Here is a 57,671-nt window from a genome sequence, read left to right as displayed (position 1 = left end):
AACGCCGCCATCGCCAGAAACACGGCGTGGATCGTTGACATTGCGCCCATGGTATGCGGCGAAATCAAGCTGACCAAAGCGGTTCGCAGTTATCTCAAGGCCAACCCGCAGGCCGACGAGGACAAGGTGGAGGAGGCGCTCGCCAACCTCACCGACATCGCCAAGAAGCAGATCGGCCTCATCGAGTTATCCCACGACCTGGACATCGAGACCGTTACGGAAATCTTCATCCGCATCAATTCAAAAGGCGCGGTGCTGTCCCAAGCGGACTTCGCCATGTCCAAAATCGCCGCCGACACGCGCTATGGCGGCCAGATGCTCAGAAAGTGCATCGACTACTTCTGTCATTTAGCGGTAGCGCCCGACTTTTACGACCACATCAAGAACAACGATGCCGAATTCTCGGCGTCGTCTTACTTACAGAAAATGGCTTGGCTGCGCCACGAGAACGATGATCTCTACGACCCCAACTACAATGATCTGCTGAGGGTGGCATTCACCAGCCAGTTTGGGCGCGGCAAGCTCGCTGATCTGGTCAGCCTGCTCTCGGGCCGCAATTTCGAAACCAAAAACTACGAAGAGACCATCGCCGAAGCGTCTTTCGCCAAGCTAAACGAGGGGGTGCTCAACTTCATCAATGAGTCCCACTTCAAGCGCTTCGTGATGATCATCAAGTCGGCGGGCTTCATCACCCGCGAGATGATTCGCACCCGAGGCGCCCTGAACTTTGCCTACATCGTTTACCTGCGGCTGCGCGCACAGGGCATCCATGACGGAAAGATAGAATCCTTCGTGCGACGCTGGTTCGTCATGTCGATACTGACAAACCGCTACACTGGTTCCTCCGAGACACAGTTCGACCAAGACATTCGTCGGATCGCGGCGGGCGATTTCGGCGACATCCTAGCCAAGGTGGAACAAGCCGACCTGTCGCCGGCATTTTGGGATGTGGGTCTAGTGCAGCAGCTGGAAACTTCCGGCACCAGCAGCCCCTATTTCTGGGTGTTCATTGCTGCGCAGGTTCGTGCGAACGACACCGGCTTATTATCCAAGGACATCACGGTACGCGAACTGGTCAGCCACATGGGCGACATCCATCACATCTTCCCGCGCGATTTACTGAAAAAAGCCGGGCTAGGCCCAAGCCAGTACAATCAGATCGCCAACTTCGCTTACACCCAGCAAGAGATCAATATCAAAATCGGCAACAAGCCGCCGCGTGACTATTTCGCTGAAATACTGCAGCAGTGTCGGGGCGGTGCACTCAAATACGGCGCGATCGACGACGAGGCAACACTCAAAGCCAATCTTGCGACCAATTGCGTGCCGGAATCCATCATGGACATGGATGTCGCTCAGTATGAGGAATTTCTCAAGCAGCGTCGACAGTCGATGGCAGCGAAAATCCGGGCTTACTACGAAAGACTCTGAATTTTCAATAAATTGGCAAGGATTTGGAACAATACCCGCGCTATCCCATGAGCTGGACCACGCCGGCAGACCTACGCGCCCAGGTGCAACGCCTGTGGGAACGGGGCGAGTTGCTGCGTGCGACGGTCACGGACGCCATGGCGTGGCCCTTGCGTCTGAGTTTGAAGACGCCCAGCGCTTCGGACCTCTCCGATCGCTTCGATGCCGTGCGCGACTGGGTGCGCGCCATTGCCGAGATCCCGCAGGTTCGAATCGAATGGCGCGAGTGGAACCACCGTGTGCAAGGAATGCAGCGTCTCCCTGCCGCCGTCTGGCTCGATACCGTGCAGAATGCTTTGGCCTTGATTGGCAAGGCGCGTCAGGCGCAGCGGTTCGAGGCGCTCTGGCAGCAGACGGCTGCCGCGCAGCCCATGCTTATGGCATGGCTGTCCCGGCGGCCGATCCAGGCACTGGAGCTCGCCGACCGTTGGGAACGCCTGCTGGCGGTGGTGGCCTGGCTGCAGGCCCATCCGCGCCCGGGCGTGTATTTGCGCCAGGTGGACGCACCTAGGGTGGACAGCAAGTTCATCGAGACCCACCGCGGCGTGCTCGCCGAGTTGTTGGACCTGGCCCTGCCACCCGAGGCCATCGACGCCGCCGCGACCGGCACCGCCCGGTTCGCCCGTCGATTCGGCTTCCTCGACAAGCCGGTGCGAATCCGGTTTCGTCTGCTCGACCCGGCGCTGCCCAGCCTGCCAGGCTGTCAGGACGTGCCGCAGCAGCTACCCGACCTCACGCTCGACGCCGCTAGTTTTTCGGCGCTTCACCTGCCCGTCGCTCGCGTCTTCATCACCGAGAACGAGACCAACTTCCTGGCCTTTCCGCCGGTGACCGGAGCCATCGTGATCTTCGGCGCCGGCTACGGCTGGGACGCACTGGCGCGCACCGATTGGCTGCACCGATGCCAGTTGTTCTATTGGGGCGACCTCGACACCCACGGCTTCGCCATCCTCGACCAGTTGCGCGCCCACTTCCCGAGCGCGGCGTCCTTCCTCATGGACCGACAGACGCTGCTCGCCCACCGTATGCACTGGGGCGAGGAAGCCGACCCGGCACGCCACGACTTGCCGCGTCTCACGCCCGACGAGGCGGCCGTGTATGACGACCTCCGCTTCGATCGCCACCAGCCCCGGTTGCGGCTGGAACAGGAACGCGTGGGCTTTGGCTGGCTGTGCGATCGACTGGCGCGCATTCCCTTGACCGCCCTTCCCCCGGAACCTCGTCTGCCCAGGCAGAAATAAAAATGCCATTTATTCCATTAGTTTTTTGACCAAAATTGCAGTAAGGCCTGATTTACTCGAAACGCATCGCCCCATGGTTCGCCCATCTCGTTTGCCAAATCCCCCTCCCTTGCCTACACTGATCCCACCCAGTTCCTTCGCCATATTCTTTCCCAAGAGGAGTCTTCCCCCATGTCCGCTCTGTTTTCCCCGTTCACGCTCAAGGAAGTACGGCTGCGCAACCGCATCGCCGTCTCGCCGATGTGCCAGTACAGCGCCGAAGAGGGCGTGGCCAACGATTGGCACACGGTGCATTACGCGAGCCTCGCCCGGGGTGGGGCTGGTCTGGTGGTGGTCGAGGCGACGGCCGTCTCACCCGAAGGGCGCATCACGCCCTATTGCCTGGGACTGTGGAACGATGCTCAGGCGAAGGCGCTCGCGCAGGTGGCCGCCGGCATCAAGAAAGCCGGCGCGGTGCCCGGCATCCAGATCGCCCATGCCGGCCGCAAGGCGAGCGCCAATCGCCCCTGGGAGGGGGACGACCATCTGCCGGAGAGCGATCCCCGCGCCTGGACGCCGATCTCGCCTTCGGCCATTCCCTTCGGCGCCAACCTGCCGCGCGTGCCCCGCGAGATGACGCTGGAAGACATCGCCCGGGTGCAGCGCGACTTCGTGGCGGCGGCCCGGCGTGCGCTGGAAGCCGGGTTCGAATGGCTGGAGTTGCACTTCGCCCACGGGTATCTGGCGCAGAGCTTCTTCTCGGTGCACGCCAACCGGCGCACCGATGCCTACGGCGGAGACGCCGAACGGCGCGGCCGTTTCCTGCGTGAGACGCTGGCGGCGGTGCGCGAAGTCTGGCCCGAGCGGCTACCGCTCACGGCGCGTTTCGGCGTGATCGAGTTCGACGGCCGCGACGAGGAGACGCTTGCCGAATCCATCGAACTGGCGCGCGCATTCCGTCAGCTCGGGCTCGACCTGCTCGACGTGAGCATCGGCTTCTCGACGCCGACGGCGAAGATTCCCTGGGCGCCGGCCTTCATGGTGCCGATCGCGGCGCGGGTGCGCGAGGCCACGGGCCTGCCGGTGGCTTCTTCCTGGGGCATCGACGTGCCGGCCACGGCCAACGAAGCGGTGGCGCACCAACGGCTCGACCTCGTCATGATTGGCCGCGCCCACCTCGCCAATCCGCATTGGCCCTACAAGGCGGCGCTGGAACTGGGCGAAGAGCGGCCGTCCTGGGTTCTGCCGGCGCCCTACGCCCATTGGCTGGAGCGCTACGGCAGGGCGTGAGATCGCTCCCTCACTCCACCGTCACGCTCTTGGCGAGATTGCGCGGCTTGTCCACGTCGGTCCCTTTGACGAGCGCCACGTGGTAGGCCAGCAGCTGCAGCGGCACCACGTGGAGGATGGGGGCGAGCATGGCGTCGTGCGAGGGCACGACGATGGCGTGCACGCCCTCTTCCCCGCCCACGCCGCTGCCATCTTCGGCGAAGACGAAGAGTTCGGCGCCGCGGGCGCGCACTTCCTGCAGGTTGGACTTGAGCTTCTCCAGCAAGTCGTCGCGCGGGGCCACCGCCACTACGGGCATCTCGCGGTCTACGAGCGCGAGCGGCCCGTGCTTGAGCTCGCCGGCCGGGTAGCCCTCGGCGTGGATATAGCTGATCTCCTTGAGCTTGAGGGCGCCTTCGAGGGCGATGGGCCAATGCGTGCCGCGCCCGAGAAAGAGCGCGTGCTGGCGTTCGGCGAAGCGCTGCGCCCATTGCTCGATCTGGGGTTCGAGTTGCAGCACGCGCCCGAGCGCCGCCGGCAGGCGCCGCAGCGCATCCAACCGGTTCGCTTCCACCGCCTCGGGCAGCCGCCCGCGCTGTTTGGCGAGCGTGAGCGCAAGGAGCGCGAGCGCCGTGAGCTGGGTGGTAAAAGCCTTGGTCGAGGCCACGCCGATCTCGGGGCCGGCGCGGGTGAGAAAGGCGAGCCTGGCCGTGCGCACGATGGCCGATTCGGGGACGTTGCAGATCGCCAGCGTCTGCGTCATTCCCCGGCCTTGGGCGTGGCGCAAGGCGGCGAGCGTGTCGGCGGTCTCGCCGGATTGGGAGATCGCCACCACCAGCGTCTTCGCATCCGGCACCGAGACGCGGTAGCGGTATTCGCTGGCGATCTCCACCGTGGTGGGCAGCCCCGCGTACTCTTCCAGCCAGTAGCGCCCCACCATGCCGGCGTGGAAACTCGTGCCGCAGGCGAGGATCAGCACGCGGTCGATGGCGGCAAACGTCTCCTCGGCCTCGGGGCCGAAGAGCGCCGGGCCGAGCCGCGCCCCGCCGGCCACGGCTTCCAGGGTATCGGCCACCGCTTCGGGCTGCTCGAAGATCTCTTTTTGCATGTAGTGGCGGTAGCCGGCGAGCTGCACCGCGTCGGCCGTGACGTGGGTGAGTCGCACCGGTCGCTCTACCGTTTCGCCCGATTCGTCGACGATCTGCACGCCTTCCAGGGTGAGTCGGGCGCAGTCGCCTTCTTCCAGATAGACCACGCGGCGCGTCTGCGCCACCAAGGCCGAGACGTCGGAAGCGGCATAGACGCCCTCTTCGCCCAAGCCCAGCACGAGGGGGGAGCCGCGCCGCGCCACCACCACCTCGCCCGGCACGGCCGCGTCGAGCACCGCGATGGCAAAGGCCCCTTCGAGCTCGCGCATCGCCGCCTGCACTGCGGCAAAGAGCGGCGCGCCGGCCCGGCGCTTGCTCGCCACGAGGTGCGCGATCACCTCGGTGTCGGTCTCGGAAGTGAAGACGTAGCCTTCGGCTTCGAGGCGCGCGCGCAGGGCGGCGAAATTCTCGATGATGCCGTTGTGCACCACCGCCACCGTCCCCGAGACGTGGGGGTGCGCGTTGCGCTCGGAAGGCGCCCCGTGCGTGGCCCAGCGGGTATGGGCGATGCCTACCTGCCCGTCCAGCCCTTCTTCGGCCACCAGCCGGCGCAGCTGGGCCACCCGCCCCTGTACCCGGGCGCGGGCGATTCGGCCTTCACCGTCGATCAGCGCCAGTCCCGCCGAGTCGTAGCCCCATACTCCAGGTGCGCCAGCCCGTCGAGCAGGATGTCCACCACCGAAGCGCGGCCGATGGCCGCGACGATTCCACACATCGTGCTACTCCTTTTTCTTGGTCGGCCGTTGCCAGCCGGAAAGGGTGCGCTGCGGCGCCCGGGAGACGGTGAGCGCCTCGGGTGGCGCGTCGCGCGTGAGCGTCGTGCCCGCGCCGAGCGTCGCGCCGCGCCCCACCCGCACGGGGGCGACGAGTTGGGTGTCGCTGCCGATGAAGGCGTCGTCTTCGATCACCGTGCGGTGCTTGTTCGCCCCGTCGTAGTTGCAGGTGATGGTGCCCGCGCCGATGTTGACGCGCGCTCCGATCTCGGCATCCCCCAGATAGGCCAGATGATTCGCCTTCGTCTCCGGCCCGAGGGAGGAATTCTTCACTTCGACGAAATTCCCTACATGCACGCCCTGCGCCAGCCGGGTACCGGGGCGCAGGCGCGCGTAGGGGCCGACCACCGCCTGCGGCCCGATTTCGGCGCCTTCAAGATGGGAGAAGGCCCGGATCTCGGCCCCCTCGAGCACCGTGCAGTCGGAAAGCACGCAGTACGGCCCCACGCGCACCCCGTCGGCGAGCACCACGTGGCCGGAGAAGATGCAGCCGACGTCGATCGTCACGTCCAGGCCGCACTCGAGCGTGCCGCGCACCTCGAGCCGCGCCGGATCGAGCAGCGTCACCCCGGCGCGCAGGAGCCGCTCGGCCTCGCGCCGCTGATAGAGGCGTTCGAGCTCGGCCAGCTGCGCCTTGTCGTTTACGCCGGCCACTTCCGTCGCATCCTCCGCTTCTACGCCGATCACCGACACGGCCTCGCGCACCGCGGCAGCGACGACGTCGGTCAGATAGTATTCGCCCTGGGCGTTGGCGTTGGTGAGCGCCTCGAGCCAACCGGGGAGGCGGGCAGCGGGCAAGACCATCACGCCGGTGTTGATCTCATCGATCGCGCGCACCTTCGCATCGGCATCCTTTTCCTCGACGATGGCGCAAATGCGCCCGCTCGCGTCGCGCACGATGCGCCCGTAGCCCCGGGGATCGGGCAGCCGCGCGGTGAGGATCGCCAGCGCCTTGCCCCCTTCGGCCGCCTCCAGCAGCCGCGCGAGCGTCTGCGGCCGCAACAGCGGCACGTCGCCGTAGAGCACGAGCACCACGTCTTCCAGGCCGAGGGAGGGTAGCGCCGTGCGCAGCGCGTGCCCCGTGCCCAATTGGGGGTGCTGTTCCACCCACACGAGATCGCCCTGCGCCGCAAACGCCTCGCGCACCTGCCCCGCCTCGTGCCCGACGACGACGAGCAGACGCCGCGGATCGAGGCTTCGGGCCGTGTCGAGCACGTGGGCGAGCAAGGGACGGCCGGCGAGCGGTTGCAGCACCTTGGGCAGGCGCGAGCGCATGCGCGTGCCCTTGCCGGCGGCCAGGATCACCACTTCCATCGTCGTCCTTCCTTGGCGGGGAAAAGGGAATTATCGCGTAGACCCTGCTGCGAGCGGACGGGATGAACGTTTACGAACGTTACGCACCGGCCTGTTCATTCTACTTATACGACCTATAATGGTGCAGAGCAAAAAAACGGAGCCCCGCGCATGACCTCGCTTGCCACCGAATACATCGAGAATCACCCTTTCGACGAAATCCAGATCGGCCAGACGGCGCAGATGACGCGCACGCTGCGCCCGCAGGACATCCCCCTGTTCGCGGCCATCTCCGGCGACGTCAACCCCACCCACCTCGATCCCGAGTTCGCCAAAAAGGGGCCCACGCACGAGGTGGTCGGCCATTCCATGTGGGGCGGAGCGCTCTTCTCGGCCCTTCTGGGCAACCAGCTCCCCGGCCCCGGAACCGTCTACGTGCGCCAGGATCTGCGTTTCCATCGCCCCATCGCCGTGGGGGATACGCTCACCGCCAGCGTCACCGTCAAGGAAAAGAATCCGCAGAACCACCACGTCGTCTTCGAATGTCTGGCCGTCAATCAAGACGGGCTCAAGGTAATCGATGGCATCGCCGAGGTCATCGCCCCCACGGAGAAGATCCGCTGCGCCAAGCTGCATCTGCCCGAGATTTCGGTCACCGACAAGGCATTGCGTTACCGCCAGATCATGTCGCGGGTGAAGGGGCTCGAGCCCATCACGGTGGCCGTGGCGCATCCGTGCGACGAGCCCTCGCTCGGGGGCGCGCTCGAAGCGATGCAAGCCGGCATCATCCGCCCCATCCTCGTCGGCCCCAAAGCGAAAATCCTCGCTGCCGCGCAGGCACTGGGCGCCGACCTCTCGGAACTACAGATCATCGACACGCCGCATTCGCACGCTTCGGCCGAGGTCGCCGTCCAGCTGTGCCGCGAGGGCAAGGCCGAGGCCCTCATGAAAGGGTCGCTGCACACCGACGAGCTCATGGCGGCGGTGGTGCAGCGTGACACGGGGCTGCGTACCGCGCGGCGCATCAGCCATGTCTTCCTCGCCGACGTTCCCACCTATCCCCGGCCGCTGATGATCACCGACGCCGCCGTCAACATCGAGCCCACGCTGGAAGAAAAAGTCGACATCGTGCAGAACGCCATCGATCTCGCCCATGCGCTGGGTATCGCCGAGCCGAAAGTCGCCATCCTCTCGGCGGTGGAGACCGTCACCTCGAAGATCCGCTCGACGATCGACGCCGCCGCCCTGTGCAAGATGGCCGACCGTGGGCAGATCAAGGGGGGGCTGCTCGACGGGCCGCTCGCGTTCGACAACGCCATCTCGCAGGTCGCCGCCCGCATCAAGGGCATCCGCTCGGCGGTGGCGGGCAATGCAGACATCCTCGTCGTCCCCGATCTGGAAGCCGGCAACATGATCGCCAAGCAGCTCGAATACCTCGCCAATGCCCTGATGGCTGGCATCGTGCTGGGAGCCAAGGTCCCCATCGTGCTCACCAGCCGCGCCGACACGCCCGAGACGCGCGCTGCTTCCTGCGCGGTGGCCCAGGTGCTCGCGCACGCCAAGCGCACTACCGGCCTTCCCTCCTGACCGACTCCGAGGTATCCCATGCGACGCCCCGCCCTTCTCACGCTCAACGCCGGCTCGAGCAGTGTCAAATTCTCCCTCTTTCTCGTCGAGGATGACGCCATCGTCGAAACGCCCCACGTATGGGGTCAGATCGACGGCATCGGCACGGCCCATCCCCGCTGGCGGGTGCGCCGCGGCAAAAACCCCAGCGAAACGGTCGCGCTTTCTCTGACAGGCTCGCTCGACCAGCAACATGAAGACGCGTTCACCCACCTCGTCGACTGGCTAAGCACCCACGTCGACGACGTGAAGATCCTCGCCACGGGGCATCGCATCGTCCACGGCGGAGCGCGCTTCCACGAACCCGTGCGGCTCACGCCCGAAATGGTCACGGAGCTGGAGCAACTCGTACCGCTCGCCCCGCTGCACCAGCCGCACAACCTGCGCCCGATCAAACGCATGCTCGAACGACGCGCCGATTGGGTCCAGGTCGGCTGCTTCGACACGGCCTTCCACACCACCCAGCCAAAACTCGCCCAGATGTTTCCTCTACCGCGAAAGCTCTTCGACGAGGGCATACGGCGCTACGGCTTTCACGGCCTCTCCTACGATTACGTCAGCCGTCGCCTGCCCGAAGTCCTGGGCCCCGAGCGTGCCAAGGGACGGGTGATCATTGCCCACCTGGGCAACGGCGCCTCGCTGTGCGCCCTGCGCGAAGGCAAGAGCGTGGCCACCACCATGGGATTCACCACCATCGACGGGCTGATGATGGGCACGCGCAGCGGCAGCATCGATCCCGGCCTCGTGCTGCACCTCATCGAATACGGCGGCATGAGCGTCACCCAGGTCGATCACATGCTCTACAAGGAATCGGGGCTGCTGGGCGTATCCGGCATCAGCCAGGACATGCGGGAGCTGCTCGCGAGCGACGATCCGCACGCCAGGGAAGCGGTCGAGCTCTTCTGCTACCGCCTGGTACGCGAGATCGGGTCGCTCGCGGCCGCCCTCGGCGGGCTCGACGCGCTCGTCTTCACTGCCGGCATCGGCGAGCATGCCGCGCCGGTGCGCGCGCGCGTGATCGAACGGCTCGACTGGCTCGGCGCCGTGCTCGATCCCCAGGTGAACGAGCGTATCGCCGGCATCGCCGGGCGCATCGACGCGCCGGATAGCCGCGTGGCCCTTGCCGTGGTACCCACCAACGAAGAAGCGATGATCGCGCGCTATACCCTGGAAGTCCTGCGGCGGGAAGGCTCTGCTACAATCGCCGCCAATCCTCCAGCCGTCGATGCGAACCGATGAAAGCCAGCCACGCCCACCTCGTCACGCTCAAGGAAGCCCCGGCCGACGCCGAGATCGTCAGCCAGAAACTCATGATCCGCGCCGGCATGATCCGGCGCATCGCCGCCGGCATCTATTCTTGGCTCCCTTTGGGTTTGCGCAGTCTGCGCAAGGTCGAAGCCATCGTGCGCGAAGAGATGAACCGTGCCGGCGCCGTCGAGGTGCTCCTGCCGGTGGTGCAACCGGCCGAGCTGTGGCAAGAATCCGGGCGTTGGGAACACTATGGCCCGGAATTGCTGCGATTCAAGGACCGGCACGAGCGTGACTTCGTGCTCGGCCCCACGCACGAAGAAGTCATCACCGACCTCGTGCGCCGCGACCTCAAGAGTTACCGCCAGCTGCCCCGGCACTTCTACCAGATCCAGACCAAGTTCCGCGACGAGATCCGCCCGCGCTTCGGCGTGATGCGCGCGCGCGAATTCATCATGAAAGACGGTTACTCGTTTCATGCCGATTTCACCGATCTCGAGCGCGAATACCGCAACATGTACGACACCTACACGCGGATCTTCACCCGGCTCGGGCTGAAGTTCCGTGCCGTGGCGGCCGACACGGGTTCGATCGGCGGCACCGGCTCGCACGAATTCCACGTCATCGCCGACACCGGCGAAGACGACATCGCCTATTGCCCCGCCTCGAGCTACGCGGCCAACGTGGAGCTCGCCGAAGCACTGCCCCCGCCCGGCCCCCGCCCCGAGCCGCGCGAGCCGCTCGTCAAGGTGCACACCCCCGGGGTGAAGACCATCGCTGATCTGGTCGACTTTCTCCACATCCCCATCGAGCGCACCGTCAAGGCGATCGTCGTCGAGGGCGAAGACGGTGCACCGGTGCTGCTGCTGTTGCGCGGCGATCATGAACTCAACGAGATCAAGGCGCAGAAACTCCCCGGCATCAAGAACCCGCTCACCTTCGCCGACGAGGCCGCCATCCGCGCTACCTTCGGCGCCGGGCCGGGTTCGCTGGGGCCCATCGGGTTCCCTGGCCGAATCATCGCCGACCGTACCGTGGCAAAGATGGCCGACTTCGTGATCGGAGCCAACGAGGACGAGCACCACTACACCGGCGCCAACCTCGGCCGCGACTTCCCCGAGCCGGAAGTGGCCGACCTGCGCAACGTCGTCGCCGGCGACCCTTCGCCCGACGGCAAGGGCACGCTCGAGATCTGCCGCGGCATCGAAGTGGGGCACATCTTCCAGCTGCGCACGAAGTATTCCGAGGCGATGCACTGCACCTTCCTCGACGCCGAGGGGCGTGAGCGCCCGATGGAGATGGGCTGCTACGGCATCGGCGTCTCCCGCATCCTGGGCGCGGCAATCGAACAGAACCACGACGAGCGCGGCATCCTCTGGCCTGCGGCCATCGCCCCTTTCGAAGTCGTCATCTGTCCCATCGGCGCGGCCAAATCCCCCATGGTGGCGGAAGCGGCCGAAGCGATCTACCGCGACTGTCTCGCCGCCGGCCTCGACGTCGTGCTCGACGATCGCAACGAGCGTCCCGGCGCCATGTTCGCCGACTGGGAACTCGTCGGCGTGCCCTGGCGGGTGGTGGTGAGCGAGCGAGGGCTCGCCGCGGGTCGCTACGAAGTGCAGCACCGCCGCGAACGCGAAGCGCGCACGCTCCCCATCGGCGAGGTCGTGGCCGAACTCGCGGCCTCGATCAACGCCGAGAAAAAACCGCTGGGGTGATTTCGGGGCAGCGCCGAACGGGCCACGCCAAGCCCTGTCCTCGCCCTTGCCCACCCGTGGGTAGACGTATTTGGCAAGAATCCGATATCCATGATGCAGACGTCGTACCGCTCGCGCTTTTTACCCCAGTCCGCCGCCCGATTCCTGCTTGCGGCGGCGCTCCTGCTCGCCGCGCTTGCTCCCGCCACGACGCAGGCAGGCGCTCAGATCTACGAGCCGCTCGCCGACAGCGTGCGCGAGGCGCTCTCGGCCATCGTCGCCGATGCACCCGTCGACCCCGAGCGAATCCGCCGCGACCCGCTCGCGGCCCGCTGGATCGACGCGCAGAGCGAGCGGCTCACCCGCCGCGTCCCCGACCCGGCCGAGCGCGAAGAGCTGCTCGCCACGATCTACTATGAATCCGCTCGCGCCGGCCTCGACCCGGAGCTGGTACTCGGCCTCATCGAGGTCGAGAGCGGTTTTCGCAAATACGCCGTCTCCACTGCCGGGGCACGCGGCTACATGCAGGTGATGCCTTTCTGGGTCGGGCTCATCGGCACGCCGCAGCACAACCTCTTCCATCTGCGCACCAACCTGCGCTACGGCTGCACCATCCTGCGCCACTATCTCGATCTCGAAAAAGGCGACCTCTACCGCGCGCTGGGGCGCTACAACGGCAGCCTGGGGCGACCGGAGTACCCCAATGCGGTACTGGCGAACTGGCGCAAGTACCGCCAGCCCGAGCTCAGCCCTGCGTCCCTCCGACGGTGATGCCGTCGACGCGCAGCGTCGGTTGCCCCACGCCCACCGGCACGCTCTGCCCGTCCTTGCCGCAGGTACCGATGCCCGGATCGAGGGCGAGATCGGTGCCGATCATCGACACACGCTGCATCACCTCGGGACCACTGCCGATCAAGGTCGCCCCCTTGATGGGGTAGCACACTTTCCCATCCTCGACCCAGTAGGCCTCCGACATGGAAAAGACGAATTTGCCGGAAGTGATGTCGACCTGTCCCCCGCCGAAATTGACCGCGTAGATGCCGCGCTCGACCGAGGCGAGGATCTCTTCGGGCTCGTGCGACCCGGCCAACATGTAGGTGTTCGTCATCCTGGGCATCGGTCCGTAGGCGTAGGACTCGCGCCGCCCGTTGCCGGTGGGTTTCATGCCCATCAAGCGGGCATTGAGCCGGTCCTGCATGTACCCGACGAGGATACCATCCTCGATGAGCACGGTCGGCTGGGTGGGCGTCCCCTCGTCGTCGAGGGTGAGCGAGCCCCGGCGCAAGGGCAAAGTCCCGTCGTCGACCACCGTCACGCCCGCCGCGGCCACCCGCTCGCCGATGCGCCCGCTATAGGCCGAAGTCCCCTTGCGGTTGAAATCCCCCTCCAGGCCATGACCGACCGCCTCGTGCAGCAACACCCCCGGCCAGCCGGGCCCGAGCACCACGGTGAAGACGCCGGCCGGAGCCGGTCTCGCCTCCAGATTGACCCGCGCCTGATGCACCGCTTCGCGGGCAAGACGCTCGAGCGCCGCCTCGTCGAACGCGGTAAGACCATAGCGCCCCCCCATGCCGCTCGAGCCGCTCTCGCGCCGACCGTCCTGCGACATGATGACGGTGAGCGACAAACGCACGAGCGGGCGCAAGTCGGCGGCGAGCGTTCCGTCGCTGCGGGCGATGAGCACCGTCTCCCACGAGGCCGCCAACCCCGCCATCACCTGTTCGACGCGGGGATCCAGGGCCCGCGCCTTCGCTTCCAGCCACTCCAACAGCCGCACCTTTTCCGGCGCCGGCAAGGTTCCCACCGGATCGACGGCCGGGTAGCGCGCCGGCGGCAGTGCGCCGCGGCATAGGTCCACCCGCCGCTCCTGCCCGAGCGCGGCGACCGCGCGCACGGTGCGCGCCGCCTCCAGGAGCGAAGCCGGCCGCAGGTCGTCGGTATAAGCGAGCGCCTGTTTTTCCCCGGCGATCGCCCGCACGCCCACGCCCTGCTCGATGGAAAAAGACCCCGACTTCACGATGCCCTCTTCGAGGGACCAACCCTCCACATGGCGCAGCTGGAAATACACGTCCGCCTCGTCGACCGCATGAGACTGCACCTGCGACAAGGTCGAAGACACGTCCTCCAGCGTCAAGCCGTTGGCCGCGAGCAGCCGCTCTTCGGCCAGCGCCAGTGCGTCCACCTTTTCTTCCTTCCTCTCTGCCATCGCCTTCATGCGCATACGCTCCTGATGAATTCCTTTTCACGTCGATGCCGCCACGCCGGCAGCCTGGCGCGGATCTCGTCGATGCGCGCACGCTGCAGCGTTCCCCGCACCACGCCCTCGCCTTCGGCCAACCGCACGCGCACCTCCCCCCAGGGGTCGACAAGCAGCGAATCCCCCCACGTGCGCCGTCCCGCCTCGTGCCGTCCGCCTTGGGCCGCCGCGAGCACGTAGCACTGATTCTCGATCGCCCGGGCGCGCAACAACACTTCCCAGTGCGCCCGCCCAGTCGTCCAGGTGAAAGCCGCCGGCAGCACGATGAGATCCACGAGCCCCATGGCGCGGTAGAGTTCAGGGAAACGCAAGTCGTAGCAGATGGACAACCCCACCGTCCAGCCTTCGATGTCGACGGTGACCACCGCCTCGCCCGGCTCGATCGTCTCTCCCTCATCGTAGACTTCCTCTCCGTGGCGCAGGCCGAAGAGGTGGATCTTGTCGTAGCGCGCCACGCACCGCCCATCTGGCGCATGAACGAGGCAGGCGTTGCGCACCTTGTCGGGCACGTCCGCTTCCAGCGGCACCGTGCCGCCCACCAGCCATATCCCCAGACGCGCCGCCTGCCGCGCCAGCCACTCCTGCAGCGGCCCGGCGCCGAAACGCTCGCGCAGGCGCACTTTCTCCCGCGCATCGGCCGAGATGAGCGCGAAATACTCCGGCAATACCACCAGCCTCGCCCCGCTGTCGGCCGCCAGTTCCAGCAGCCGCTCGGCGGCGGCCAAATTGTCCGCCACGCGCGGCGTCGAGACCATCTGCACGGCAGCCACCATCAAACACGCATCGCTTCGGCCCATCTTCATGGTGTTCTCTCCTCTCCATTCACGGAGACCGGCGGCTCCAGCGGTTTCACTTCGGGCGCGGTCCATGGCCCACTCACGTGGAAGCGCCGCCCCAGGATCCGCCCGAAGGGATCCCCCAAGATTTTCTGGCCGATGAAAGCCAGCGCTCCGGCAATCGGGTTGGCGATCCCCACGGCCACCGCCGCGCTATCCGACAAACGCGGGCGAACCGTGACTTCCAGCTCTTGGGTCTGCTGGCGCAAGTCCACCAGACCGACGATCTCCACCGTGGCACTGGGCGCCGAAATGCGCAGATCTCCCGTGGTCAAGTACCCTTCGTTCATGGCAAAAGTACCGAAGAGCCGGTCGAACGCCATGCCTTCCACGAAGACGTCACCAAAATCGAGCAACAAGCGCCGTGGCAAACTCTGCAGGCTAAGGATGCCGAGCAGGCGCCCCACGCCCGGTTCGATCTCCTCGAAGCGACCATTCGTGATCTCGATCGTTCCACTGCCCCCGAGTCGATACAGATCGAATTCGAGGGGCAACCCCGGCCAACGCCACTGCGCCGTCACCCGACCTTTGCCGCCAACGAGCCCCCCCGTATCGAACCAATGCCGCACCGTCTTGCCCGCATCGTCGATGATCATCGTGGTCTTCAGCTCGGTCAGGGATCGGGCACCGTCGCGCCACATCCCACTCGCCTCGATGCGAAATACCGAGGGCACGGCGAGCGTGAGCGCATCGAGCGACCATCTGCCCGGCGCGAGACTCGCCTGCAAGGTCAGTGCCCCCAACCAACGGTCGCCCACCCCGAATCGATCGACGGTGAGGTCGAACGCCGGCAAATGCCCTTCCTGTGGCAGGCTCTGTCCCTCGGTCACCTCCGGCATCATCAACTTCGCAAACCGCCCTTCGACGCGTTCCGCTCCCCCCTTACCCAAGGTCACATGCACGTTGCCCTGGGCTTCGTCCGCAGCCACCGCCAGCGACCAGACCGGTCCCTCGTTCTCGCCCTGCACACGCACCCGATGCCAATTCCGCGCAAGGAAACGCGCCCGTGCCGTATCCACCTCTAGCGCGACGAACGCCGTTCCCTCAGCCCCATCGCCGATGCCCTCGACCACCGCCAGCCAGCGATCCAGATCGAGCTCGGGGGCAGCAAACCGTAGGCGTCCTCCCTTGCGTGGAGCGGGCGGCGCATCCACCGTGCCCACCACTGCAGCCCAGGCGCCGTCGCGGGCACGCACGAAACGCAGGCGCTCTCCCAGCTGCACCTTTGCCTCCATGCCCGAGGGCAAGAACGCGAATTCCGCCCGGCTCGGCCAACGCGCCCCCGCGGCCTTGTCCAGCGGCGGTGGCAGATCCGAGCCCATGCCCGAGAGATCGGAAGTGAGCACCAGCTCCGGCCCATCCTTGGCAAAAGTCATCGTTCCGCTCACCGCCGTCGACCCCGACAGCGGCAGTTTGCCGAACACGGCCGAGAGCTGAGCCGCCGAAAACGACCCTTGCACGCTGAGTTTCGGCGGATCGCCTCCGAGCCATTTCGCCGTCACCGGCGCATTCCACCACTTGCCCTCGGCCTGGGCCGAACGCACGCCATGCCCGTCGAACACCACTTCGCCGCGAATCTGCTCGATCGGCCAGCCGGTTACTTGCGCCGGGATCCGCCCCTCGGAAAACGTCAGCGTCCCGCTCACCCCGTGCACCAGATCGCCGGCGAGCGGCAAGGTCAGCGCCAAGCGTAGCGCCGCCTTCGCCTCCAGCTGCACCGTTTCCAGGGCCATGAGTGGCAGTTCTTCGCGCAAAGGACTGGCTGCAGCATAGCGTAGGAAAGCCGGCCACGGTCCCTCGGCCTCACCCTCCACCGTCAATACCGGGATCTCCGCGTCGAATAGCGGGATGCGTGCGCGAACCGGACCGAACTGCACGCCCTGCGCCCGCGCCTGGCTTACCTCGATCGCCACCACCCCGCGATCGAACGTCACCACCCCCTTCACCTGCTCGAATTCCGGCCACTGCGACGCGAAACGCAGCGTCACCCCGTCGAGCGGCAGGCGCAGCCAGAACTCCCCCCCGTTATCGCGAAACGGGAAGTCGGCGAGCGGCCCGCGCAAGCGGAACTCCACGGCCGAGAGCTTGCCGGCCACCAGGGCATCGTGTAGCCACTCCTGCACGTGCGGCCCCACCGCCCTCCCGGGTAAATAGCGCACCAGCCGGTCGAGCACCACCTCGTCGAGCGATCCTTGCAAATCGGCCACGTCGCCGGTGCGCGCCAGCCGATAGTGACCAGACAACTGCGCCGTGAAATCCTCGGTCCGCAGCCGCCCTTCTTCGAACGTCAGATCGTAGCCGTTGCCATCGTACGCCCAACGCCCCCGGAGCACCCCCTCGGGCACCGCCACCGTCGCGAGCTGTGGCCACACCGCCGGCCAGCTCATCGCCCCCTGCGCGATCGACACCGCGAACTCGCCGCCCGAACGATCCCCGGCGATGTGCCCGCTCACCCCACGCACGCCGAAGGAATCGCCCACCGCCGCCCAGCCCACCTCGTCCAAGGCGAGGTCGAGCGAATGCAGGCTCTTGCCACTCGAGACCACCACGCCGGAGACCGACCCCTGCGGCCGCAGACTCGCCGCCTGCGGCCACCACAGCGCGAGCGACTCACCGCCGATCTCCTTCAGGTCGAAATGCGCCTCCACCCGACCCAGGCGCGAACCGGAGAGCAGCACCACCGCATGCCGCACCGCGCCCGGCGCTTCGCCCTCGAACCCCGCCTGCCAGCCCCACACCCCCATCGCCAGGGTGAGCGCCCCTCGAGCCTGCGCCTCATTGCCATCGCGCCGCCAAACGAGCTGCGCCTCGCCCACTTCGATGCTCACCCCGGTCGGCAAACCGGCCGAGGGCGTGGAACCGCCGGAACGCAGCCGCTGCTCCAGTGCCGCCGCATCGTCCACCCGCACCCGAGCCGCGGGTACGAGCACCTGAACCACCCCTTTGCCGGCGCGCCAGGCCGCCCATCCCCCGCCCAGGGTCACCCGCACGAGCGGCAGCGACGCCTCGGCTTCGCCGGTACGCACTTGCACCTCGCTTGCCACCGCCACCGGCCACCAGCCGTCCCACTGCCCTTCCAGGCGGCCGATCGAGACCTCCATCCCGCTGCGCGCCGAGAGTTCGCGCACCAGCGCCTCGCGCCACAGGTCGAGCTCCGGCCACAGCCAGAACCGCAACGCCGCGAGCAGCATCACCATCAGCACCGCCGCAACGCCTAGGATCATCGCCGCCGCGATCCCCAGCCTGCGCCCCACCGTTGCGCTCATCAACCCCCGAACCCTCCACGACGCATTACATTACAATGGACGAGCCCGCATTGTAACGGACGCCCACCCCGAGCCTGTCATGCCGACCCTGCCCGCTCCTTACGCCGAAACCCTCCGTTACAGCCCCTTCCTCGCGCGTCTGCTCGAATCCCGTCCCTGGCTCACGGAACGGCTCGCCGCCACGCTCGACCTCCCCATCGACCGCGAGGCGATGCAGACGTTCCTTGCCGATCTGCCCGGTCCGCTGCCGTTTGACCCCGACGAACGGCTGGAATCCGCCCTGCGCCGGCTACGCACCCGAGTTCTGGCGCACGTCGCCCTGCGCGATCTCGCTGGCCGCGCCGACCTCGACGAAGTCACCGGCACCATGACCACGCTGGCCGAAGTCGCCCTGGAGACCGCCCACGACCATGCCTTCGAGCGTCTCATCGAACGCCACGGCCGCCCCCTCTCCCCCTCCGGCTGGGAACAGGAACTCCTCGTCGTCGGCATGGGCAAGCTCGGCGGGCGCGAACTCAACGTCTCCTCCGACATCGACCTCGTCTTCCTCTACCCCGAAGACGGCGACACCGCCGGCCCGAAAATCCTCAGCAATTTCGAGTTCTTCGAGCGGCTCGGCCGGCGCATCATCCACCTCCTCGGCGCCCCCACCGCCGACGGATTCGTCTTTCGCGTCGACATGCGCCTGCGTCCGCACGGCGACTCCGGACCGCTCGTGTGTTCCTTCGACATGCTCGAAGACTACCTCCTCACCCAGGGGCGGGAATGGGAACGCTATGCCTGGATCAAGGGGCGGGTGCTGCGCGGCGAGCGCTGGCAGGAACTCGAATCCCTCGTGCGCCCTTTCGTCTTTCGCAAATATCTCGACTACGGCGCGATCGAAGCCATGCGGGCGCTGCACGCCCAGATCCGCCACGAAGTGATGCGGCAGGATCGGCTCGACGACGTCAAGCTCGGTCCTGGTGGCATCCGCGAGATCGAGTTCATCGCCCAGGTGCATCAGCTCATCCGCGGCGGCCGCGACCCCGCACTCCAGATCCGCCCCACGCGCCAGGTCCTGCGTCGGCTCGCCGAACGCGACATCCTGCCCGCCGAGACCGCCGCGGCCCTCGACGAAGCTTACGTCTTCCTGCGTCGCGTCGAACACCGCCTGCAATACTGGGAAGACGCACAGACCCATCGCCTGCCGCGCGACGACACCCAGCGCCTGCTGCTCGCCCAAGCCATGGGCCACCCCGACTGGCCCAGCTTCGAGCGCGAATTACGGCGCCACCGTGAGCGCGTCGCCGCCGAATCCACGCACGTATTCGGGCAAGAAGCGCGAAGCACCACCGTAGCCGTACCGGTACTCAGTGCCGCCGTCGACGAACTCGAACACTGTCTGCAAGAACGCGGCTTCGCTCGGCCCCAGGAGCTCGCCCGACGCATCGACGCCTTCCGCACTTCGCCGCGCACCCGGGCGCTCACCGCCGCCGACCGCAACCGGCTCGACGCCCTGCTGCCACGCGCCATCGACATCGCCGCCACGCACCCCAAACGCGACGAGGTGCTCGAGCGCCTCCTCGAACTCTTCGAGGCCATCGGCCGGCGCAGCGCCTACCTCTCGCTACTGCAGGAATACCCGCAGGCACTGCGGCGCGTGGCCGAGCTCGTCGGCGCGGCGCGCCAGGCCGCCACCTACCTCACGCGCCACCCCATTCTGCTCGACGAAATCCTCGACGAGCGCCACCTCGACGAAGAACCCGACTGGCCCACCTTCGCGCACGAGCTCGAGCGCCTGCTCGATGCCCTCGAACCCGATGCCGAACGCCAAATGGACCTGATGCGCGAACACCACCATGCCCAAGCCTTTCGCCTGCTCATGCGCGACCTCGCCGGGCGACTCACCGTGGAGCGCCTCTCGGACCACCTCTCGGCGCTCGCCGACACGCTGCTCAACCTCACCCTGCGCTACGTCTGGCGCAAGCTGCGCCGCCGCCACACCGACACCCCGCGTTTCGCCGTGATCGCCTATGGCAAACTCGGCAGCAAGGAGCTGGGTTACGTCTCCGATCTCGACCTCGTCTACCTCTTCGACGACCCCCACCCCGACGCACTCGAAACCTACACCCGCTACGCCCAGCGCATCAACACCTGGCTCTCCACCCGCACCGCCGCCGGCATCCTCTATGAAGTCGACCTGCGCCTGCGGCCCGACGGCGAGGCCGGACTCCCCGTCACGCCGCTCGAAGGCTTCCATCGCTATCAACGCGAGAAAGCCTGGACCTGGGAACACCAAGCGCTCACCCGCGCCCGCTTCTGCGCCGGCGACCCCGAACTCGGCGCGCGCTTCGAAGCCATCCGCCGCGAAATCCTCTGCCTGCCGCGCGATCCTGCCAAGCTCAGGGAAGAAGTGCTCGCCATGCGGCAAAAGATGCGCGACGCCCACCCCTCCCGTCCCCGCCTCTTTCACCTCAAACACGACCCGGGCGGACTCATCGACGTCGAATTCCTCGTGCAATACCTCGTGCTCGCGCACGCCCACGAACACCCCGAACTCACCGCGAACACTGGTAACATCGCCCTGCTACGCTGTGCGGCAGACTTGGGGCTCATCGACGCCACGCTCGCCCGGCAGGTCGCCGACGCCTATCGCGAACTGCGTCGGCTGCAGCACCGCCAACGCCTCGACGAACTTCCGGCCGTCGTCCCCGAAGGCGAAGCCGCGGCCCTGCGCGAGCCCATCATCGCCCTATGGCGGCAAATTTTCACCTGATGCACGAGGAGCAGACATGGCCGTCGAAACCGAACTCAAGCTCGGAATCCGCCGCGGCGATCTGCCGAAGCTGCGCGCCCACCCCCTGCTCGCGACGGCGCGCCACCATCCCCCGGTGCGCGTCGACAGCACCTATTACGATACCGAAGACGAGACCCTCGCGCGCCACGGCATCGCGCTGCGCCTGCGCCGAATGGCCAGACGCACCTTACTCACGGTCAAGACCGCCGCCCCCAGCCGCGGCGGGCTCTCCTCGCGCAATGAATGGGAAGCTCCCTGGCCGGGCACGTTCGACTTCGCCTTCGTCGAAGACGACGCCGTACGCGAGCGCCTGGAAAAAGTGCGCGAGCACCTCGAACCACGCTTTCGCACCCGCTTTCGCCGCGAACTCTGGGAACTCCCCTACGGCGAGGGACACATCGAGATCGCGCTCGACCTCGGCCGGCTGGAAGCCGGAACGGCTCATCTTCCCCTCCACGAGCTCGAACTCGAGGCCTACGACGTCCCCGCCATCGAACTCCTCGCACTCGCCCGCGCATTGGCCCAAGACCTCTCGCTATGGCCCGAAAACCTCAGTAAAGCCGAACGCGCACGCCAGCTCGCCGCCGGCACCTGGGCCGCCCCCGTCAAAGCCACGGAAGTCGAGCTCGATCCCAAGGACGACCCCCTCGCGGCGCTGCGCACGCTCGCCGACGAAGTGCTCGCCCACTGGAGCGGCAACCTGGCGCTGCTGCCCTACCGCCACGACCCCGAATACCTGCACCAGATCCGCGTCGCGCTGCGCCGGCTAAGGGCGCTGCTGCAGATCTTCGAGCCGGTCACCGGCCCTGAATTCGCCGACGAGTGGCGAACCCGACTCGGCGAGCTCGCCACCGAGCTGGGGCAGGTACGCGACCTCGACGTGCTCCTCGACGAGCTGCTCGCCCCCGCCCTCGAACGCTGCCCCGTCGAACGCGAAGCGCTCGCCGAACTCGCGGCGCGGCTCTCCGGCGAGCGCGACAAATTGCGCCGCCGCAGCGGCCGGCTCGACCCCGGCCGCCACGGACGGGTGCTCCTCGACTTCCTCGCTGCGCTCGAGGCGCTGCCCGGCAACGCCCTCATCCGCGCCAGCGACCTGCGCCACTTCGCCCGCGACCGGGTCGCAGCGCTACGCAAGAAAGCCCGCCGGCGGTTCGCCGCCCACCTCGCCGAGCCTTCGCCCGAAACAAAACATCGGCTGCGCATCGCCCTCAAAAAGCTGCGCTATGGGCTAGAATTCTTTCAATCCCTGTGGCGAGGCAAGACCACCGCCCGAGCGCTCGTCCGGCTCAAACGGGCCCTCGACGTGCTCGGCCACGCCCAAGATTGGCACGCGGCGCAAGACATGCTCACCCAGCGGCAAAAACGCCATCCCGACGAGCGGCTCGCCGCCGCCGTACTGCTCGCCTGGCACCACGAGCGCATCGCCCGTAACTCTGCCGAGATCCTCGGCAACCTCGAAGACTGGCTCGAAGACGACCTCACCGGATGACGCACATGGACCTCCTTCTCTGGCGCCACGCCGAAGCCCAGGACGGGCACGACGACCTCGCCCGCCCCCTCACCGAACACGGCCACCGCCAGGCCAAGCGCATCGCCCGCTGGCTGGAACGGCACGCCCCCGAAGACCTGCGCCGCTGCTGCAGCCCCGCGCGCCGCGCCCGTGAAACGCTCGAAGCCTGGACCAAGGACTACGAACTCCTGCCCGAAGCCGCCCCCGGCGCCGCGCCCCTGGCCGTGCTCGCCGCCATCGGCTGGCCCGAGCTCGAACGCCCCACCCTCATCGTCGGCCACCAACCCACCCTCGGCGGCATCGCCGCGCTCGTCCTCGCCGGCCAGCACAGCACCTGGTCGATCCGGCGCAGCGCCCTGTGGTGGTTCAAACGCCGCCAACGCCACGGCCACGTCGAGACGGTGCTGCGCGTCGTGCTCGATGCGGAACTGCTCGACTGAAGCGCCACTAACCCCTCCCCCTTCCCTATCGATACCTACTTGCGCCGCCGCCCGTCCTCCTCTCCGGGCGGCGGGAAGCATCTCTCTTTTCCCGTCCCCGCATAAGGGGATTGCACGCGTGTAAAAAACTCATATAATCCGTTAATCCAATAATTTTGTGGATTCGCGATGGCGATTTCGATCCGCATCAAACTGCAATCCCTGACGGTCGCCACCCTCATCGGCCTGCTCGTCGTCGCAGCAGTGGCGCTGGGTTTCCACCGCACCGCGCTCATCGAAGATCGCAGAGCCGAAGTTCGCCATCTCGTCGAAAGCGCCCACTCGGTTTTACAGCATTACTATGAACTACAGCGCTCGGGCGCGCTCGATGAGGCAAGCGCCCAGCGCGCGGCAGCCGAGACGATCTCGCGCATGCGCTACCGCGGCACCGAATACTTTTGGATCAACGATCTCGGTCGCCCCTTTCCGCGCATGATCATGCACCCGACCGTTCCCTCGCTCAATGGCAAGGAACTTTCCGATGAACGGTTCAACTGCGCCACGATGCAACAGGCAGGAATCGACGCACCCATCGAGCGCACAGACGGGAAGAAAAATCTTTTCGTCGCCGCCGTGGAAGTCGCCAGCCGCAGCGGCGAAGGCTACGTCGGCTATCTCTGGCCCAAGCCTCTTGCCGATGGCGGCGTCACGCAAGAGCGTTATCCCAAGCTCTCCTTCGTCAAACGATTCGAACCCTGGCAGTGGATGATCGGCAGCGGCATCTACATCGACGACGTCGATGCTCTGTTCTGGCAGCAAGCGCTACGCCTCGGCGGCCTGATCGCACTGATCGCCCTGCTGCTGGGCGTGGGGATGTGGGCCGTCAGCCGCACCATCCTCGCCCCACTTTCCGCCTTGCAGACAGCCCTCGTTACCGCCGAACGCAACAACGATCTGACGGTACAGGCGCCGATCCGGCAGGATGACGAACTCGGGGCGATCGCCCGCGCGTTCAATACCATGATGGGCGCTTTTCGCCAGGCACTGGGCGCAGTCTCCCGCGGTGCCCATGCCGTCTTCAGCTCCAGCGCGTCGATCGCCCAATCGACCGAAACGCTTGCGCGACGCGCGACCGAGCAAAGCGAGGCGAGCACCTCGATGGCGAGCGCCGTCGAACAGCTCACCGCCAGCATCGACCAAATTGCCACCAGCGCCGATGAAACGGTCCAGATTGCCCATGAATGGCAGCGCCTCGCCACGGAAGGCGAGGACTCCATCGGCAGGGCCATCGAAGAGATGCGGGGTATCGTTCAGGAAGTCCGGGAGACGGCGCAACAGATCGCGACGCTTGGCGAGCGTTCCACGGAAATCTCCTCCGTGGTCAACACCATCTCCGAGATTGCGGATCAAACGAACTTGCTCGCCTTGAACGCGGCGATTGAGGCGGCGCGCGCCGGAGAATCGGGGCGCGGCTTTGCCGTGGTCGCCGACGAGGTGCGAAAGCTCGCTGAACGCACCTCGGTCGCCACGGCGGAAATCACCCAGATGATCAGCGCCTTGCAAGAAGGCACAAGCAAGGCCGTTGCCGGCATGGAACACGGCACTCAACGCGTCGAGCAGGGCGTTGGCCTAACGCTCCAGGTGGGCGAGACCATGCACGGTATCCGCGAAGGAACGCAAAAAGTGCTCGAGGCAATTCGCGACATCTCCGCGGCCTTACAGGAACAACGGGCAGCGAGCGCTCAAGTTGCACACAATATCGAACGCACAGCCGATTCGGTAGAGCAAACCCGCCAGGAAACCGAGCGCATCGCCCAGGCGGCAAGCGACCTGGAGCGGCTTGCGCAAGAAGTCGAAGCCGTCATCGCCCGGTTCCGACTTTGATCTCTTATCTTCATGGCCACTTTTCCCCCTCGCTCATACCCGGCCGGAATCCCCCGATTCCGGCCACAGGTCCTGGCCTCGTAGAAGGCGGCATCGGTGGGGATGTGCGCAGGCGCTCGCTCTCACACCTTCCCAGCAAAGCGCTTCGTCGCCGACGGCACGGCCGTAGCGGGTCAGGAACCGGTTCCTCCACCCTCTGACACGCGAAGGCAATCCCCCCTATTGCGGCGCACCAATCGCAGCATTACACTTCCCCTTTTCCGGAAACGACTTACGACGATGGCCCTCGACAGCACCACTCCTCCGCCCAACGGCACGCGGCGCGTCATCGACGGCGTCGAACGGGTCTATTACGACGGCTACTGGATCAAGACCTACCCCATCCCCAAAGACACGATCCAGGCCAAGCGCACCCTCATCGCCGCCCTCACCCGGCGCCTCTTCAACCACGTCGAACACGGCCTCAACATCCCCGGCAAACGGCTCGACGAAGCCCGCGCCGCCTATCAGGCGGAAACCGACCCGCAGAAGAAGCGCGTCAAGGGCGCGATGCTCGCCGGCGCGCTCTTCAACCGCGCCACCGACATCTTCACCAAGCTCACCGAGCTCGAAGAGCTCGGCGTCAAGATCACCCCCAACAACGAACTGATGCGCGAATGCGGCCGCTGCCTGCAGGAAGCCCTCTCCCTGGGGCGGCTCGTATTGCACCGCAGCGGCGAAGAAGGGATCGACGAACTCTGGGGCGAACCCTTCCGCGCCTTTTCCATCCCGATCGAAGACTTCTACGAGAGCCGCTACCTCAAAATCGCCTGGTCGATGCGCGACATCGACCGGATCGCTCAAGTGATGTCCGCCACCATCGGACACCACCCTTTCTTCCAGGGCGTCACGCCCTACGTCGAAGCCTATGCCCGCGCCGCCAAAGTCAAGACCGAAACGCTGCGCACCGACAAGGAAATCTTCGACGTCTGGGCCGACTTCGTCGTCGCCGGCGAAAATCTCGCCAACTACAAACCCAAGCTCTCCACCCCCCCCTCACGCGACGAGCTGCTGCTCATCACCGATGGCGAGCGCCTCATCCTCGACGGCAAGGAACTCATCGGCCACATCACCCGCGCCCGAACGCCCATGCCCAAGAGCACCCAGAACTACATCGCCCGCTGCGAGCACTTCGCCACGGGAGCGCTTGCCATCACCCGGCACCGGCTGGTCGCCTGAAACAACCGGGCACCACGAAAAGCCGTTGCCTGCGGCTGCAGGGCAAGGCATCCGGTGCACGGAAGATGACGTCGATCACACAGCGAGACGAGCGTCCGAACCCCGGAGAACGCCACCATACAACCGCGCAGCAGCTTATTCGAGCCGCCTACAGGGAACACCCGGAAATGAGCACTTCGATTCTTCCCAAGCCCCTCATCGCGCTCCTGCTCATCGTCCTGCCGGTGCTCGCATGGTCATGGCACGAACCTGCCGATCGCCTCACCTGGTGGCTCGAAGCCATGCCGGTCGTGCTCGCGCTGCCGCTGCTGCTAGCCACCGGCCGGCGCTTCCCCCTCACGCCGCTGCTCTATGGGGTCACCGCGATCCATATGGTCTTCCTGCTCGTGGGCGCCCACTACACTTATTCCCAGACCCCTATCGGATCCTGGCTCGAGGAACTCCTCGCGCTGGAACGAAACCCCTACGACCGCATAGGCCATTTCCTGCAGGGCATCACGCCGGCGCTGCTCGCCCGCGAGCTGTTCGTACGCCTGGCCATCGTGCACGGCAAGGGCTGGCAACAGTTTCTCGCCGTGACGGTGGCGCTCGCCTTCAGCGCTTTCTATGAACTCCTCGAATGGGGCGCAGCCATGGCCTACGGTGCCGAAGCCGAACACTTCCTCGCCATGCAGGGCGACATCTGGGACACCCAATGGGACATGGCTACCGCGCTGATCGCCGCCATCTCGATCCTCCCGCTCAGTGATAGGCTGCACCGTCGGCAGATATCCACCCTCACCGTTCAGTCGGATCCTGCCGTCCCACCGTCTCGATGATCCCCCCGCCCAGGCACACGCGCGACTCATACACCACCACGCTCTGCCCCGGCGTGAGCGCCCACTGCGGCTGGGCGAACACGATCTCGGCGCGCTCACCTTCCACCCGCTCGATGTCGCAGGGCGCATCGGCAGAACGATAGCGGGGTTTGGCCGTATACACCCACTGCGTGTGCGGTGCCCGGCCCGAGATCCAGTGGCAGCGCACCGCCGTGAGCCGGTCGTGCCACAGCGCCGGGTGCGCCCGCCCCTGCACCACGTAGAGCACGTTCGCGGCCACGTCCTTGGCCGCCACGTACCACGCCTCGTGCTCCGCAGGATCCTCGCCGCCCTTGACCCCGCCGATGCCCAAGCCCTTGCGTTGCCCCAGCGTGTAGTACATCACCCCCTGGTGCGTGCCCAGCACGCGCCCGTCGTCGAGCGAGCGGATCTCGCCCGGGCGCGCCGGCAGGTAGCGCTGCAGGAACTCGCGAAACGGCCGCTCGCCGATGAAACAGATCCCCGTCGAATCCTTCTTCTCCGCCACCGGCAGCTCCAGCGCCCGCGCGATCCCGCGCACCTCGCGCTTGTAGAGCCGCCCCAGCGGAAACATCGAACGCGAAAGCTGCGCCTGATCGAGCCGGTAGAGAAAATAGCTCTGATCCTTCGTACCGTCTTCGGCCTTCAAGAGCTGATACGTCACCCCCTCCTCGTCCTCCCAGCGCCGCACCTGCGCGTAATGCCCCGTGGCGATGCGCTCGGCCCCCAGCGCCATGGCGTGATCGAGGAAACAGGCGAACTTGATCTCGGCGTTGCACAGCACGTCCGGATTGGGCGTGCGCCCCGCCGCGTATTCGGCGAGGAATTCCGAGAAGACCCGCTCCTTGTATTCCTTGGCGAAATTGACGACTTCCAGCTCGACGCCCAGCAGGTCGCACACGCTCACCACGTCGATCAGATCCTGGCGCGTGGAGCAATATTCCTCGTCGTCATCGTCTTCCCAATTCTTCATGAACACGCCCGTCACACGCCAGCCGCGCTCCTTCAGAATCCAGGCCGCCACCGACGAATCCACCCCGCCCGAGAGCCCCACCACCACGTGGCGCCCTTCGCCCGGCTCGACGCCGATCGCATCCCAATCGAGTTGCTCCATCACGACTCCTCAGCCCGCCAAATGGCGGATCAGATCCAGGCTGTAACGCCGCCCCTCGCGCCAATCGCGCACGCAGGAAAGCACCATGGGGCTGCGCAGACGCCCTTCGCGCCCCGCCGCCTCCACTTCTTCCGGCGATAGCCACAGCGTGCGCAAAATCCCCTCGTCCAGCGCGCGACCGGGCTCCTCGCCCGTCACCTTGCCGGAAAAGGCGAAGCGCAGATAGGTGAGCGCTCCGTCCGGTCGGGTCCATTGATACACCCCCACCACGGCGTTGGGCACGAACCGCAGACGGGTCTCTTCCAGTGTTTCGCGCGTCACGGCGTCGACGAGCGACTCCCCCGGCTCCAAATGTCCCGCCGGCTGGTTCAAGCGCACGCCGAACTCCGTCTCTTCCTCGACGAACAAAAAGTGCCCCTCACGCTCGATCACCGCCGCCACCGTCACGTGCGGCCGCCACACTTCGCCCATCGCGCGCCTCAGACTTTACCGAAAAAAGCATTATAAGACCGGCGAAGCAGCCTATAGGCGCCCGAACGACCGCCGACACGGCTACAGGACGGCATCGTGCGGTGCTCGAACGCCCCCGGATCGGAGGGCTTCGCAACCGATCCCGCTCATAGTGGTTTTTCGCGAGACTCGGAAGTGTGCGATCATTTTCTACTCCAACACGTGAGGAGACGACGATGAAACTCTATGACTATCCGCCTGCGCCGAACCCCCGACGCGTTCGCATCTTTCTCGCGGAGAAAGGCATCCAAGTGCCGACCGAAGCCGTGGATCTACGCCAGGGTGCGCAACTCAGCGAAACGTTCCGCCGAATCAACCCGCAGTGCGTGGTCCCCTACCTCGTGCTCGACGACGGCACCGGCATCAGCGAATCGATCGCCATCTGCCGCTACTTCGAAGCGCTGCAGCCTGACCCGCCGCTCTTCGGCAAGACCCCGCTCGAGCAGGCTCTGGTGGAAATGTGGAGTCGGCGCGCCGAGTTCGAAGGCTTGCTCGCCGTCGCCGATGCCTTGCGCAATTCCGCACCGGCTTTCAAGAACCGCGCACTCCCAGGCGCCGATGACTTCGAGCAGATTCCGGCCCTCGTCGAACGCGGACAGCGCCGCACGAAACGCTTTTTCGATGTACTGGAAGAGCGTCTCGCACACTCGACTTTTCTGGCGGGCGATTTCTTTTCAGTGGCCGACATCACCGCGTTCGTCACGGTGGACTTCGCCGGCTGGATCAAGCTCACCCTGCCAGAAACGCACATCAACGCTCGACGCTGGTACGAGACGGTACGGGCACGGCCGAGCGCCTCTGCCTAAAGGACTCGGTAGGTCAAACCTCTGCCTCCTGCGATGACGCACCGCCCTGAACGGGGCGATCGCGAAGTACCGGCTTTCCCGCATCCACTATCCACGCCATGACATTCTGCGGCCGCGCAGTAGGTCATTCGCGACGCTCCGTAGTATGATCGGTCCCATGCCCATCCAATGGTTTCCCGGCCACATGCACGCGGCGCGGCGCAAGCTCGAAGAGACGCTTGCCGACGTCGACGTGCTCATCGAAGTGCTCGACGCGCGCATTCCCGCAGCGAGCCGCAACCCTCTGCTCGAGACGCTGCGCCGCAGCCGGCAGCGCCCCTGCCTGAAACTGCTCAACAAGGCCGACCTCGCCGATCCGGCCCGTACAGCCGAATGGATCGCCGCCTTCGAGCGCGAAGAAGGCGTGCGTGCGCTCGCCGTCTGCGCCAAGAATCCGGCCGACGTACGTCGCATCCTGCCCGCCTGCGAGCGGCTCGCGCCGCACCGCAGCGAACCGACCAAACCGCTGCGCTTGATGATCGCCGGCATCCCCAACGTCGGCAAATCCACGCTGCTCAACGCCCTCCTCGGGCGCAAGGCCGCCAAGGTCGGGGACGAGCCGGCGGTGACGAAAAGTGTGCAACGCTACGATCTTCCGGGGCTGCGCAGCATCACCGATACCCCCGGCCTGATGTGGCCCAAAATCGAATTCGACGCCGACGGTTACCTGCTCGCCGCTTGCCACGCCATCGGGCGCAACGCCGTGGCCGAAGAGGAAGTCGCGGCCTTTCTCGCCGAGACCCTGATCGCCCAAGGATACGCCGATCGGCTCACCGCACGCTATCGTCTCGACCCCACGGGAATGAACGGCGACGAGATCGTCGCAGCCATCGGCGAGCGGCGCGGCTGCCGACGCAAAGGCGGCGAACTCGATCAGGAAAAGGCGGCCAATATCCTCCTGCAGGATTTTCGCGAGGGCAAGCTCGGCCCCCTCACCCTGGAGACCCCCGCCTCACGCGCCGCCATGATCGCCGCGCACGAGGCGGCCCTGCTCGCCGAAGCGGACGATCAGCCGACCAGGCGATAGCCTATCGGCACCGTGAGTTCACCGTGGGCGCACACGGCTGCGTCCCCCTCTAGCGCCGCGAGCCCCTCCCGCACGAGCGCGAGCGCCGCATCGTCGAGCCAGGGCGAACCCGACGAACGCTCGAGCCGCACGAGCGCTTTCCCATCGCTACAGGAGAGCCGCACCCAGACGGTGCCCTCCACACCCAGGCGGCGCGCCTTGGGCGGATAGACCTTGTGGGCTTCGAGCCAGGCGCGCAGCCGCTCGGCCCAAGGCGCCCCTCCCCCGGCTTCACCGTCGCCCTTCCCTTTCCTGCCACCGCCGACCGACGAGCCGCTCATCGCCCCTGCCGGTGGCGTTGGCGCGCCCTCCCCCTTCGCACCCGCAATCTCACCGCCGCCCCCCGCCCCATCGCCCTCCAAGGGATCCTGCACCGACACCTCGCCTTCCTCGCCAGCAAGCGCCGCCGCAGGTTGCTTTTCTGGTCGGGGAGCGTGAATCCTGGGCGATGGCACCTGCTCCGGCCTCGCTGCCGTGGCGCGCGCGCGTGGGGCCTCGACGGAACGTACCGCCGCCAGAGGTTCGGCAGGCGGCGGTCGTCGTGGCTCCTGGACCGGCGATTCCGCGGCAGCTGTCTCACGCCCCTGCTCCCCGCTCACCGGTTCTCCCCCCGCGACCCCCGTCGGCTCCTCCGTAAACGGTCCGATCAAGGACACGGCAAACGGCGGCGGCTCCCGAGGCGGCCAAGCGGACGAAAACCCCAGCGCCAGCAGTCCGTAGGCGAGCACGTGAAGCGCGAACGTCGCCACCCAGGCCGCCAACACGAATCGCCACTGCCCCGCCGCGCGTCGACGCTTTCCGCCGAACGAATCTTCTCGCATGATGCGTTTCAAAGAAAGCCAAACGGGAATTATCGCATCCGCAAGGTACGCACAGGCGCTCCATCGGCGTCCTGGATTTACGCTATCATTGAATATACCCCAGAGGGAGCGAGACCATGGCCGACAAAATCCCCGATCCAGTGCCCCAACACCCGCTGCTCGAGGGAAAACCCGAGATCGCGCGGGGGCGCTACAGCATCGTGCTCGACAAGGGGGACGGCGAGCGCGTCTATAAAATCATCACCCATCCGGACGAATACCTGCTCTACGCCGCCGACGACCGCCCTCAAGGGCCGCACTTCCCCATCGTCTACACCTATCACGGCATCATCGGACGCGCCAGCAACGGCTTTCCCATGCACCTCTTCGAGGTGGAGAAACTCTACCCCATCCCCGAGACGAGCCCCGCCGCCGACACCGCCCGGCGCCTGGTCCACGCCTGGTGGGACCTATGCCAGCAGTGGCAGCAGCTCGGCCAGATAATGGGCCGCATCGCCTTGCAGCAGCTCACCGAGCTCAAACCCCCGCCGTTCGACGCCGGCATGAAACAGGCTGTCGAAGCGCTGGCGCGATTCGCCGAGACCTACCGCGTGATTCCCGACCTCCTCAGCCGCGACAACCTCATGATGCGCAAGGACGGTACGCTCGTTTTCTCCGACCCCATCCGCCCCGGCAAAGATTGACGCTCACGTAATTTTTGCCTCGAGCGTCCACCGCCCCTGCCCTGGCGCCGCCTCCAGCCGGCCGCTGAGCCAGGGCAGCCCCTCTTGCAGGCGTTGTGGCAACACATACGGCGGATGCAGCACCACGAGGCCGCTCACCGTCATGCCGCGGCCGCCCACGGGTGGCGGCGCCACCTGCAGTTCCACCCGCAGATGATCTTCCGGCGCCAGGTTCGCCAGACGCCGGCGCAGCTCCTCCGCCTCCACCCGCCGCAGGCGCGGATACCATACGAGCACCGTCGCCTGCGGAAATTTCGCCAACATCGCCCGCACGGCGGGGATGAGCCGCACGTAGTCGCCGCGCACTTCATAGGGAGGATCGACGAGGATCACTCCCCGACGCGAGGGCGGCGGCAGCACCTGCAGCACCCCGGCAAAACCGTCGGTCGCCAGGCAACGCACCTGCGCATCCCCGGCGAAGAGCCGCTCGAGCGCGGCGAAATCGCGCGGATGGCGCTCGAAACACACCAGACGATCGCCCCCCTTGCCACGGGCACCGGCGCGGGCGAACTGCCGCGCGATCGCCGGTGAGCCGGGGTAGAGCTCCAGTCGCCCGGTGGGGTTGAACGCTGCCACGGCCTCCAGATACGCGGAGAACACTGCCGGTGCCTCGGCGCGCGCCGCCCACAGGCGCGCGATCCCTTCGCGGAATTCATGGCTCGCCTGCGTACCCCCCACCCCAACGCCCAGCCGATAGAGGCCAGCGCCGGCGTGGGTGTCGACGTAGGTCCAGGGCGCGGGCTTGGCGTTGAAGTAGGTCAATACTTCAGCCAGTACCCAGTGCTTGAGCACATCGGCGTGATTGCCCGCGTGAAAACCGTGGCGATAGCTCAGCACCGTCCCGTCCTTTCACTCGTCATCGAATCGGCAAACCCGAGGCATCGAACATTCCCTCGAAAAGCGCCGAGCTCAGGTAACGCTCGCCCGAATCGGGCAGGACGACGACGATGGTCTTTCCGGCGTATTCGTCCCGTTTGGCCAGCCGCAGCGCCGCTACCACCGCCGCGCCGCTCGAGATGCCGGCGAGGATTCCTTCCTCGCGGGCGAGTCGCCGGGCAGTCTCCATGGCCTCTTCGTCGCCCACCCGCTCGATCAAGTCGATGAGTGACAGGTCCAGCACCTCCGGCACGAACCCCGCACCGATGCCCTGGATCTTGTGCGGCCCTGGCTTGATCGGCAAGCCTTCACGCGCCTGCGTGAGCACGGGGCTACCCGCCGGCTCCACCGCCACCGACACGATGGGTTTGCCCCGAGTCTTCTTCAGGTAACGGCTCACGCCGGTGATGGTGCCACCGGTGCCCACGCCGGCGACGAAGACATCCACCTGCCCGTCGGTGTCCTTCCAGATCTCGGGTCCCGTGGTCTGCTCATGAATGGCCGGGTTGGCCGGATTGCGGAACTGCTGCAGCATCACGTAGCGCTGGGGGTCGGAAGCGGCGATCGCCTCGGCACGCTCGATCGCACCCTTCATGCCCTTGGCCCCTTCGGTGAGCACCAGCTTGGCGCCAAAGACGGCGAGTAGTTTCCGGCGCTCCAGACTCATCGTCTCGGGCATGGTGAGCGTGAGGGGAATCCCCTTGGCCGCGGCCACGAACGCGAGCGCGATCCCCGTGTTGCCACTCGTGGGCTCGATGAGCTCCTTGCCCGGACCGAGCACCCCCCGTCGCTCGGCATCGGCCACCATGGACGCGCCGATGCGGCACTTCACGGAAAACGCGGGATTGCGCGCCTCGATCTTGGCGAGCACCGTCGCCTTGGCCCCGGCGGTGAGGCGGTTCAAGCGCACGAGCGGCGTGCGCCCAATAGATGCGGGATTGTCGGCAAACCAGTTGGCCATCACTCCGTCTCCTTCGACATGCGGTACCCCCATGATACCGCGCGCCGTACCGTCGCCCTACAACCCACCGCTCGAAGCTCATGGCGGCTCGGGAATAACACCGCAGGCGAGCATTTTTCGATACGCGAACAAAATTTCTGACGTGCTCCTCGCATCCGTGTTTCAGACACTCTGCTCCTGCCCCGTTCACGTTTTCGTCACCTGCGCGTGACACCACGGTGACGGCCGAATTCCTACACTTGAGAACTTCGCCCTCATCCGGTTCCGTTGCATCATGCCGCTGCTCCGTCACGCTCAAGCCCGATTCCTGTCGCTGATCCTCCTCGCCTGGCTGCTCGTCTTTTTCCTCACCCGCACGGGCTTGCTCCTGGTGCACCCGAACGAGGCGGTGCATGCGCCGCTCGACCTCGTGCGCCTCTACGGCATCGGCCTGGCTTACGACTTCGCCTTCCTCGTCTACGCGGCCCTGCCGCTCGCCTTCTACCTGTTCGTACTGTGTCCCAACCGGCTGTGGCGCACGCGGGCGCACCGCGCCTTTCTCTACGCGCTCACGGCCCTGAGCCTCTTCGCCATGCTCTTCGTGGCCACTGCCGAATACTTCTTCTGGGACGAGTTCGGCGCACGGTTCAACTTCATCGCCGTGGATTACCTCATCTACACCACGGAGGTGATCGACAACATCCGCGAATCCTACCCCGTGGGGGCGTTGATCACGGGGCTTGCCGTGCTCGCGCTCGCGCTGACCTTCGCCCTGCGCCGGGTGATCGCCGGTGCGCTGGATGCCCCGCCCCTGCCGCTCAAACCGGGGCTTGCCGCCTTCGCCGGGTTGATTGCGCTCGCCGCGCTCGATGCAGCCTTCGTCGACCAGGATTTCCCCATGGGGCAGGAGCAGAACACCTATCGGCGCGAGCTCTCCGGCAACGGACCCTATCAATTCTTCGCGGCGTTTCGCAACAACGAGATCGACTATCGCCGTTTCTACGCCACCCTGCCCGAAGCCGACACGGGGCCGGTCTTGCGCCAGGAGCTTGCCGAGCCCAACGCGACCTTCCTCAGCCAGGATCCCCTCGATCCGCGCCGGCGTATCGTCAACGGCGGCCCGGAGCTGCGGCGAAACATCATCCTCGTGACGGTGGAGAGCCTCAGCGCCAAGTTCCTCGGCAGCAACGGCGATCCGCGCGGACTCACTCCCAACCTCGACGCCCTGCGCCGCGAAAGCCTCTATTTCAACAACTTCTACGCCACCGGCACCCGCACCGACCGTGGCCTGGAGGCAGTCACCCTGTCGGTGCCGCCCACGCCGGGCCGTTCCATCGTCAAGCGCATCGGGCGCGAGAGCGGCTATGCCAGCCTCGGCCAGCAGCTCGTGGCCAAGGGGTACGACGCCGTCTTCGTCTATGGCGGGCGCGGCTACTTCGACAACATGAACGCTTTTTTCAGCGGCAACGGCTACCGCATCGTCGACCAGAGCAGCGTTCCCGAGTCCGAGATCCACTTCAAGAACGCCTGGGGCATGGCCGACGAGGATCTCTACGCCCAGGCGATGAAAGTGGCCGACCAGGATCACGCCGCCGGCAAACCCTTCTTCCTACACCTCATGACCACCTCGAACCATCGCCCCTATACCTATCCCGACGGGCGCATCGACATCCCTTCGGGCAAGGGGCGCGACGGGGCGGTGAAATACACCGACTACGCCATCGGCAAGTTCCTGCGCGAGGCGCGCGACAAACCCTGGTTCAAGGACACGATCTTCGTCTTCCTCGCCGATCACACCGCCGGCAGCGCCGGACATGAAGACCTGCCGGTGGCGAACTACCACATTCCGCTCTTCATCTATGCGCCGGGCTTCATCACCCCGCGCGAGGTCTCGGCGTTGGCGAGCCAGATCGACCTCGCGCCCACCCTGCTCGGCCTGCTGCACATGGACTACGTCTCCACCTTCTACGGGCGCGACGTGCTGCGCGACGAGACCCGCCCGGGGCGCGCCCTCATCGGCAACTACCAGCATCTGGGGCTTTTCGACGGCAAGGATCTGGCGATCCTCAGCCCGCGCAAGAAGATCCGCCTGCGCGAGCATGCCGCAGCGGATGCAGAGCACGAACGCCCGGCAATGTCGGAAGACCCCCTGGTGCGCCGCGCCATCGCCTACTACGAAGACGCGAGCCACGCTTTCCGCAACGGCCTGCTCGCATGGCGAACGCAGGAGCACGAACTGGCTGAAACACCGAGCGGGCAAGCGACACCGACCTCGAGCGCCTCGACGAACCGTCACGGACGGGTGCAAAGCAAGGCGCCCGAAGCTCGAGAAACGAGACCTCTCGAATGGATGGGCGAGCCCCAAGGGACCGGAGCACGCCCCCTTACAGCCGCGCAGTAGGCCCAACGAGGCGCCCCAGAAGGCCACGGCCACCCGACTTATCGACGAGCCGCACTATAATTGTCGGGTGCCTCGAGCAACCGTCACGAGCTCAGGCCAAGCCAAGTGCCCGGGGCTGCGGTCCAGGGAACATATAGGATGGCTCGACGAGCATCCGGGCATCGCATGGCGCCGCCATACAGCCATATGGAGGGGCATTCGAGGCATCCTGCGGGATCGTGCTCGTCCCCGCGCCTGACACCCGATCCTTCATTCTCACGGAGTCCCTGCATGAGCACCCGTCACTGCCGCCTTCTCATCCTCGGTTCCGGCCCCGCCGGCTACACCGCCGCCATCTACGCCGCCCGCGCCAACCTCGAACCCGTCCTCATCACGGGGCTCGCCCAGGGCGGTCAGCTCATGACCACGACCGAAGTCGACAACTGGCCCGCCGAACCCGAAGGCGTTCAGGGGCCGGAGCTCATGGAACGCTTCGAGAAACACGCCCGCCGCTTCGGTACCGAGATCGTGTTCGACCACATCCACACGGCCGATCTCTCGCAACGCCCGTTTCGCCTCGAGGGCGATGCCGGCACCTATACCTGTGATGCACTCATCATCGCCACCGGCGCCACCGCCAAGTACCTCGGCTTGCCGTCAGAGGAAAAATTCATGGGACGGGGCGTGTCGGCCTGCGCCACCTGCGATGGATTCTTCTACAAGAATGAGGACGTCGCCGTGATCGGCGGCGGCAACACCGCCGTCGAAGAAGCGCTCTATCTCGCCAACATCGCGCGCAAAGTCACCCTGGTACACCGCCGCCAGCAATTCCGCGCCGAGAAGATCATGGTCGACAAGCTCATGGAGAAAGTCGCCAGCGGCAAGATCGAATTGGTACTCGACAGCGTGGTGGATGAAATCCTGGGCGACGATTCGGGCGTGACCGGCATCCGGGTGAAGCACGTGGTCGACGGCAGCACGCGCGAGATTCCCGTCAAGGGCGTATTCGTCGCCATCGGACACAAGCCCAACACGGAGCTCTTCGTCGGCCAGCTCGACATGGAGAACGGTTACATCGTCACGCGCGGCGGTCGCCACGGCAACGCCACGGCCACCTCGATCGAAGGGGTTTTCGCCGCCGGCGACGTGCAAGATCAAGTCTATCGCCAGGCCGTGACCAGCGCCGGTACGGGCTGCATGGCGGCGCTCGATGCCGAGCGCTACCTCGACGGCGTGGGAAGCTGAGCCCGATGGCCCGCCCGCGTCCTCCGGCCTGGGCGGCACCTTTGGTCGAGCTCAAAAAGCAAGGCTCGACCCGGGTCGGCGCTGCGCCCTCGAAGTCGATCTCTGAAGAAGCGGATTGGCGCGAGGGCGTTCGCCCGCTCTCTTTCACCCCGCGCGTGGAGCCTGAACGCCCGCGCCCGGCGCCGGTGCCGCGGCAAAAGCTCGCCGACGAACGCGCCATCCTCGCCGAGGAGCTGCTCGCTCCGCTGGAACTCGAAGACTGGCTGGAAGCTGACGAGAGCACCCACTTCCTGCGCCCCGGCGTGCCGCGGCGAGTGCTCATCGACCTGCGGCGCAGCCGCTGGGCGCTGCAAGGCGAGATCGACTTGCACGGTTTGACACGGATCGAGGCGCGCGAGGCGCTCTCGGCCTACCTCGCCCGCGCCCGACACCGAGGCTTGCGCTGCATTCGCGTCATCCACGGCAAGGGGTTGCGCTCGCCGGGTGGTTTCTCCGTGCTGCGCCACTTGTCGCGGCGCTGGCTCGCGCAGCGCGACGAGATCCTCGCGTTCTGCGAAGCCCCGCCCACGCGCGGCGGCAGCGGCGCCCTCATCGTCCTGCTGCGCGCCCCGCGCGAGTGAGCCGCCTCAAATCGCGTTGCCGTCGGTCTCACCGGTGCGGATGCGGATCACCTGCTCCACCGGCAGCACGAAGATCTTGCCGTCGCCGATCTTGCCGGTGCGCGCCGTCTCCATGATGACGTCGACCACCTGGGCGACGCGATCGTCGGTGACGACCACCTCCACCTTGATCTTCGGCAGGAAATCGACCACATATTCGGCGCCACGGTAGAGTTCCGTATGCCCTTTCTGGCGACCGAATCCCTTGACCTCAGTGACGGTCAGACCACTCACCCCGATCTCAGAGAGCGCCTCGCGCACCTCGTCGAGCTTGAACGGCTTGATGATCGCTTCGATCTTTTTCATGATCCGCCTTCCTCGTCGTATTCGTCGGCATAGCGCGCCGTGATGGGATAGCGCCAATCACGACCAAAGGCGCGCCGGCTCACCCGTACGCCGATCGGCGCCTGGCGCCGTTTGTACTCGCTACGTTTCAAAAGCGTCACGGCGCGCCGCACCGCCGCAGCGTCGAACCCGGCGGCGATGATCTCACGGGGCGAACATTCCCACTCCATGTAGCGCTCGATGATCTGATCGAGCACCTCATAGGGCGGCAAGGAATCCTGGTCGCATTGATCGGGCTGAGCTCGGCCGAAGGCGGGCGCGTGATGATACGCTCGGGGATCACCTCACCATTGCGATTGCACCAACGCGCGAGCCGATAGACCTGGGTCTTATAGACGTCTTTGAGCACGGCAAAGCCGCCTGCCATGTCGCCGTAGAGCGTGGCATAGCCGGTGGCCATCTCGCTCTTGTTGCCGGTGGTGAGCACCAGCGCCCCCGTCTTGTTGGAAAGCGCCATCAGGAGCACTCCGCGGATGCGCGACTGCAGGTTCTCTTCGGTGGTATCCGGCGGCAGCCCGGCGAAGAAAGGCTCCAGCATCGCCGCGAACGTGTTCATCGCCGGCTCGATGGGGATGACGTCGTAGCGCACCCCGAGCCGGGCGGCGAGCGTCGCGGCGTCTTCCAGGCTCATCGCCGCCGTATAGGGCGAAGGCAGCATCACGGCACGCACCCGCTCCGACCCCAAGGCGTCGACGGCGAGGCACAGCGTGAGCGCCGAATCGATCCCCCCCGATAGACCGATGATCGCGCCGGGAAAACCGTTCTTGCCGAGATAATCGCGCACCCCCAACACCAACGCCCGATAAAGCTCCTCTTCCGGCGGCAAGGGATCGAAGGAAGGCGCATGCGGCTGCCAACGGCCCTCGTGCCACTCGATCACCGTCTCTTTCTCGGCGAAGAACGGCCCCTGCCAGGCCACGGCGCCTTGCGCGTCGAGCGCGAAAGAGGCGCCGTCGAACACGAGCTCGTCCTGCCCCCCCACCATGTTGAGGTAGAGCAACGCCCGGCCGGAGGCCCGGACCCGCTCGGCGATCACGGCCTGCCGCTCACGCCACTTCTGCTGGTGATAGGGCGAGGCGTTGAGCGCCACGACGAGCTCCGCGCCCTGCGCCACGGACTCTTCCACCGGCCCGGCCGACCAGGCATCCTCGCAGATCACCACGCCCACCCGCACGCCCTGGTGGGTGAAGACGAAGGGCTCATTGCCCGCGCAGAAGTAGCGTTTCTCGTCGAAGACGGCGTAGTTCGGCAACCGGCGCTTGCGATAGAGCCCGTCGATGCGGCCATCGCGCAGCAGCGCCGCCGCGTTGAAGCGCCCGCCCTCGTCGGCCCAGGGCACGCCGACGAGCAGCGCCGGCCCCGCAGCCGTACGCGCCGCCAAGGATTCCAGATGGCGACGCGCCGCACGGTAGAAGTCGGGGCGCAACAGCAGATCTTCGGGCGGATAGCCGCTCAGGGCGAGCTCAGGGGTGAGCACGAGCTCGGCGCCCTGGGCGGCGAGCCGCGCGAGTGCCCCGGCGATGAGGGCTTCATTGTGGGCGAAATCGCCCACCACCGGGTCGATCTGGGCCACGCCCAGGCGCAGTGCGCTCATCCCGTCGGGGCCGTTTTACTGGGCCGACGAGGCGTTCTTCACGCCGGCGAGGATCTCCTGCTTGGCCTCTTCGACGCCCGCCCAGCCGAGCACCTTGACCCACTTGCCCGGTTCCAGATCCTTGTAGTGCTCGAAGAAATGCACGGTCTGTTTCAGCAGGAGCTCCGGCAGATCCTCGAGTGACTGCACTTTGTCATAGAGCGGGGTGAGCTTGGACACCGGCACCGCCACCACCTTGGCATCGACGCCCGATTCGTCTTCCATCTTCAGCAAACCCACCGGGCGGCAACGGATCACCACCCCCGGCTGCAGGGGAAACGGCGTGACGACGAGCACGTCGACCGGATCGCCATCCCCCGCCACCGTGTGCGGCACGTAGCCATAATTGAGCGGATAGCGCATCGTCGTGCCCATGAAACGGTCGACGAAAATGGCGCCACTCTCCTTGTCCACCTCGAATTTGATCGGATCGGACTGCGCCGGGATCTCGATGATGACGTTGATGTCGTTGGGCACGTCCTTGCCAGCGGAAACGCATTCGAAAGCCATGGAAACTCCTCACTCGTACAAAAAACCCGGCCGGAAGAACCGGCTCGACTGGAGGAGGATTATATAACGCCCCTTCGCGGCTTCAGGGGTGACAGACCACTCCCTGCCAGATCATCCCGCCCAGCTGCGGCGCGCGCCACAGCCCCAGCAGCCCGAAGGCGACCACCAGGAGGCCCGCGGCACGGCGCACCCAGGGGTGTCCTGCCACGTTGCGAAAGCGCCGCAACAGCAGCCCCGCGGCGAGCAGATTCGGCAACGTACCCAAACCGAACGCGAGCATCACCCCGGCGCCACGCACCCCGTCACCCGCAAGCAGCGCCGTCGCGAGCACGCTATAGACGAGCCCACAGGGCAAAAACCCCCACAGCAGACCGAGCGGAAACGCCTGCGCCACCGAACGCACCGGTAGGAAACGGCGTGTGGCCGGCTGCACCCACCGCCACAGGCGATGCCCGGCGCGCTCGAGCGGGGCGAGCCAGCGCGTCTGGCCGAGAAAATAGAGCCCCATGGCCACCAGCATGAGGTTGGCGAGCACGTAGAACGTGAGCTGAACCGGCAGCACCCCTTCGAGCATTCCGCCGATGGCCCCCAGCCAGCCCAGCACTGCGCCGAGCAGCGTGTAGGTGGTGATGCGACCGAGGTTGTAGGTCAGATGTAGCGGCCACTTCGCCCCCTGCGCCGTCTGCAGCGACAGCGCGCCGACGATGCCGCCGCACATGCCGAGGCAATGCACTCCGCCCAGGAGGCCGATGAGGAAGACCGCGAGAAAACCGTTCCAAGCCACGCCGCTGCCTCAGATCACGCGCGAATAGCGCGCCCGCTCGCGATCGTGGCGCAGATAGCGGTCGAACACCATGGCGATCGCCCGCACCAGCAGCCGCCCCGGTGGCAACACCGTGATCCAGCGATCCCCGATCTCCACCAGCCCTGCCTCGGCCATGCGCGCCAAGTCGTGTAACTCCGGGGTGAAATAGCGGCGAAAATCGATGAGGTGCGCGATCTCGATCGACTCGATCGACAGCTCGAAATGGCACATCAACGCCTGGATGATGGAGCGGCGCAGCACGTCATCGGCGGTCAGCTCCACGCCGCGCAGCACCGGCAGCTCACCGCGCTCGAGCGCGTCGTAGTAGTCTTCCTCCGTCTTGTGATTCTGCGCGTAGATCGCCCCCAGTTTGCTGATGGAGGAAATGCCGAAGGCGATCATGTCGCACTCGGCCTGGGTCGAATACCCCTGGAAATTGCGATGCAACCGCCCCTGCCGCTGGGCGATCGTCAGTTCGTCGTCGGGCTTGGCGAAGTGATCCATCCCGATATAGACGTAACCGGCATCGACCAGGCGCTCGATGGCGTACTTCATGATGCCGAGCTTGTCGGCCGCCGTGGGCAGCGCCGCCTCCTCGATGCGCCGCTGCGGCTTGAAGAGCCGCGGCAGGTGGGCATAGCTGTAGAGCGAGAGGCGATCGGGCGAGAGTTCGATCACCCGCTCGAGGGTAGCGGCAAAGCGCTCCACCGTCTGGTGCGGCAAACCATAGATCAGGTCCATGCTCACCGACTTGAAGCCGTTTTCGCGCGCCGCCTCCAGCACCGCCGCCGTTTCGTCGAAACTCTGAATGCGATTGACCGCCGCCTGCACCAGCGGGTCGAAGTCCTGTACCCCGATGCTCATGCGGTTGAAACCGAGCTCGGCGAGCAAGGCCACCTGCGCCGCCTCTACCTTGCGCGGATCGACTTCGATGGAAAATTCACCGTGCTCGGCGAGCTGGAAACGCGCCCGGATCACCGCCATCAACCGGCGCATCTCGTCTTCGGCAAGGAAAGTGGGCGTACCGCCGCCCAAATGCAACTGAGTGACCTCACGGCCACCGGCTAGATGCCGATCGACGAGGTCGATCTCGCGCTCGAGGAAATCGAGATAGCGCGCGCTGCGGGAATGATCCTTGGTGATGATCTTGTTGCAGGCGCAATAGTAACAAATCGTATTACAGAAGGGGATGTGCACGTATAATGACAGCGGCCGGTTCAAACCTCCCACTTCGCGGCTCCCGAGCCAGCGGGCATACTGGGCCGGCCCGAAGGCTTCGACGAAGCGATCCGCCGTCGGATAGGAGGTATAGCGCGGCCCGCTGATGTCGAAGCGCCGGATCAGCTCCGGATCGACGACGAGGCGATGGGTTTCTTGCATCGTAGCACTCATGGACGGACGCCCACCTGGTTTTCCTGCGTTAGATTCTCATAATATGGCACGAAATGGCCGACGACAGGTTGACCGTCATCAACGAAAACGTTTCCTTTCCCCCCAGAGAAGCACAATGGACCTCCAACTTCCGCCCACCTTGCGCCAATTGCGCGTGGCCTGCTCCCAGTGCAACCTCATGGAACTGTGTCTGCCGGTCGGGCTGAGCGAAGAAGACGTGGCCCGCATCGAAGCGCTCATCGGAAATCGGCGCAAACTCAAACGCCATCAAGCGCTCTACGAAGTGCGCAGCCCTTTTCAAGCGCTCTACGCCATCCGCGCCGGTTCGTTCAAGACCACCATCGTGCTCGAGGATGGCCGGGAGCAGGTCACCGGATTCCAGATGACCGGCGAGCTGCTGGGCTTGGACGGCATCAGCACGGGGCAGCACGTCGTCAGCGCCATCGCGCTCGAAGACAGCGAAGTCTGCGTGATCGAATACACCCGCCTCGAAGCGCTCGCGCGTGAGATCCAGGGGCTACAGGCGCAGTTTCACAAGGTGCTCTCGCGCGAGATCGTACGCGAACAAAGCGTCATGATGCTGCTCGGCACCATGCGCGCCGAAGAGCGGCTCGCTGCCTTCCTGCTCAACCTGGCGCAGCGCTTCGCCGCCCGCGGGTTCTCGGGCACGGAATTTCGGCTGCGGATGACGCGCGAAGAAATCGGCTCCTACCTCGGGCTCAAACTCGAGACGGTCTCCCGCACCCTATCCCACTTCCAGGAAGAAGGGCTCATCGAGGTGCAGCACAAGAACATCCGGCTGCGCGATCGGGAGCGCCTGCGTGGTCTCATCCAGGCGCCCCTGTCTCACTAAACACGAACCGGCGCGCCGTCAGCGCTCGAGCACATAGCTTCCCGGCGCCTTTCCGAGTGAAGGTACGCTCGCCGGGTCCTTCGGCGCCACCAGTTCGCCCGCCTGCGGCCTGAGCCAGGCGACCCAATCGTCCCACCAGCTGTTGGGATGCTCGGGTGCCGATTTGAGCCAGGAATCGGCTCGCGGCACCGGATCGCCGACGTCGCTCACCCAGTACTTGCGCTTTGGTGGATCTTTCGGCGGGTTGACGATACCCAGAATGTGACCCGAGCTCGACAGCACATAGCGCCGCGGCCCGCGCACGTGCCGCATCAGCTTGAAGGTCTGCTGCCAAGGGGCAATGTGGTCGTCCTCGGTGCCCACAGCATAGACCGGCTGCACGATCTGGCGCAGATCCACGGGAACGCCCGCCAGGGTCAGTGCATCGGGCTGGATGAGGCGATTGTTGAGATAGAGCTCGCGCAGATACCAGCAGTGCATCTTCGCCGGCATGCGCGTCGGATCCATGTTCCAGTAGAGCACGTCGAACGGCGCCGGCTCCTCGCCATAGAGCCAACCATGCACGATGTAACGCCAGATGAGGCTGTTGGAGCGCAACAAGCGAAACGCCTCGGCCATATCTTCACCGCGCAAGTAGCCGTCGATCTGCATCTTGCGGCAGAGAAAATCGACGGTGGCTGGATCGATGAAGACTTCGATGTCGCCCGGAGCCGAAAAATCGACGAGCGTGGTGAGAAACGTCGCGTTTGCCACGGGCGAAGCCTCGACGCCCACCCTGCGGTTGATCACCGAGAGATAGGACGCCAGCGCGGTGCCACCGATGCAATAGCCCACAGCATTGACCTTGTCGGCACCGGTGATCGAACGTGCCGTCTCCACCAGCACGTCGATGCCATGGGTGAGATAGTCGTCGAACGTCGTATCGGCCATCTCGCGCGTGGGGTTCTTCCAGCTGATGATGAAGACCTCGAACCCTTGGTCGCAGAGATACTTCACCATGCTCTTGTCGGGCGTGAGATCGAGCACGTAGAACTTGTTGATCCACGGAGGAACGATCACGATGGGGCGCCGACGCACCTGAGGCTGGGTCGGTGTATAACGGATGATCTCCACCAGCCAATTGCGATGCACCACGTCCCCGGGCGTGGTGGCCAGATTCACCCCGACGTGGAAATCATCGGGCCGGGTCATCCGTACCATGCCGGCGGCCATGTCAGAGAGAAAATTTTTGTAGCCTTCGAGCAGACTCAGACCACTGGTTTCCACGGCGAGCTGGCGCGCCTTGGGGTTGGTCCAGAAGAAATTGGTGGGGGCAAGCGCATTGACGAACTCGCCGGTCCAAAAAACGGCGCGCCGCCGCTCCCGCTCGTCCAGTCCCGGAGTCTGGCGCACCATCTCGACCAAGGACTGCCCCCAGCCGAGGTAGCTCTGCTGTAGCCCCGACCACCAAACCGATTCGGTCCATGCGGGGTGATCCCAACGGATGTCATAAGGTTCGGGCACGAAGGGGGGCTCGACTTCCTGACCCGAGAGCCGCTGCACGATGTAGCGCACCAGCGCCACGTTGCGCTTGCCCAGCTCGATCTCCTTCGACCACAGCGCCACCGGATGTAATGCCCACAGCACCTGAGCATGCAGAATGGGGGCGACGTTGCCCAAAGGATCGAAAGTTCCCTCCATTGCCCGATGCATGATTTCGGCCACCTGTTCGGGAGTCTCCTCGATACGATGCGCGACCTCCCAATTCGAGTCCTGACGCGAATTTCGTGCCCTTGCCTTGCTCCTGGCCATGAAGACCTCCTCGTTGTCAAGAATCCTGCCACCTTTGACCGCGAACCGCTACCTCGACGTGTGTCCAGCCGAGCGTATCGCGTACCGTCTGCGCGAACGCCTGTGACTGGTTCACTTCACCATGGGTGACGAAACACTGCTGAGGGGGGCGGCGGAATCCCCGCAGCCAGGCAAGCAGCCCTAGGCGGTCGGCATGCGCCGACATGCTTCCTATCGTATGCAGACCAGCACGAACCGGGATTCGTTCCCCGAAAATCGTCACCTGCTGTGCCCCATCGACGAGACGCCGCCCCAGGGTACCCATCGCCTGGAAGCCGGCAATGACGATGGCGCATTCTGGCCGGGGTAGATTGTATTTTAGGTGATATTTGATGCGACCTGCCTCGCACATGCCACTGGCCGAAATGATGACCAAGCCCGAGCGCACGTTGTTGAGCGCCATCGATTCCTCCACGCTCGCCGTGAAACGCACGTGAAAACGGCCGCGGTGCCGTTGCATCCAGGCGAAGAGTTCGCGGCTGGGCTCATCCCACAAATCGAGGTGCCGCGCCGAGATCTTGCTCGCCTCGGTCGCCATGGGCGAGTCGACCACCACGTTGAGCGAACCCAAACGACCTCGCCGAACCAGATCGGCCAATACGAGGATCATCTCCTGGGTACGGCCAACGGCAAACGATGGAATCACGACGTTGCCCCGAGGCAAAGTCTCCCGTAATACCGTCTCCAGCTCGGCGACCGAGTCGTCCCAAGGGCGATGCTCCCGATCGCCATACGTCGACTCCACCCAGACGACGTCGGCGTCAGGAATCAGCGTTGGGTCGCGCACCAAAGGGCGTCCCGGCATGCCCAGATCTCCACTGAAGACCCAACGCCGGCGCACACCATCGACCCGCTCGAGCTCCAGCTCGACGATGGCCGAACCCAGGATGTGACCAGCGTCATGAAATCGCGCCCGTACGCCCTGCATCACGGGAAACCAGCGACCATAATCGTGCCGTCGCAGCCAGCGCAGACTCTCCTTCGCCTGGACCACCGTGTAGAGCGGCGCATCGGTCAGCAGCAAACGACGTCGGGTGCGGTGCGACTGCTTGGACAGCCATTCCCACTCCTTTTCCTGGATGTAGGCGCTGTCGAGCAGCATCACTTCCAGCAGGTCGGCCGTGGCTTCGGTGACGTGCACCGGTGCCCGGGCGCCGAGGGCTACCAGTCGCGGTAGCAGGCCGGAGTGATCGAGATGCGCATGAGAAAGGATCACGGCCTGCAATGCCCAGGGATCGAAAGGAAACGCCTCGAGGTTCTTACGCTTGGCTTCACGTCCGCCCTGGAACATACCGCACTCGACGAGAAAATTCCCCTCGGGTGCGCTCACGTGGAAGCATGAGCCGGTAACTTCCTGCACCCCGCCCAAAAAACGCACTTCGGGCGCCGCAGGAGCAGGTCGATCTTCGAACCGAGTCCGCCGGTGCGGGCTCGGGCCGCGAACTGCATCTTTCCCCTCGTGCTTTGGCCACTTCCCCTGCGCGCGTCCCGTTCGAACCATCTTGCACCCCACCTGCCTGTGGTTATAATGAAACAATGTTACCTCACCCAAGGAAGGAGCGACGATGTTCAAGCACATCCTAGTGCCGACGGACGGTTCGGATCTGTCGCGTAGCGCCTGCGAGCGCGCCGTCGCCTTTGCCAAGAGCATCGGCGCAAAGATCACTTTTTTCTATGCCCAGCCCGACTTTCCCCTACCAGTCTATGGTGAAGGCGCCCTGATCGATCCGACCACCCCGGATCAATTCCGCCGCGCAGCCAAGGAAGAAGCGGATCGCATCCTGGCGGAGGCCAAAGCGTTGGCGGACAAAGAGAATGTTCCCTGCGAAACCGACACCATCGTCAGTGACACCCCCTGGGAGGCGATCATCGATTGCGCTCAGCGACACGGCTGCGACCTCATCTTCATGGCCTCGCACGGACGGCGCGGCCTGGCAGGATTGCTGCTGGGCAGCGAAACGCAAAAAGTGCTCACCCACAGCAAGTTGCCGGTGCTCGTCTTTCGCTGAAACCAGGCACACGGGCGCGCAAGGAACCGCCAAGCGACGGCGCCGTCCGCGGTGCCCAAAGAAAAAAGGCCGCTGTCGCGGCCTTCGATTCGATCTAGGAAGAATGTTGCCGCCGTTGCTGCCCCGCAGAGGAGGCAGCATTTTTTTCCTCCTCCTGGATCTGCCGCGTGACGTAGCGGTAGATGTAGACCGCCATCACGATGATGAAGGCGATGGTAAAAAGGCTCAACCAGCCGATTCCCGAAGAAAGCAATTCTCGTAATGCGTCGGACATGACACGTCCTCCTTAGTCTGCTGCAGGTACGAACGGTTCGATTCTCACCTCGCTCTCTGTGGGTACATACACGGTCCCGTTCAGGCGCCACTCCCGGGACTCATCTTCGATCTGTACCAGCCAACGGCCGGCATTGATGGGTTGGATCGGAGCGACATAGCGCCCCTGGTCGCGGACCAGGCGCACTACCTGGTCCATTCCGGAACGGGTGGGGTGGGTCAGGGTCACCACGAGGAAGGGAGGCCTAGCCTTGGCGCGCTCCTCGTCGAAGCGCAGCCATAGCCGCTCCGCGTCCATGCCCACATAAGCGACGAGGCCGAGCTCACCCGCTTTGAGCGAGCGGTCCAAGGTTTGGCGAATCGCCAACCCCTCCTTGTAATAGTCGTCGGTAACCAAACCGTCCCAGGTCGCGATCGCGATCCACAAAGTGGCGAACCCTGCCACGACCGCCACGGCCGGCGGCAACATGAGCAACCAAGGCCACTTTTGACGATACCAAGGTAGCGTCTGAGAACTGTTCCGTGAAGAAATCCGTGCTTCCATCGTTTCTCACTCCGGCATGATGAAAGTGGCCAGTTCCCGCGTCACGTTCTCGGGCTCATCCACCACCTTGATTTCGAAATAGATTTTGTGTGTTCCTGCATCCACCGCCCCGGCCGGGACGCGAACTTGAACCGTCAGCGGGAAAATGCTCACCGCGGGCACGTCGAATTCCTTGGGCCCTTCCATGACGATATTGGGCAGCCCCCCTACAGAGAGCGTGAAACGGCGAGGCCGCTCCACCATGTTCATGATGTTGAGCGTATAGACGTTCTCGATCCAACCACCGCGAACCTCCCGTGCGAGCGAGGCGCGGTCCCGTATGACGTCTACGCGCACGTCGGGGCGTGTGGCGATCTTCCAGAAAAGCACCGAAGCCACGACGATGAGAATGACGCCGTAGATGAGCACTCGCGGCCGCAGAGCGCGCCGGAAGGTCTGTGCCCGATCCCAGTGATTCTTCATCGCGTTCTCGGTGGTGTAACGGATGAGACCGCGGGGATAGCCCATCTTGTCCATCACTTGGTTGCAGGCATCGATGCAGGCGGCACAGGCGATACATTCGTACTGCAGGCCATTGCGGATGTCGATGCCCGTAGGGCAGACCTGCACACAGATGCCGCAATCGATGCAATCCCCCAAGCCCAAAGAACGGGGATCGACCCCTTTCTTACGCGGCCCACGCGGTTCGCCGCGCTCGGCATCGTAGGTGATGATGAGGGTGTCCGGATCGAACATCACGCCCTGGAAACGCGCGTAGGGGCACATGTATTTGCAGACTTGCTCGCGCAGCACCCCTGCGAGCAGAAAAGTGAATCCAGCGTAGAAAAAGATCCAGAAGGTTTCCCAGGGGCCGAAGCTGAACGTCTGCAAAGACTGCCACAATTCTTTTTGCGGCGTGAAGTAGCTCACCAGCGTAAAGCCGGTGAAGAGCGAGAAAATGATCCATATGGCGTATTTGGTACTGCGCCTGATAATCTTCTCCACCGTCCAGGGCGAGGCGTCGAGTTTGCGCCGTTTGACGTGATCACCCTCGATCTTCTCTTCGAACCACATGAAGATCTCGGTATAGACGGTTTGCGGACAGGTATAGCCACACCACACCCGCCCCGCCACGGCACTGAAGAAAAAGAGCGCATAGGCCGAGAGAATCAGGATGAGCGAGAGATAGAAGACGTCCTGGGGCCAGAACACCCACCCGAACAAGTAGAACTTGCGCTCTACCAGGTGAAAGAGCACCGCCTGACGGTCGTTCCAGGTGAGCCACGGAAAACCGTAGAAGATCGCCTGCGTGAGGAAGACGAAAAACCACCGCAGCCGCTGGAAAGGGCCCGTGGTGGATCGCACGTAGAGCTTCTTGCGTTTGGCGTAGAGAGAGGACGGCACCTCGTCGGCGCCGTTGGATCTCTCCTTGGCGGACATCGCGGAAGTTTTCAGTGGCTCGTTCATGTAGAGATGGGCTCGTCGTTGTGAATCCGCACGGCGAAAGCGATCGTTGCTCGTGCGGCAAGACGCGGCGAGGCGCATGGCGCCCGCCGCGATCCCACGGTACTACCCTACAGCATCACTGCTTGTTGCTCAACCCCCACACGTAGGCGGTAAGGATATGGACCTTGTCTTCACCCAGGAATTCCCCGAACGCCGGCATACGGTTCTGGATGCCGTTGGTCACGATGGCGATGATCTGGGCTTCGGACGAACCCCACAGCCAGATGTCGTCGGTGAGGTTGGGCGCTCCCAGCAGCGGATTGCCCTTGGCGTCCGGTCCATGGCACACGGCACAGTTCTCGGCGAACACCTTTGCCCCACGCTCGGCCCGTGGCGCATCATGCGACAGCCCCGAGAGCGAGCGCACGTAGTGGGCGACGTCGCGGATCTGCTCCTCGGAGAGGATGTCCTTGAACGGCGTCATCACCCCGATACGCCCTTGAGCGATGGTCGTCTTGATGTACTCGGGCGAACCATCCCCACCGAGCCAGTCGTTGTCGGTGAGATTGGGGAAGCCCTTGGCGCCTCGTGCGTCCGCGCCGTGGCACTGCATGCAGTAGGTTTGAAACAGCCGCTTGCCCATGGCCATCGCTTCGGGGTCGGCCGCCACCGCCTTGACGTCCATGTTGCGATACTTGGCAAACTTCGGACCGTACTGCTCGTCGGCCCGTTTCATCTCCTGCTCCCACTGACCGACCGAAGTCCACTTGGCGATCCCCGGAAAGGCGCCAAAACCAGGGTAGATGATGAGATAGGCGATGCCGAAGAAAATGGTGATCCAATACAGATACATCCACCAACGCGGCAAGGGGTTGTTCCATTCCTGCAGCGTCTCGTCCCACTTGTGCGGCTGTAGCTCTCCGACCTTGCCACTGGCACGCATGTTCAACATGATGATGACGATGCAGAACACGAAACTGATGGCGATCAACACCATCACGTACATGTTCCAGAATCCACTCACGAAGTCAGCCATTTTATTTCCCTTCCGTGTGATCGTTGGCGAGCATCGGTTCGTCGTCCTCGAGGAACGGCAGGCGCGAGGCCTCTTCGAACCCCGGTTTGGCAGCACGGCTATAGGCCCACACGCAGATTCCGAGGAAACAGAGGAAGGCTGCCACCGTTACCGCACTACGCAGGTCGTTGATGTCCATCACGCCCTCCTTTCACTCATTGGAAATTGGACAACGCCCGACCGAGACCCTGCAGATAGGCCACCAGTGCTTCCATCTCCGTCTTGCCTTCGAGCATGGCCGGGGCCTGCGCGATCTCCTCGTCGGTATAGGGATGTCCCAAGGTACGGAGCGCTTTCATCTTGCCCTGAATGGCATTGATGTCGCGCTGGCTGATGGGCCGATCGAGCCACGGGAAAGCAGGCATGTTGGACTCGGGCACCACGTCACGCGGATTGCGTAGGTGCGCGATATGCCAGGTGTCCGAATAACGCCCCCCGACACGGTGCAGGTCGGGACCCGTGCGCTTGGAACCCCACTGGAAGGGACGATCGTAGATGTACTCGCCCGCCACCGAGTAGTGACCATAGCGCTCGGTCTCGGCACGGAAGGGACGAATCATCTGCGAATGGCAGTTGTAACAGCCCTCGCGGATATAGATGTCGCGGCCGGTGAGGCGCAGCGCATCATAGGGTTTCACGTCGAGCGGGTTGCCCTGCCGGTCGATCGGCTTGGTGGTCGAATGCTGGAAGAAGAGTGGCACGATCTCCACCAATCCTCCGACACTCACCACCAACAAGGTCGCCACGATGAGCAGCGTCACGCTGCGTTCAATGAGCTCGTGCTTGGAATTCGCCATGATTCATTCTCCCTCAGGCATGAGCCGGAGCCAGCACCGGCGCATCGACGGGTTTGGCGCCCGCGACGGTCTTGAATACGTTGTAGGCCATCAGCAGCATTCCGACCAGGAAGAGCAGCCCACCAAGCACCCGGATGGTCCAGAACGGATAGGAGGCTTTCACCGATTCGACGAAGGCATAGGTGAGCGTGCCGTCCACGTTGGTGGCGCGCCACATCAGACCCTGCATCACCCCGGAGATCCACATCGAAGCGATGTAGAGCACGATGCCGATCGTCGCGATCCAGAAGTGCGCCGTGACCAGATCACGCGAATACATCTCGACTTTGCCGTAGAGCCGCGGGATCAGATAGTAGAGCGAGCCGATGGAAACCATCGCCACCCAGCCGAGCGCACCGGAGTGCACGTGGCCCACCGTCCAGTCGGTGTAGTGCGACAAGGCGTTGACCGTCTTCACCGACATCATCGGCCCTTCGAAGGTGGACATACCGTAGAAGGAGAGCGACACGATGAGGAACTTCAGGATCGGGTCGTCACGCAGCTTGTGCCAGGCACCGGAGAGCGTCATGATGCCGTTGATCATCCCGCCCCAGGAGGGCGCGAGCAGGATCAGCGAGAAGATCATGCCGAGCGATTGGGTCCAGTCGGGCAGCGCAGTATAGTGCAGGTGGTGCGGACCGGCCCACATGTAGGTGAAGATGAGGGCCCAGAAGTGCACCACGGAGAGCCGATAGGAATACACCGGACGGCCGGCCTGCTTGGGAACGAAGTAGTACATCATGCCCAAGAACCCGGCAGTGAGGAAGAAGCCCACGGCGTTGTGACCATACCACCACTGCACCATGGCATCCTGCGCCCCGGCGTAGGCCGAATAGGATTTCGGCGTGAGGATACCCGCTTCGAACACGGGCATGGCCATGCTATTGACCACGTGCAGCAGCGCCACGGCGATGATGAAGGCGCCGTAGAACCAGTTGGCGACGTAGATGTGGCTCACCTTGCGCTGGGCGATGGTGCCGAAGAACACCACGGCGTACGCCACCCATACGAGGGTGATGAGGATGTCGATCGGCCACTCGAGCTCGGCGTATTCCTTACCGGAGGTGAAGCCCAGCGGCAAGGACAGCGCCGCGAGCACGATCACGAGCTGCCAGCCCCAGAAGGTGAAAGCCGCCAGGCCCGGCGCAAAGAGCCGGGTATGGCAGGTGCGTTGCACCACGTAGTAGGACGTAGCGAAGAGCGCCGAGCCACCGAAGGCGAAAATCACCGCATTCGTGTGCAGCGGACGCAACCGTCCGAAATGGAACCACTCGCCGAGCTGCGGGAAATTGAGCTGCGGCCAGACCAGCTGGGCGGCGATCAACACCCCGACCAGCATCCCTACGATGCCCCACACCACCGCCATGATGGCGAACTGGCGTACGACTTTGTAGTTATAAGTCGCTTCCGTTTGCATGGTCACCTCTCCAATGAGAACTTACCGAAATCACCCCGGCGCGTCCGCCGACTGCGACAAGCGGTAGGATACGCCGCGCGAGCAAAGCCGTGTTGACTTCGGTCAACATTTTAGTCGATGACGTAGAAAACTCGACGAAACGTGGCCGGAGAAAGAAAAAAAGGGCACGCGCCTGCGTGCCCCAACCCCAACAGAGAGACAAGGAACCCAAAAAGGCTTGGACTCGCACCCAAACCGGAGTCGATTCTATCCCTTATCAATCCAGAGGTTTTTGATGCACGTCAAAGAAACTCATCGTTCATCGACATTTCCACCCGACTTGCCGATATCATGGTCCGAGGCGCCCGTCGCTTTTTCAGTCGCCTCGTCGCGGTCCTCGAAGAGCACGCGGTAGGCCGGCCCCTGGAGATCGTCGAACTGTCCACTCCTGACCGACCACCAGAAAACGAGTCCGATGACGAACACGAGCACGACCGACAAGGGGATCAGGATATAGAGGCTTTCCATCGTCTCAGAGCCTATGGAGCGCGTTGCAGACGCAGTGCGTTGAGCACGACGCCCAAAGAGCTCGCCGCCATTCCCAGACCCGCCATCCACGGCGTCACCCAGCCGGCCATGGCAAAGGGGATGGCGAGAAGGTTGTAAGTGAACGCCCAGCGATGGTTCTGCGCCACGACCACGAGCGTGCGGCGTGCATGGCGTACGGCGCGTGCGACGCCTGAGAGATCGCTGCCGAGCAGCACGACATCGGCGTTGAGTCGGGCAAGATCCGCCCCTTCGCCCATGGCCACCGACACGTGTGCCCCCGCCAGCACCGGAGCGTCGTTGACCCCGTCGCCGACCATGGCGACCACGCTCCCCGGCCGTGCCATCACTTCCCGCAAGGCCTCGATCTTGCCCTCGGGAGTGAGCGCGGCGCGTGCCGAGTCGATGCCGAGGGCTCGTGCAACATGGAAGACGATCTCGGGCGCGTCTCCGGACAAGAGATGCGTACGCACGCCGAGCGCATGAAGCTCCTGCACCAGGGCCGGAGCTTCGTCGCGCACGACGTCGGTCAAACCGAAAAGCGCCATCCAGCCCGTTTCGTCGGCCAGCGCCACCCAGGTAAGCGTCGGATCGATGTCGCTCCCTGCTTGCGCCAGGGGAGGCAAGGAAAACCGTTCGGCGACCCATTCGGGGCGGCCGATCCGCACCCGACGTCCGCCGATGCGGGCGCTCAAACCTTGGCCGGTGACCACTTCCAGCGCCTCGAGCGAAACGTCCATGGGCGTCACGTCGGCGAAAGCGCGGGCGATCGGATGTTCGCTCGCCGCCTCCAGCGCCGCAGCCAGCGCCAGCGATTGCTGTGCGTCATGTCCGGAGAGCGGGAGCACCTTGGCCACAGCCAGCTGCCCCCGCGTGAGTGTACCGGTCTTGTCGAACGCAATGTCGGTGAGCCGAGCCAAAGTCTCGATGGCATGTCCGCGCGTTACCAGTACCCCCGAACGCATCAAGGCATCGGTGGCCGCGGTCAAGGCCACGGGAGTGGCCAAGGACAGGGCGCAGGGACAAGCGACGACGAGTACCGAGACGACGATGGGAACGATGCGAGCCGGGTCGAGCCAGCTCCAAAGCACGGCGGTGAGCAACGCCAATGCCAGCACGGCCACGATGAAGAGGCCGGCGTAGCGCTCGGCGAGCGTGGAGATTGCGGGCTTTTCGCTTTGAGCCCGCTCCATGGTGCGACGGATGGTCGCGAGCCGGGTTTCTTCGCCGACCCGCTCGACGGCGATTTCGAGCACCCCACCTCCGTTTAGACTGCCGCCGAGTACCCTATCCCCTTCGCTCTTGGGAATGGGGCGACTCTCTCCCGTAAGGATGGCTTCGCTCACTTCGCCGTACCCCGACAGGATCCGCCCGTCGACCGGGATGGTCTGTCCAGGACGTACGCGGATACGATCGCCCGGCGCGAGCCGTGCCACCGGCACACGCTGCCAAATCCCTGCTTCCAGACGTTCGGCCACGGCAGGAATGACGCGGGCGACCTCCTCCAGCCCGCGCACCGCCCGCTGACGGGCGAGCATTTCGAGGAATCTCCCACCCAGCAGGAAAAAGGCGAACATCGCCACCGAGTCGAAATAAACCTCCGCCCCGTCGGTGAGGGTAAACCATAGACTGGCCAAAAAAGCCACGCCGATGCCCAAGGCCACCGGCACATCCATCCCGACACGCCGCAGTCGCAGATCGCGCCAGGCATTGGCAAAAAAAGGGCCGCAGGAGTAGAACACCACGGGCAGGGTCAGCACGAGGCTCGCCCAGCGCAACAAGCGCTCGATGTCGGCCGGCATCTCGCCCTCGCCCGCCAAGTAGGTGGGGATGGCGTACATCATGACCTGCATCGAGGCAAAGCCGGCCACGAACACGCGCCAGAGCATGGATCGCCGCTCGCGCTGCGCAACCTCTTCGGCTTTCTTCGGATCGAAAGGGTAGGCGCGATAGCCGATCTCGGCGATTGCCTTGAGGATACGCGACAGGCTCGTACGCTCAGGATCCCAGCGCACCAGCGCGCGGCGGGTGGCGTAATTGATCTCGACGTGGGTGACGCCGGGCTGGCGGCGCAGGTGTTGCTCGTTGAGCCAGACGCAGGCTGCGCAGGTGATGCCCTCGAGGATGAGGGTGACCTCGCGCTCGTGCTCGCCTACCGCCCGTGAGACCTGCTCGGTGAGTTCGGGCAGATCGAAGGATTCGAGTTCTCGCACCACCTCGGGCAAGGCTTCGCGCACCGGCTCGGGCATGGCATCGCGGTGGCGGTAATAGTCGCCCAGGCCGTTGTCGACGATGGCCTGCGCCACGGCCACGCAGCCGGCGCAACACATGCGCCGCGCCCGCCCGTCGATCACCACGGAAAAATGCGTCTGCGGTGGAATCGGCAGGCCGCAGTGATAGCACCCTTCTTCTGCGACGACCGCCGCGCTCCCGGCTTGCTCCCAGGTGCTCTCGTTCATCCCCACCTTCGTTCGTCTCCGCCGCGGCTCACTTTGCCCCCATGCGAATGGCGCCGTCGAGGCGGATCACTTCTCCATTGAGATAGACGTTCTCGACGATGTGCCGCACCAAAGCAGCATATTCGGCCGGACGCCCCATGCGCGGCGGGAAGGGCACCATCTTGCCCAAGGACTCCTGCACTTCGGCTGGCATCCCTAGCAACATGGGCGTTTCCATGATTCCCGGCGCGATGGCCATCACCCGAATCCCCCAGCGGGCCAATTCACGCGCCGCAGGCAAGGTGAGCGATACCACCCCTCCCTTCGAGGCGGCATAGGCCGCCTGTCCGATCTGACCGTCGAAAGCGGCCACGGAGGCCGTGTTGACGATGACGCCGCGCTCTCCCTCGGCGTTGGGTTCGTTGGCACTCATGCGGGCAGCGGCCAAGCGCATCAGGTTGAAGGTGCCGATGAGGTTGATCTGGATCGTTCGGGCGAACGAATCCAGCCGGTGTGGCCCTTCCTTGCCGACGATCTTCTCGGCCGGAGCGACGCCGGCGCAATTGACCAGCACGTCGAGCCGGCCGAATCGTTCCACTGCGGCAGCCACGGCCGCTTGCGCACTCGCTTCGTCGGTGACGTCGGTGCGCACGAAATGCGCGTTACTGCCCAGCTCGGCAGCCAGCGCCGCACCCTTCGCCTCGTCTTGATCAGCAAGTACGGCCCTGCCGCCGCCAGTCACGACCATGCGAGCCGTGGCCGCCCCCAGCCCGGAGGCGCCGCCGGTGATGAGAAACACTCCTCCTTCGATCTGCATCGCTCCCCCTTCATCGTTCGTCGATTCTTGCCTCGTGCCTTACACAGAGAAAGACTGCCCGCAGCCGCAGGTGGTGGTCGCATTGGGGTTGCGGATCACGAACTGGGCCCCCTCGATCCCTTCCACGTAGTCGATCTCGGCGCCGACCAGATATTGGTAACTCATGGAATCGATGAGCAGCGTCACTCCGCCCTTTTCGATCACGGCATCGTCTTCGGCCACTTCCTCGTCGAAGGTGAAACCGTACTGAAATCCGGAACAGCCACCGCCGGTCACGAACACGCGCAGCTTGAGCGCCGGATTACCCTCTTCTTCGATCAGCTCGCGGACCTTGGCGGCGGCACTGTCGGTAAAAACGAGTACGTCGTCGGTCTGGGTTTCGGTCGTCATGATATGGGCTCCTCGTCAGGGTCGTCGCAGAGGCGACGTGGTTATGGACCGGAAAGGGCGCTCGCCGTTCCCGTGAGTTCAAGGGCTCACCGGCACGAGGTCCAGCCCCGTGGTCTCCGGAAAACCGAACATCAGGTTCATGTTCTGCACCGCCTGCCCCGCCGCACCTTTCACGAGATTGTCGATCACGGAAAGAACGACGACGATCTCGCCCCCCTGAGGCCGATGGACGGCGATGCGGCACACGTTGCTCGCACGCACCGAACGCGTCTCCGGATGCGAACCCGCCGGCAGCACGTCCACGAAGGGCTCTCCGGCATAACGCTCGGCGAAGAGCGATTGCACGTCGAGCGATGGATTGGTGAGCCGCGCATAGAGAGTGGCATGGATGCCGCGGATCATGGGCGTGAGGTGCGGCACGAAGGTCAATTCCACCGGCAGGCCGCGGGCGATGCGCTGCAGCCCCTGCCGAATCTCGGGCAGATGGCGATGCCCGGCCACCCCATAGGCCTTGAAGTTGTCCGCGGCTTCGGCAAAGAGCGTATGGACTTCGGCCTTGCGCCCGGCGCCGGAGACGCCAGACTTGCAATCGGCCACCAGCCAGTCACGGGCCACGGCATTCACCTCGAGCAG

The 57,671-nt window shown here is 65.1% G+C and carries 48 protein-coding genes and 2 pseudogenes (2 of these 50 running past the window's edge); 21 read left to right on the top strand and 29 right to left on the bottom strand.

All coding sequences use genetic code 11. The features are described 5' to 3' along the window. From GV368_RS00830 to GV368_RS00820, 3 genes are all read left to right on the top strand, one after another. Positions 1-1,431 carry the 3' portion of a GmrSD restriction endonuclease domain-containing protein gene (locus GV368_RS00830; RefSeq protein WP_169114659.1) on the top strand. It extends 369 nt beyond the left edge of the window, so the window shows 1,431 of its 1,800 coding nt (coding positions 370-1,800); its start codon lies beyond the left edge, outside the window; it ends in the stop codon at positions 1,429-1,431. Between the two features lie 47 nt (positions 1,432-1,478). Next, a complete protein-coding gene (locus GV368_RS00825) occupies positions 1,479-2,711 on the top strand; it encodes a DUF3322 domain-containing protein (protein ID WP_169114657.1) in 1,233 nt (410 codons plus the stop codon). 171 nt (positions 2,712-2,882) lie between these two features. Beyond that, on the top strand, positions 2,883-3,980 hold the full coding sequence (locus GV368_RS00820; RefSeq protein WP_169114655.1) for an NADH:flavin oxidoreductase/NADH oxidase: 1,098 nt from the start codon (positions 2,883-2,885) through the stop codon (positions 3,978-3,980). Between the two features lie 10 nt (positions 3,981-3,990). Here GV368_RS00820 and glmS read toward each other — a convergent pair. Continuing rightward, positions 3,991-5,822 (bottom strand): annotated as a pseudogene (gene glmS / locus GV368_RS00815) (glutamine--fructose-6-phosphate transaminase (isomerizing)). Positions 5,823-5,826: 4 nt separating this feature from the next. Next, positions 5,827-7,194, bottom strand: coding sequence for a bifunctional UDP-N-acetylglucosamine diphosphorylase/glucosamine-1-phosphate N-acetyltransferase GlmU (gene glmU, locus GV368_RS00810; RefSeq protein WP_142809929.1), 1,368 nt, complete (start codon positions 7,192-7,194; stop codon positions 5,827-5,829). A 150-nt stretch (positions 7,195-7,344) separates the two neighbouring features. Between glmU and GV368_RS00805 the strand changes: the two genes are divergently transcribed. The 4 genes from GV368_RS00805 (at position 7,345) to GV368_RS00790 (ending at position 12,512) form a co-directional block, all read left to right on the top strand. Further along, on the top strand, positions 7,345-8,760 hold the full coding sequence (locus tag GV368_RS00805; RefSeq protein WP_169114653.1) for a bifunctional enoyl-CoA hydratase/phosphate acetyltransferase: 1,416 nt from the start codon (positions 7,345-7,347) through the stop codon (positions 8,758-8,760). Positions 8,761-8,778: 18 nt separating this feature from the next. Further along, complete coding sequence (locus GV368_RS00800; RefSeq protein WP_169114651.1) at positions 8,779-10,038, top strand: acetate/propionate family kinase; 1,260 nt, start codon at positions 8,779-8,781, stop codon at positions 10,036-10,038. Further along, on the top strand, positions 10,035-11,762 hold the full coding sequence (locus tag GV368_RS00795; protein ID WP_169114649.1) for a proline--tRNA ligase: 1,728 nt from the start codon (positions 10,035-10,037) through the stop codon (positions 11,760-11,762). The genes GV368_RS00800 and GV368_RS00795 overlap by 4 nt, the downstream gene beginning before the upstream one ends. Positions 11,763-11,855: 93 nt before the next feature. Then, complete coding sequence (locus tag GV368_RS00790) at positions 11,856-12,512, top strand: lytic transglycosylase domain-containing protein (protein WP_169114977.1); 657 nt, start codon at positions 11,856-11,858, stop codon at positions 12,510-12,512. Here the strand turns inward: GV368_RS00790 and tldD are convergent. From tldD to GV368_RS00775, 3 genes are read right to left on the bottom strand one after another with little or no spacing between them, the layout of a single operon-like run. Further along, the gene (tldD, locus tag GV368_RS00785; protein WP_169114975.1) at positions 12,487-13,947 is read right to left on the bottom strand and encodes a metalloprotease TldD; all 1,461 of its coding nucleotides are present in this window, start codon (positions 13,945-13,947) and stop codon (positions 12,487-12,489) included. The two genes, GV368_RS00790 and tldD, sit on opposite strands and share 26 nt — an antisense overlap. A 5-nt stretch (positions 13,948-13,952) precedes the next feature. Continuing rightward, a complete protein-coding gene (locus tag GV368_RS00780; RefSeq protein WP_206673177.1) occupies positions 13,953-14,801 on the bottom strand; it encodes a carbon-nitrogen hydrolase family protein in 849 nt (282 codons plus the stop codon). After that, positions 14,798-18,100: a YhdP family phospholipid transporter gene (locus GV368_RS00775; protein WP_169114647.1), complete on the bottom strand. Its 3,303-nt coding sequence runs from the start codon at positions 18,098-18,100 to the stop codon at positions 14,798-14,800. Before GV368_RS00775 ends, GV368_RS00780 begins: the two co-directional genes overlap by 4 nt. A 79-nt stretch (positions 18,101-18,179) precedes the next feature. Here GV368_RS00775 and glnE point away from each other — a divergent pair, with 79 nt between their 5' ends. The 6 genes from glnE to GV368_RS00745 all read left to right on the top strand — a co-directional run bounded on the left by glnE (position 18,180) and on the right by GV368_RS00745 (position 26,725). After that, positions 18,180-20,855 carry a bifunctional [glutamate--ammonia ligase]-adenylyl-L-tyrosine phosphorylase/[glutamate--ammonia-ligase] adenylyltransferase gene (gene glnE / locus GV368_RS00770; RefSeq protein WP_169114645.1) on the top strand — a complete coding sequence of 892 codons (2,676 nt, stop codon included), beginning with the start codon at positions 18,180-18,182 and terminating at the stop codon, positions 20,853-20,855. Positions 20,856-20,871: 16 nt separating this feature from the next. Continuing rightward, the gene (locus tag GV368_RS00765; protein WP_169114643.1) at positions 20,872-22,365 is read left to right on the top strand and encodes a CYTH and CHAD domain-containing protein; all 1,494 of its coding nucleotides are present in this window, start codon (positions 20,872-20,874) and stop codon (positions 22,363-22,365) included. A 5-nt stretch (positions 22,366-22,370) separates the two neighbouring features. Further along, positions 22,371-22,826: a SixA phosphatase family protein gene (locus tag GV368_RS00760; RefSeq protein WP_169114641.1), complete on the top strand. Its 456-nt coding sequence runs from the start codon at positions 22,371-22,373 to the stop codon at positions 22,824-22,826. Between the two features lie 168 nt (positions 22,827-22,994). Next, the gene (locus tag GV368_RS00755) at positions 22,995-24,689 is read left to right on the top strand and encodes a methyl-accepting chemotaxis protein (RefSeq protein ID WP_169114639.1); all 1,695 of its coding nucleotides are present in this window, start codon (positions 22,995-22,997) and stop codon (positions 24,687-24,689) included. 279 nt (positions 24,690-24,968) lie between these two features. Continuing rightward, the gene (locus tag GV368_RS00750) at positions 24,969-25,907 is read left to right on the top strand and encodes a hypothetical protein (protein ID WP_169114637.1); all 939 of its coding nucleotides are present in this window, start codon (positions 24,969-24,971) and stop codon (positions 25,905-25,907) included. A 167-nt stretch (positions 25,908-26,074) separates the two neighbouring features. Beyond that, the gene (locus tag GV368_RS00745; protein WP_169114635.1) at positions 26,075-26,725 is read left to right on the top strand and encodes a DUF2238 domain-containing protein; all 651 of its coding nucleotides are present in this window, start codon (positions 26,075-26,077) and stop codon (positions 26,723-26,725) included. On the opposite strand, the gene mnmA is transcribed toward GV368_RS00745, so the two are convergent. Both mnmA and GV368_RS00735 read right to left on the bottom strand, forming a co-directional pair. Further along, complete coding sequence (gene mnmA / locus GV368_RS00740) at positions 26,685-27,857, bottom strand: tRNA 2-thiouridine(34) synthase MnmA (protein ID WP_169114633.1); 1,173 nt, start codon at positions 27,855-27,857, stop codon at positions 26,685-26,687. The two genes, GV368_RS00745 and mnmA, sit on opposite strands and share 41 nt — an antisense overlap. 9 nt (positions 27,858-27,866) lie before the next feature. Beyond that, a complete protein-coding gene (locus GV368_RS00735) occupies positions 27,867-28,328 on the bottom strand; it encodes an NUDIX hydrolase (RefSeq protein WP_169114631.1) in 462 nt (153 codons plus the stop codon). A gap of 215 nt (positions 28,329-28,543) precedes the next feature. Between GV368_RS00735 and GV368_RS00730 the strand changes: the two genes are divergently transcribed. Together GV368_RS00730 and ylqF are read left to right on the top strand one after the other, a co-directional pair. Further along, positions 28,544-29,173 carry a glutathione S-transferase family protein gene (locus tag GV368_RS00730; protein WP_169114629.1) on the top strand — a complete coding sequence of 210 codons (630 nt, stop codon included), beginning with the start codon at positions 28,544-28,546 and terminating at the stop codon, positions 29,171-29,173. Between the two features lie 157 nt (positions 29,174-29,330). After that, positions 29,331-30,239 (top strand): ribosome biogenesis GTPase YlqF, encoded by a 909-nt coding sequence (gene ylqF / locus GV368_RS00725; RefSeq protein ID WP_169114627.1) that lies wholly within the window; start codon positions 29,331-29,333, stop codon positions 30,237-30,239. On the opposite strand, the gene GV368_RS00720 is transcribed toward ylqF, so the two are convergent. Beyond that, positions 30,221-31,099 (bottom strand): energy transducer TonB, encoded by an 879-nt coding sequence (locus GV368_RS00720; RefSeq protein WP_169114625.1) that lies wholly within the window; start codon positions 31,097-31,099, stop codon positions 30,221-30,223. The genes ylqF and GV368_RS00720 overlap by 19 nt on opposite strands. A gap of 116 nt (positions 31,100-31,215) precedes the next feature. Here GV368_RS00720 and GV368_RS00715 point away from each other — a divergent pair, with 116 nt between their 5' ends. Further along, positions 31,216-31,782, top strand: a complete 567-nt coding sequence (locus GV368_RS00715) for a hypothetical protein (RefSeq protein ID WP_169114623.1) — start codon at positions 31,216-31,218, stop codon at positions 31,780-31,782. A gap of 3 nt (positions 31,783-31,785) precedes the next feature. Here GV368_RS00715 and GV368_RS00710 read toward each other — a convergent pair whose 3' ends face one another. Next, positions 31,786-32,658 carry a 23S rRNA (adenine(2030)-N(6))-methyltransferase RlmJ gene (locus tag GV368_RS00710; protein ID WP_142803661.1) on the bottom strand — a complete coding sequence of 291 codons (873 nt, stop codon included), beginning with the start codon at positions 32,656-32,658 and terminating at the stop codon, positions 31,786-31,788. A gap of 19 nt (positions 32,659-32,677) precedes the next feature. After that, a complete protein-coding gene (gene cysK / locus GV368_RS00705) occupies positions 32,678-33,658 on the bottom strand; it encodes a cysteine synthase A (protein WP_169114621.1) in 981 nt (326 codons plus the stop codon). 274 nt (positions 33,659-33,932) lie between these two features. Here cysK and GV368_RS00700 point away from each other — a divergent pair, with 274 nt between their 5' ends. The 3 genes from GV368_RS00700 to GV368_RS00690 all read left to right on the top strand — a co-directional run bounded on the left by GV368_RS00700 (position 33,933) and on the right by GV368_RS00690 (position 37,882). Further along, entirely contained in the window at positions 33,933-36,038 is a 2,106-nt protein-coding gene (locus GV368_RS00700) for an LTA synthase family protein (protein WP_142803663.1), read from the top strand. A gap of 270 nt (positions 36,039-36,308) precedes the next feature. Further along, positions 36,309-37,262 carry a thioredoxin-disulfide reductase gene (gene trxB, locus GV368_RS00695; protein ID WP_142803664.1) on the top strand — a complete coding sequence of 318 codons (954 nt, stop codon included), beginning with the start codon at positions 36,309-36,311 and terminating at the stop codon, positions 37,260-37,262. Positions 37,263-37,267: 5 nt separating this feature from the next. Then, positions 37,268-37,882, top strand: a complete 615-nt coding sequence (locus GV368_RS00690) for a Smr/MutS family protein (RefSeq protein ID WP_142803665.1) — start codon at positions 37,268-37,270, stop codon at positions 37,880-37,882. Between the two features lie 6 nt (positions 37,883-37,888). Here the strand turns inward: GV368_RS00690 and GV368_RS00685 are convergent, their stop codons facing one another. The 5 genes and pseudogenes from GV368_RS00685 to hemN form a co-directional block, all read right to left on the bottom strand. After that, positions 37,889-38,227, bottom strand: coding sequence for a P-II family nitrogen regulator (locus GV368_RS00685; RefSeq protein ID WP_028874947.1), 339 nt, complete (start codon positions 38,225-38,227; stop codon positions 37,889-37,891). Beyond that, positions 38,224-39,860, bottom strand: a pseudogene (locus GV368_RS00680) (NAD+ synthase). Before GV368_RS00680 ends, GV368_RS00685 begins: the two are co-directional and overlap by 4 nt. A 15-nt stretch (positions 39,861-39,875) precedes the next feature. After that, positions 39,876-40,409, bottom strand: a complete 534-nt coding sequence (gene ppa / locus GV368_RS00675) for an inorganic diphosphatase (protein WP_142803667.1) — start codon at positions 40,407-40,409, stop codon at positions 39,876-39,878. Between the two features lie 82 nt (positions 40,410-40,491). Beyond that, a complete protein-coding gene (locus GV368_RS00670) occupies positions 40,492-41,193 on the bottom strand; it encodes a sulfite exporter TauE/SafE family protein (RefSeq protein ID WP_169114619.1) in 702 nt (233 codons plus the stop codon). A 9-nt stretch (positions 41,194-41,202) separates the two neighbouring features. Continuing rightward, entirely contained in the window at positions 41,203-42,606 is a 1,404-nt protein-coding gene (hemN, locus tag GV368_RS00665; RefSeq protein ID WP_206673174.1) for an oxygen-independent coproporphyrinogen III oxidase, read from the bottom strand. A 115-nt stretch (positions 42,607-42,721) separates the two neighbouring features. On the opposite strand from hemN, the gene fnr reads away from it, so the two are divergent. Beyond that, positions 42,722-43,459, top strand: coding sequence for a fumarate/nitrate reduction transcriptional regulator Fnr (fnr, locus tag GV368_RS00660; RefSeq protein WP_169114617.1), 738 nt, complete (start codon positions 42,722-42,724; stop codon positions 43,457-43,459). 18 nt (positions 43,460-43,477) lie between these two features. Here the strand turns inward: fnr and GV368_RS00655 are convergent, their stop codons facing one another. Together GV368_RS00655 and GV368_RS00650 are read right to left on the bottom strand one after the other, a co-directional pair. Beyond that, positions 43,478-45,163: a PHA/PHB synthase family protein gene (locus tag GV368_RS00655; RefSeq protein WP_169114615.1), complete on the bottom strand. Its 1,686-nt coding sequence runs from the start codon at positions 45,161-45,163 to the stop codon at positions 43,478-43,480. Positions 45,164-45,266: 103 nt separating this feature from the next. Then, entirely contained in the window at positions 45,267-46,667 is a 1,401-nt protein-coding gene (locus GV368_RS00650) for an MBL fold metallo-hydrolase RNA specificity domain-containing protein (protein WP_385916298.1), read from the bottom strand. A 187-nt stretch (positions 46,668-46,854) separates the two neighbouring features. On the opposite strand from GV368_RS00650, the gene GV368_RS00645 reads away from it, so the two are divergent. Further along, positions 46,855-47,298, top strand: coding sequence for a universal stress protein (locus GV368_RS00645; protein WP_142803673.1), 444 nt, complete (start codon positions 46,855-46,857; stop codon positions 47,296-47,298). A 94-nt stretch (positions 47,299-47,392) separates the two neighbouring features. Here the strand turns inward: GV368_RS00645 and GV368_RS00640 are convergent, their stop codons facing one another. The 12 genes from GV368_RS00640 to argC all read right to left on the bottom strand — a co-directional run. Continuing rightward, complete coding sequence (locus GV368_RS00640) at positions 47,393-47,572, bottom strand: DUF3149 domain-containing protein (protein ID WP_142803674.1); 180 nt, start codon at positions 47,570-47,572, stop codon at positions 47,393-47,395. 12 nt (positions 47,573-47,584) lie between these two features. After that, the gene (locus GV368_RS00635; protein WP_169114611.1) at positions 47,585-48,115 is read right to left on the bottom strand and encodes a FixH family protein; all 531 of its coding nucleotides are present in this window, start codon (positions 48,113-48,115) and stop codon (positions 47,585-47,587) included. Positions 48,116-48,121: 6 nt separating this feature from the next. Further along, on the bottom strand, positions 48,122-49,561 hold the full coding sequence (gene ccoG, locus GV368_RS00630; protein WP_169114609.1) for a cytochrome c oxidase accessory protein CcoG: 1,440 nt from the start codon (positions 49,559-49,561) through the stop codon (positions 48,122-48,124). 115 nt (positions 49,562-49,676) lie between these two features. Next, a complete protein-coding gene (gene ccoP / locus GV368_RS00625) occupies positions 49,677-50,576 on the bottom strand; it encodes a cytochrome-c oxidase, cbb3-type subunit III (RefSeq protein ID WP_169114607.1) in 900 nt (299 codons plus the stop codon). 1 nt (position 50,577) lies between these two features. Further along, complete coding sequence (locus GV368_RS00620; RefSeq protein WP_142803678.1) at positions 50,578-50,754, bottom strand: cbb3-type cytochrome oxidase subunit 3; 177 nt, start codon at positions 50,752-50,754, stop codon at positions 50,578-50,580. 16 nt (positions 50,755-50,770) lie between these two features. Beyond that, the gene (gene ccoO, locus GV368_RS00615; RefSeq protein WP_142803679.1) at positions 50,771-51,412 is read right to left on the bottom strand and encodes a cytochrome-c oxidase, cbb3-type subunit II; all 642 of its coding nucleotides are present in this window, start codon (positions 51,410-51,412) and stop codon (positions 50,771-50,773) included. 13 nt (positions 51,413-51,425) lie between these two features. Continuing rightward, complete coding sequence (gene ccoN, locus GV368_RS00610) at positions 51,426-52,868, bottom strand: cytochrome-c oxidase, cbb3-type subunit I (RefSeq protein WP_169114605.1); 1,443 nt, start codon at positions 52,866-52,868, stop codon at positions 51,426-51,428. Positions 52,869-53,159: 291 nt separating this feature from the next. Further along, on the bottom strand, positions 53,160-53,375 hold the full coding sequence (gene ccoS, locus GV368_RS00605; RefSeq protein ID WP_169114603.1) for a cbb3-type cytochrome oxidase assembly protein CcoS: 216 nt from the start codon (positions 53,373-53,375) through the stop codon (positions 53,160-53,162). A gap of 11 nt (positions 53,376-53,386) precedes the next feature. Further along, complete coding sequence (locus GV368_RS00600) at positions 53,387-55,852, bottom strand: heavy metal translocating P-type ATPase (RefSeq protein WP_169114601.1); 2,466 nt, start codon at positions 55,850-55,852, stop codon at positions 53,387-53,389. Between the two features lie 28 nt (positions 55,853-55,880). Continuing rightward, positions 55,881-56,648: a 3-hydroxyacyl-CoA dehydrogenase gene (locus GV368_RS00595; RefSeq protein ID WP_142803683.1), complete on the bottom strand. Its 768-nt coding sequence runs from the start codon at positions 56,646-56,648 to the stop codon at positions 55,881-55,883. 39 nt (positions 56,649-56,687) lie between these two features. After that, complete coding sequence (gene erpA / locus GV368_RS00590; RefSeq protein WP_142803684.1) at positions 56,688-57,038, bottom strand: iron-sulfur cluster insertion protein ErpA; 351 nt, start codon at positions 57,036-57,038, stop codon at positions 56,688-56,690. A gap of 78 nt (positions 57,039-57,116) precedes the next feature. Further along, a protein-coding gene (argC, locus tag GV368_RS00585) for an N-acetyl-gamma-glutamyl-phosphate reductase (RefSeq protein WP_142803685.1) crosses the window boundary here: on the bottom strand, positions 57,117-57,671 show its 3' portion. The gene runs 480 nt beyond the window's last position; only the last 555 of its 1,035 coding nucleotides appear in the window; the start codon falls outside the window, past its right edge; it ends in the stop codon at positions 57,117-57,119.

The organism is Tepidiphilus baoligensis (assembly GCF_012911495.1).
Lineage (GTDB): Bacteria > Pseudomonadota > Gammaproteobacteria > Burkholderiales > Rhodocyclaceae > Tepidiphilus > Tepidiphilus olei.
The sequence above is the reverse complement of the archived record's forward strand: the minus strand, read 5'-3'. Positions and strand labels throughout refer to the sequence as shown.

Bases quoted from the DNA above. Each gene is read 5' to 3' on its own strand.
- GV368_RS00825 (WP_169114657.1), top strand. From the start codon at position 1,479: ATGAGCTGGACCACGCCGGCAGACCTACGCGCCCAGGTGCAACGCCTG.
- GV368_RS00820 (WP_169114655.1), top strand. From the start codon at position 2,883: ATGTCCGCTCTGTTTTCCCCGTTCACGCTCAAGGAAGTACGGCTGCGC.
- glmU (WP_142809929.1), bottom strand. From the start codon at position 7,194: ATGGAAGTGGTGATCCTGGCCGCCGGCAAGGGCACGCGCATGCGCTCG.
- GV368_RS00805 (WP_169114653.1), top strand. From the start codon at position 7,345: ATGACCTCGCTTGCCACCGAATACATCGAGAATCACCCTTTCGACGAA.
- GV368_RS00800 (WP_169114651.1), top strand. From the start codon at position 8,779: ATGCGACGCCCCGCCCTTCTCACGCTCAACGCCGGCTCGAGCAGTGTC.
- GV368_RS00795 (WP_169114649.1), top strand. From the start codon at position 10,035: ATGAAAGCCAGCCACGCCCACCTCGTCACGCTCAAGGAAGCCCCGGCC.
- GV368_RS00790 (WP_169114977.1), top strand. From the start codon at position 11,856: ATGCAGACGTCGTACCGCTCGCGCTTTTTACCCCAGTCCGCCGCCCGA.
- tldD (WP_169114975.1), bottom strand. From the start codon at position 13,947: ATGGCAGAGAGGAAGGAAGAAAAGGTGGACGCACTGGCGCTGGCCGAA.
- GV368_RS00780 (WP_206673177.1), bottom strand. From the start codon at position 14,801: ATGAAGATGGGCCGAAGCGATGCGTGTTTGATGGTGGCTGCCGTGCAG.
- GV368_RS00775 (WP_169114647.1), bottom strand. From the start codon at position 18,100: ATGAGCGCAACGGTGGGGCGCAGGCTGGGGATCGCGGCGGCGATGATC.
- glnE (WP_169114645.1), top strand. From the start codon at position 18,180: ATGCCGACCCTGCCCGCTCCTTACGCCGAAACCCTCCGTTACAGCCCC.
- GV368_RS00765 (WP_169114643.1), top strand. From the start codon at position 20,872: ATGGCCGTCGAAACCGAACTCAAGCTCGGAATCCGCCGCGGCGATCTG.
- GV368_RS00760 (WP_169114641.1), top strand. From the start codon at position 22,371: ATGGACCTCCTTCTCTGGCGCCACGCCGAAGCCCAGGACGGGCACGAC.
- GV368_RS00755 (WP_169114639.1), top strand. From the start codon at position 22,995: ATGGCGATTTCGATCCGCATCAAACTGCAATCCCTGACGGTCGCCACC.
- GV368_RS00750 (WP_169114637.1), top strand. From the start codon at position 24,969: ATGGCCCTCGACAGCACCACTCCTCCGCCCAACGGCACGCGGCGCGTC.
- GV368_RS00745 (WP_169114635.1), top strand. From the start codon at position 26,075: ATGAGCACTTCGATTCTTCCCAAGCCCCTCATCGCGCTCCTGCTCATC.
- mnmA (WP_169114633.1), bottom strand. From the start codon at position 27,857: ATGGAGCAACTCGATTGGGATGCGATCGGCGTCGAGCCGGGCGAAGGG.
- GV368_RS00735 (WP_169114631.1), bottom strand. From the start codon at position 28,328: ATGGGCGAAGTGTGGCGGCCGCACGTGACGGTGGCGGCGGTGATCGAG.
- GV368_RS00730 (WP_169114629.1), top strand. From the start codon at position 28,544: ATGAAACTCTATGACTATCCGCCTGCGCCGAACCCCCGACGCGTTCGC.
- ylqF (WP_169114627.1), top strand. From the start codon at position 29,331: ATGCCCATCCAATGGTTTCCCGGCCACATGCACGCGGCGCGGCGCAAG.
- GV368_RS00720 (WP_169114625.1), bottom strand. From the start codon at position 31,099: ATGCGAGAAGATTCGTTCGGCGGAAAGCGTCGACGCGCGGCGGGGCAG.
- GV368_RS00715 (WP_169114623.1), top strand. From the start codon at position 31,216: ATGGCCGACAAAATCCCCGATCCAGTGCCCCAACACCCGCTGCTCGAG.
- cysK (WP_169114621.1), bottom strand. From the start codon at position 33,658: ATGGCCAACTGGTTTGCCGACAATCCCGCATCTATTGGGCGCACGCCG.
- GV368_RS00700 (WP_142803663.1), top strand. From the start codon at position 33,933: ATGCCGCTGCTCCGTCACGCTCAAGCCCGATTCCTGTCGCTGATCCTC.
- trxB (WP_142803664.1), top strand. From the start codon at position 36,309: ATGAGCACCCGTCACTGCCGCCTTCTCATCCTCGGTTCCGGCCCCGCC.
- GV368_RS00690 (WP_142803665.1), top strand. From the start codon at position 37,268: ATGGCCCGCCCGCGTCCTCCGGCCTGGGCGGCACCTTTGGTCGAGCTC.
- GV368_RS00685 (WP_028874947.1), bottom strand. From the start codon at position 38,227: ATGAAAAAGATCGAAGCGATCATCAAGCCGTTCAAGCTCGACGAGGTG.
- ppa (WP_142803667.1), bottom strand. From the start codon at position 40,409: ATGGCTTTCGAATGCGTTTCCGCTGGCAAGGACGTGCCCAACGACATC.
- hemN (WP_206673174.1), bottom strand. From the start codon at position 42,606: ATGAGTGCTACGATGCAAGAAACCCATCGCCTCGTCGTCGATCCGGAG.
- fnr (WP_169114617.1), top strand. From the start codon at position 42,722: ATGGACCTCCAACTTCCGCCCACCTTGCGCCAATTGCGCGTGGCCTGC.
- GV368_RS00645 (WP_142803673.1), top strand. From the start codon at position 46,855: ATGTTCAAGCACATCCTAGTGCCGACGGACGGTTCGGATCTGTCGCGT.
- GV368_RS00640 (WP_142803674.1), bottom strand. From the start codon at position 47,572: ATGTCCGACGCATTACGAGAATTGCTTTCTTCGGGAATCGGCTGGTTG.
- GV368_RS00635 (WP_169114611.1), bottom strand. From the start codon at position 48,115: ATGGAAGCACGGATTTCTTCACGGAACAGTTCTCAGACGCTACCTTGG.
- ccoG (WP_169114609.1), bottom strand. From the start codon at position 49,561: ATGAACGAGCCACTGAAAACTTCCGCGATGTCCGCCAAGGAGAGATCC.
- ccoP (WP_169114607.1), bottom strand. From the start codon at position 50,576: ATGGCTGACTTCGTGAGTGGATTCTGGAACATGTACGTGATGGTGTTG.
- GV368_RS00620 (WP_142803678.1), bottom strand. From the start codon at position 50,754: ATGGACATCAACGACCTGCGTAGTGCGGTAACGGTGGCAGCCTTCCTC.
- ccoO (WP_142803679.1), bottom strand. From the start codon at position 51,412: ATGGCGAATTCCAAGCACGAGCTCATTGAACGCAGCGTGACGCTGCTC.
- ccoN (WP_169114605.1), bottom strand. From the start codon at position 52,868: ATGCAAACGGAAGCGACTTATAACTACAAAGTCGTACGCCAGTTCGCC.
- ccoS (WP_169114603.1), bottom strand. From the start codon at position 53,375: ATGGAAAGCCTCTATATCCTGATCCCCTTGTCGGTCGTGCTCGTGTTC.
- GV368_RS00600 (WP_169114601.1), bottom strand. From the start codon at position 55,852: ATGAACGAGAGCACCTGGGAGCAAGCCGGGAGCGCGGCGGTCGTCGCA.
- GV368_RS00595 (WP_142803683.1), bottom strand. From the start codon at position 56,648: ATGCAGATCGAAGGAGGAGTGTTTCTCATCACCGGCGGCGCCTCCGGG.
- erpA (WP_142803684.1), bottom strand. From the start codon at position 57,038: ATGACGACCGAAACCCAGACCGACGACGTACTCGTTTTTACCGACAGT.